This is a genomic window from Streptomyces sp. NPDC127117 (assembly GCF_042677325.1).
Lineage (GTDB): Bacteria > Actinomycetota > Actinomycetes > Streptomycetales > Streptomycetaceae > Streptomyces.
This window is the reverse complement of sequence record NZ_JBHXTM010000052.1, coordinates 1-56,029: the sequence shown is the minus strand read 5'-3', so window position 1 is coordinate 56,029 and position 56,029 is coordinate 1. Positions and strand designations below refer to the sequence as shown.

Genomic DNA, 56,029 nt, shown 5'->3' with positions numbered 1-56,029 from the left:
AGTGCGGGCGAGCCCAGCCACGTGCTGTCGGCCGGCACCCGGTCCGTGGAGGGGACCGTGCCCACACCGATCAGGCTGCCCGGGCCGGTCCGCGTTCCGGCGGGGACGAGTGCCGAGTTGCCGATGAAGGACCGTTCACCGACGCCGGTCGGTGCGAAGGCCATGCGGTCGGCCGCGAAGGCGGCGACGCCGATTCCGGCCATGTCGGCGACGAAGCTGCCGTCGCCGAGGGTGAGCAGGTCCGGGTCGACGTGCGACACGGTGGACACCTCGGCGCCCCGGCCGATGCGGGCACCGAGCAGCCGCAGCCAGGGGACCGTGTAGAGCGTGGCGTACAGGGAGTTGGTGAAGACGAGGCTGAGTTCCAGCAGCTTGTCCGCGATCCACTTGCGGACGCCGAGTGCGGAACGTGCCGGGTGGATTCCCGGGGGTGTCCTCGGCAGGACTGTTCGCCTGCCGACGGCGACGATCAGGCACACCGTGGCCACGAACACCGGCCCGGACAGCACCGCGGCGGCCAGTCCGGCGGCCGTGCCACCGCTCGTCCAGGCCCACCAGAACAGGGCGACGCTCGGCAGGGCCATGCCGACCACGACGGCCTCCAGGAGGACCAGGCCGAGCAGAACGGCGAACAGCCTGCCCGGCCGCCAACGGTCCGTCCGGCCGCGGGTACGCAGCATCGCCTCGACGGGCGGTGACAGGGCGGTGACAGGGCGGGCGGGCGATCCGGCGCGGCGCGCCCCGGCGGGCACCGCCTCGTCCGGACCCGCCACGGACTGCTCGCCGAGCGCGGCGCCGGGTCCGAGGCGGGCGCCGGGTTCACAGACCGCGTTGGCTCCCACGAACGCCCGTTCGCCGATGGTGATCGGGGCGACCGTGACCCGGCCGTCGGCGACCTGCCAGGGCCGCAGTGTGGCGCGGTAGCCGATCGCGGCGTCCCGGTCGATGCGCAGCAGCGCGGGCAGGCCGATCAGGCCGGTGGCGATGGTGGTTCCGGGGCCGATACGGGCGCCCAGAAGCCGCAGATAGGGGCCCATCATGGGCGACCCGCTGAGGATCCGCAGGGGGCTGATGCCGAGCACCAGCACGTCGAGCGCCCAGAGTCGCAGGTAGGTCGCTCCCCACAGCGGGTACCGGCCGGGCCTGATGCCCGCCGCCAATGGCCGGGCGAGGGCGACGGGAAGGAGCCAGCGTACGACGGTGTACCCGGCCAGCACGGCGATGGCGGGCCCCACGGCTCCCCAGCCCGACACCCTGCCGTGATCCATCGAGTATGAGATGGCCACCGGTCCCGTGAGCAGCAGGAACAGCCCGTACAGCGCCGCCGCCTGGGCCAGTCCGGCGCGGGCGATCCGTCCGCCGCTGTGCCGAAGGGGGGTGGGGCGGGGCTGCTTCGCCGCCGGATCGGAAGCGGGGCGCGGCGAGGAGTCCAGCCGTGCCGCGAGCGCCCGCACGGTGGGGTGTTCGTACATGTCCCGCAGGGTGGCACCGGCCGTGCCGGGCCGGCCGCGCAGCACCGAAACGGCGCGGGCGGCGAGCAGCGAATGACCGCCGAGGTCCGTGAAGAAGTCGGCCTCCGCCGACAACTCCCCGGGGACGGTGCCGAGTACCTCCGCCCACGCGTCGCGCACGGTCGTCTCCAGGCCGTCGTGGACCGGCACCATGCGTCGGCCGGTCCCGGCGAGACGGCGGCCGACCGGCGGGGGCAGTTGTCGGCGGTCGGTCTTGCCGCTGGGCATGACGGGCAGCCGGCCGAGGAAGTCCAGGGTCGACGGCATCATGTAGGCGGGCAGCGAGCGGCGCAGGCGCTCGTGCAGCCGGGCGGTGAGATCGTCGTCGGAGGCATCGTGGTTCCCGGTACGTACGACGTAGGCGGCCAGAACACCGTCGCCGTCCGGTGCGTTCACCAGGGCGGTGCCCGCCTGGGCCACGCCGGGGTCCTCCATCAGTACGCTGTCGATCTCCTCCAGCGAGACGCGGTATCCGCGGATCTTCACCTCCGCGTCGGACCGGCCGAGGTACTCGATCTCCCCGTCGGTGGTCATCCGGCCCAGGTCTCCGGTGCGGTAGAGAAGGCCGCTTCCGTTTCCGGGCGCCAGGGGGTGTTCGACGAAGCGGTCGGCGGTCAGGTCGGGTCGTCCCACGTAGCCCCGGGCGAGGCCGGGCCCGCCCAGACAGATCTCGCCGACATCGCCGTGCGGCACGGGGCGGCGCCGCTCGTCGAGGAGGACGACCGAGTACGTCGGCAGGGGCCGGCCGATGGTGACCGGCCGGCCCGGCCGGAGTTCCTGCCAGGTGGCGGTCACGGTCGCTTCGGTCGGTCCGTACGTGTTGAGCATCCGCCGTCCCGGTCTGCTCCACCGTTCGACGAGTGCGGCGGGACACGCCTCGCCGCCCAAGACGACGCTGCGGATCCCCGGGAGGTCGCGCGGAATGGTCGCGAGGAGCGTCGGTACGCAGTACAGGACCGTCACCCCGTGCTCCTGGAGGAAATCGGCGAGCTCGGCACCGAGCCGTGCGGGGCCGGCCGGTCCGGCGACGAGCGTCGCGCCGGCCGCCCAGGTCGGCCAGATCTCCTCGATGGAGAAGTCGAACGAGATCGCCATGCCCTGGTACACCCGGTCCTGCGACCGGACACCGTAGATCGGGGAGACGACGCGCAGGAAGTTGCAGATGCTCGACCGGGCGATCTCCACGCCCTTGGGCCTGCCACTGGAGCCGGACGTATACATGACGTACGCCAGTGGGTCCTTCTGGCCTCCGTCCTCGGTGGGCGGACGCGAGGACGGCAGCAGCGCGAGCTCCCCGGCACGGGCGTCGACCTCGATCACCGGGCATGTCCGTCGGGGCCCCGCCCGGTCGGCGCCGGAGGCGAGTGCGGACGTGGTCAGCACCGCGGCTGCGCGTACGTCCCGCAGGATGAAGGCGACCCGGTCGGGCGGCGCGGCGGGATCGATGGGCACGAACGCCGCGTCCGCCTTGCAGACGCCCAGTATGCACACATACGTCTCCACGGACTGCGGCAGCATCAGCGCCACCGGTCTGCCCGGGCCGACCCCGAGCCGACGCAGTTGGTGGGCCATCCGGTTGGCCCGGGTGTCGAGGTCGGCATAGCTCAGCCGGTCGGCGCCGCATTCGAGCGCGACGGCCGCCGGTGTGCGGTCGCAGGCGGCCTCGAAGAATTGGTTCAGCCTGTCCGCGCTGCCCGTTCTCCACGGATCGGTACGGTCACCGGTCGGTGCGACGGGCAGCGCGGCGGTGCGGGAGACCATGGGTTTCCCCTCGTCCGGTGCGAAAGGTGCTCGGTCACCTCAAGCCTGGGTGGCACCGGCTGAGAGGAGGCTGAGAGCCCGGCCGGACCCACGGCCCCCTGCCGCCTCTATTACTCGCCGGGGAACGAGAAGTAGAGCGCGTCGCTGTAGAAGGAGGCGAAGTGGTTCTGCCAGTCGGCGCGTACGGACGCGAGCCATGTGTCGTCCTCACCGGCGATCGCCGCCTCGGCACGCGCCACGGCGTCGGGAATGTCGCTCGATACCAGGCACCGCACAGCCTCCTCGGGGTCCTCGTCCCCGAGGGACACCAGCTCCCCCGTCTCCAGCACGAAGTACGTGTCCCGCTGCTTGTCCAGGTGGGCCGTGGTCCTGGCGACGCACTCGGCGAATTCGGTGTCGCCCGCGAGCCCTTGCCCGACCACGCGCAGGAGATCGCCGAGCAGGGTGGCGCCACCGGTGAAGTCCGCGGCGATGCCGATGCGCCTGTTCCAGATCATGGACGGGACTATGTTCGTCTCGCGCCCGACGAGCAGCTTGTGCGCGAGCGGAATGCTCCAGTTGTGCTCGGAGACGCACCGGATCTTCTCCGGGTTCGCTTCCGCGTTCGGCAGTGTGCTCGCTGAGTAAAGGTATGAACGGTTGGCCATGTCGGTGACCCTAACTTCCCCCACTGACAGCCCGGACCTGGCGAACAGCGCGACCCGGACGGCACGAGTGCTTGGTACGCCGTCAGAAATCGTCGTGGGTCTCGGTGACGGGAACCTCGTGGCGGGTGGCGAAGGAGCGGACCGTGTCGGCCAGGGGCGCCGTACCGGCACCGGGAGCCAGCCAGGCGGTCCGGATGTGGATGGCTCCGTCCTTGCTCCTGCGTACCCATCCCGGTTTCAGGAAGGCCGCGGGCAGCCGGTGCCCCTCCGGCATCCGCACCGTAAGCACGGTGTCCCCCGCCTCCTGCACCCTGAGCTCGACCGACCTGGCTTCGGACCAGCGCAGCACCGCCAGGTTCATGGCGGAGCCGACGCCGATGCCGAGGTCGTTCACCACAAGTCCGTCATTCCGGCTCAACAGGCCGAAGAGCCTCAGCAGCATCAGGAAACCGATGAATCCGGCGAGTACCCTCAGCCCCTCGGTGATGTGGACCAGGCCACCGCCCGCCGCGATTCCGGCGAAGGCGAGGGTGATCAGCACGTTCCGCAGGATCAGCGACGTCCGGCTCCGCCGGCTGCGGAGGTACGAGGCGATCGGCTCGGATGCGGAGCGCGCGGCGGGGCGGCGACGGAGCGCGGCCTGCCCCGGTGGTGCGAGCGGAGTGTCCGGGCGGGGCGGGGACGGAGGCGTCGTCCGCGGTGGCGTCGGCGCGGGTCCGCCGGGCGCCACGACGGTCAGGTCGATCCGGCCGGCGCAGGCGGTCAGCAACTCCTCGGGGGTGGGCCGTAGTTCGGGTTCCTTGTGCAGGCAGCCGACGACCAGGGGCCGCAGCCCCTCGGGGATCGCGGAGACGTCCGCCTCCTCGTGGACCGCCCGGTACAGCAGTCCGTAGACCTGCCCCTCCCCGAACGCGCTGCCACCCGCCGCCGCGACCAGCACCGCGCCCAGTGCGAACATGTCGCACGCGCCGGTGACTTCGAGCCCCTGGGCCTGCTCGGGCGCGATGAACCCGGGCGTGCCGATGGCCGCTCGGTCGGCGGTCAGCCGGGTGCCCTCCACGGCTCGGGCGATGCCGAAGTCCAGTACCCGGGGCCCGTCCTCGGCGAGGACGATGTTGCCCGGCTTGAGGTCACGGTGGACCAGGCCGCGGGCGTGAATGGCGTGCAGCGCCTCCGCGAGCGCGGCGGCCAGTGCCCAGAGCCGCCGCTCGTCCAGAGGGCCGCGCAGTGCAACCTCTTCGGCAAGTGTCGGGCCCTCGATGTAGGCGCTGGCCATCCACGGCCGCGGGGCGTCCGCGTCCGCGTCGACGACCGCCGCCGTGTGGAAGCCGCCCACTTTGCCGGCGGCCTCGACCTCTTTGCGGAAGCGTCTCCTGAACTCCGGGTCCGCCGCGTACTCCGCCCTGATCACCTTGATGGCGACCGCCCGCCCCGAACGGGACCGGCCCAGATAGACGGAGCCCATGCCCCCGCCGCCCAGCTCGCGCACGATCACGTACGGACCGATGTGTCCCCCGACCACGGCACCCCCTCGGAATCGGCGAAAGCCACGGTTTCTCCACCCGTTCCGTTCGCCGCACGCGGGCTCGACATCCGATCCGCGCAACCGCAGTATGTCGCGGGCACGTCATGACTGTCAGGGAGGGAGCCAAGATGGAATCCGATGACCTGAACGGACCCGGGAACGGGCGGCGCGCGGGGCGTAGCCGGGCGAGCGGCAATCCCGGTCCGGCCGGTGGCGGTGGCCCGGGGCAGGGGCAGCCCCGGGGGCCGGGGAGTTTCCCTTCTCCCTCCGGGGTTCCCATGCCGGACCCGGTACGGAAGTTACGGGTCCTGATGATGATCCTCGGTGGCATGCAGGCCGTCCTCGGGCTCGCTCTGGTGAGCGACAGCGTGGCGATCGCCACGTCGATCTGGGGCGAGGGCGAGCCGAACCCATGGGGCCGGACGGCGGGCGAGGCACATTCGGGGCAGGTCGTCTTCGCGGGAATCCTCGTACTGGCCGTAGCGGCCTGGGGCATCATCACCGCCGTCCGGTTCCCCACCCGCAACCCCGCCCTGCGGACCTCGGCCTTCGCCTACGGATGGACCGCCCTGCCGTTCACCGTGGTGTTCTTCCAGGTGATGCCCGTCCTCGGGATCGTATGGCTGGTGCCCGCGATCCTCGCCCTCGTCCGGCCCAACCAGCCGGAAACCCGGGCGTGGTTCGGCGGGCCGAACTCAGCCGCCGGTTGAGTACGGTCGTGGTCCAGGGGGCTGAACGGCACGAACGGTGTGACGGGGGCGTCCACCCGGGGGCCGCGTCATCGTTGTGATGGCCTTTCCGGGCGCGGTGTTGTCACCGGCGGGCACCAATAGGGCCGGTGGATCCGGTGGGGTCGATCGAGCCGGTGGGGTCGGTGGGGTCGGTGGGGCCGGCGCAGGACGGACTCGAAGGTGTGGCGGCCCGGTGGTCGTGCTCGACATGGGTGAGAAAGAAATCCCGGATGTCCTCGGCCAGCAGCTCCGGGACCTCCATCGCGGCGAAGTGGCCGCCGCGTTCGAACTCCGACCAGTGCCTGATGTCGTAGAGCCGCTCGGCCAGCGGTCGCACCGGCTGTGTGATGTCGTGCGCGAACACCGCCACACCGAGCGGTACCGGACAGGGCTCGACCCGCCGCGGGGCCTCTCGGTGCAGCCGTGCCGAGGAGGCCGCGGTGGCGGTCAGCCAGTACAGCGATACGTCGGTGAGCATCCGCTCGTCGCTGATCTGCGAGCGGGGATCCGTCCACTGTGCGAAGCGCTCGGCGATCCAGGCCAGCTGGCCGACCGGCGAGTCGGTCAGGGCGTAGCCGATGGTCTGCGGGGTGGTGGCCTGGAGAGCCTGGTACGGCGGACGGTTCGCCATCAGTTGCCGGACCTTGTCGAGTCGGGCTTCGTCGGTCGCGGACAGTTCGATGCCGGCGTCCGGATCCGGCCGGGTCGGCAGGTAGTTGACGTGCACCCCGACGACCCGCTCGGGTGCCACCGCGCCCAGCGCCGTCGATATGCCCGCACCGAAGTCGCCGCCCTGCGCCCCGTAGCGCTCGTACCCGAGACGGCGGATCAGCTCGGCCCAGGCCCGGGCGACCCGGACCACGTCCCAGCCGCGTTCATGGGTCGGGCCCGAGAAGCCGTAACCCGGGATGGACGGAATCACCAGGTGGAAGTCGCGCGACAGCGGCTCGATCACATCGAGGAACTCCAGGAACGAACCGGGCCAGCCGTGGGTGAGGATCAGTGCGGGCGCGTCCGGTTCCGACGACCGGACGTGGATGAAGTGGATGTTCTGGCCGTCGATCTCCGTGGTGCAGTGCGGGAGTTCGTTGAGCCGGGCCTCGTGCTCGCGCCAGTCGTAACCACTGCGCCGGCGCTCGGCCAGTTCCTTGAGACGCGCCAGGGGGAAGCCGTAGTCCCATCCGGCATCGGCGACCTCGTTGGGCCAACGGGTGCGGGCGAGCCGGTCGTTCAGGTCGTCGAGGTCGGCCTGGGGGACGGCGATACGGAACGGCTTGATCATGATCTCGACTCCCGGGAAATTCGTCCGACGTCCCGGCGTCGGGGCGTCCGGGCATCGGGGCGACAACGCCTCGCGCCCAAATCGTTCGTGACACTAACGGTTGCCTCGCCATTGAGGACAGATTGTTAGTGGGACTAACGCAACGCACCATCGGAGCCGGCCCGGCTTCTCGCCACCTTTGTGGAACACCACGGCCGGAGCTTGTGAACAGAAACGCCACCCTTCCCCCGAACAGCCCTTACGGTCCCGTGACGTGCCGCAGCAGAGGCGGACGTCTCGGCTCCGGGGGGCCTAGCTTGGGCGTATGCGTGTACTGGTAACCGGCGGCGCCGGGTTCATCGGGTCGGAAATCGTGCGGACTCTCACGTCGGCCGGGCATGAGGCGGTGGTGCTCGACGCCCTGCTCCCCTCGGCACACGGCAGCACAGCGGCACCGCCCGCCGACGTCGACGCGGACAACGGCAACGGCCACGGCGGGCGGATGATCGTCGCGGACGTACGTGACCGCGAGGCCATGGACCGTGCACTCCGGGGCATCGACGCGGTCTGCCACCAGGCGGCGATGGTCGGCCTCGGGAAGGACTTCGCCGACGCCCCGGAGTATGTGAGCTGCAACGACCTGGGAACGGCCGTACTGCTCGCGGCGATGGCCGCTGCGGGAGTCCGGACTCTGGTGCTCGCCGGATCGATGGTGGTGTACGGGGAGGGCCGCTACTCCTGCCCCCGTCATGGCGGGGTCCGGCCGGGCCCCCGGGCAGAGGCCGACCTGGCGGCGGGCCGCTTCGAACCGCACTGTCCGCACTGCGGTGCCGAGTTGGAGTCCGGTCTGGTGACGGAGGACGCGCCGGCCGACCCGCGCAATGTGTACGCCGCGACCAAGCTCGCCCAGGAACACCTCGCCGCCGCCTGGGCCCGCGCGTCGGGCGGAAGTGCGGTGTCGCTGCGCTACCACAACGTGTACGGCCCCGGGATGCCGCGCGACACCCCGTACGCCGGTGTCGCCTCCTTCTTCCGCTCGGCCCTGGCCCGCGGGGAGTCGCCCCGGGTCTTCGAGGACGGCGGCCAGCGCCGGGACTTCATCCATGTACAGGACGTGGCGGCCGCGAACGCCGTGGCGCTGGAGGCGGTCGCCGGACGCCGTCCGGGCAGCTTCACCGCGTACAACACCGGGAGCGGGCAGCCGCACACCATCGGCCAGATGGCCGTGGCCCTTGCCTCGGCCCACGGCGGCCCGGCGCCGGTGGTGACCGGTGAGTACCGGCTCGGGGACGTCCGCCATGTCACGGCGGACTCGCGGCGGCTGCGCGACGAACTGGGCTGGAAGCCGGAAGTGGGGTTCGCCGAGGGAATGGCCCGGTTCGCGACGGCGCCGCTGCGGGCAGCGGCCGTGGGTCCGTCCGTCTGAGAGAGCCTGCCGGGTGGCCCCCCGCCGGGGCGGCCACCCGACGGGATGCGGGGCTCAGGCCCGCGGCAGGGTCACCTCGAAGCAGCAGCCCCCGGTGACGTTGCGGACCTCCGCCCGGCCGGCGTGCGCCTCGACGATCCCTCGCACGATGGCCAGTCCGAGCCCCGCACCGGCCGGGGGCGTACGGGCGTGGCTGCCGCGCCAGCCGGTGTCGAAGACCCTGGGCAGGTCCTCCTCCGGAATGCCGCCGCAGCCGTCCGTCACCGAGAGGACCACCCCGCCGTCCGTGCGGTGCGCGGCAACCGCGACGGTGCCGTCGGCCGGGGTGCGGCGGATCGCGTTGATCAGGAGGTTGCCCAGGACCCGGCTCATCTCCTTGCCGTCGACCTCGACCGGCACCGCCTCGACCCGGTCGCCGACCAGCCGCACCCCGTGCTCGCGGGCCAGCGGGTCCGCACCGGCGAGCGCGTCGCCCACCAGGTCGTGGGCGGAGATCCGGGTGGGGCTCAGGGTGAGCGAGCCGGCGTGGATGCGGGAGAGCTCGAAAAGGTCACCGACCATGTCGTTCATCCGCTCCACCTCGGTGCGTATCTGCCGCAGATAGCGCCCCGAGTCGACGGCCATGCCGTCCTCCAGCGCCTCGGACATGGCCCGCAGACCGGCGAGCGGGGTGCGCAGGTCGTGCGAGATCCAGGCGACGAGCTCCCGCCGCGAGGTCTCCAGGGCGCGCTCCCGCTCGCGCGAGGCGTCGAGCTTGGCACTGGTGGCGGCCAGTTCGCGGGTGAGCGCGGCGAGTTCGGCGGTGGCCGGGGCCTCGGGGGCGGCGAAGGTGCCGCCGTCGCCGAAGGAGCGGGCGGCGAGGGTCAGGTCACGGCTCCTCGCCGCCACCCAGCGGCCCAGCAGCATCGCGGTGACCAGCGAGACGACGGCCGCCATGGCGACGACGGTGGTGACCACCGTCAGGTCGTGCGGCGACAGGAACATCGCCCAGGCGACGGCCAGCGTCCCGGCGAGCATCGCGGTGACGGCCACGGCGGCCACGACGCTCAGGGACACGACGAGCGAACGGTGCCGGGACAGCCGCAGCACGAGCGCGCCGAGCAGCCCGGCCGTGGCGGCGCCCAGGAACGCGAAGAGCGCGATGAGGAGGATGTCGGTCATGACGGCGTTACGGAGCCGGAATCGGAGTCGGTGGCTGTCGTGGAGGCGGTGGTGCCGGTGGCCGGGTCCGGGGGCAGGTCCAGGCGGTAGCCGACGCCCCACACCGTGCGGATCAGCTCCGGGCGGGCCGGATCGGCCTCGACCTTCCCGCGCAGCCGGCGGACATGGACGGTCACCGTCGACAGGTCGCCGAAGTCCCAGCCCCAGACCCCGCGCATCAGCTCCTCGCGGGTGAACACCCGGCCCGGGTGGCGCAGCAGGAAGGCGAGCAGGTCGAACTCCCGCAGGGTGAGGGCCAGCACCCGGCCCTCCCACGTCGCGCGTCTGGCCGCGGGGTCCAGGACGAGGCCCGCGCCTTGGAGGAGTTCCGAGCGGCCGGTGGGGGTGGCGGCCCTTGCGCGGCGCAGTACGGAGTCGACGCGCAGAACGAGCTCGCGGGGGCTGAACGGCTTGGTCACATAGTCGTCCGCCCCGGTCTCCAGCCCCAGGATGCGGTCGTCCTCGTCGCCGCGCGCGGTCAGCATGATGACCGGTACCGGTCCGTGTGCCCGCATGCGGCGGCACACCTCGAATCCGTCCATGCCGGGCAGCATCAGGTCCAGGACTGCCAGGTCGGGGCGCCGGGCGGCGTACCGCTCCAGCGCGGCCGGGCCGTCCGCCGCCCGGGCCACCTCGTACCCGGCCCTGGCCAGGTATTCGGTGACCACCTCCGCGACGGTGGGGTCGTCGTCCACCACGAGTACGTGGCCGCGGGCGGCGGCGTCGGGGTTCGTGCCCGGTGCCCGCCAGACCTGCCGGCCGGGGTGCGCCGCGGGCTCTCCGGTGGCGGGGACGGGCGGCGGTGTGTCCGTCGTTTGCATGCCATCACCTTGGCAGCCGCGCCGGTGAACCGGGGGCGTCCTTGTGCCGCCGCCCGACGACGTCCGGATTTCGTAAGACTCCGGAACCCGAATTGTCCGTTTTCGCTCCGTAGGGTGACCCGGGTGAACCTTCCCTCCCATACTTCCGGCCCCCGTGCCGACATCGTGCTGCCGTGCCTGGACGAGGCCGCCGCACTGCCCGGGGTGCTGGCCTCGGTACCCCGTGGCTGGCGGGCGATCGTCGTGGACAACGGCTCGGCCGACGGTTCGGCGGAACTGGCCCGCTCACTCGGCGCGGTGGTGGTGCATGAACCGCGGCGCGGCTTCGGATCCGCCTGCCACGCCGGGCTGCTCGCCGCCGAGGCGGAGTTCGTCTGCTTCTGCGACTGCGACGGCTCCCTGGATCCCGGACTGCTGACCGGCTTCGTCCGCCGGGTCGCCGACGGCGAGAGCGATCTGGTGCTCGGCCGTCGCCGTCCCGAGGAGCGCGGGGCCTGGCCGCTGCACGCGCGGGCGGGCAATGCGGCGCTGGCCCGCATGGTGCGCCGCCGCACGGGCCTGCGGCTGCATGACCTCGGGCCGATGCGGGCCGCGCGCCGGGCCGATCTGCTGGCGCTCGATCTCACCGACCGGCGCAGCGGCTACCCGCTCCAGATGGTGGTGCGGGCGGCCGACGCGGGGCTGCGGGTCACCGAGACGGATGTGCCCTATCTGGCGCGTACGGGGAAGTCGAAGGTGACCGGCACCTGGCTGGGCACCTGGCACGCGGTGCGCGACATGCGGGCCGTGCTGGGCGAACCTCAGGTCCGGACGGGGGTCTCCCGGTGAGCCCGGCCGCGCCCGACATCCCTCGCGCGGCTCCGACCGGGGTGACGACCGTGCTGGTCATCGCGAAGGAGCCGCTGCCCGGCCGGGTCAAGACCCGGCTCACTCCGCCCTTCTCCCCCGAAGAGGCCGCGCGACTGGCCGAGGCGGCGCTCGGCGACACCCTGCGTACTGTCGCCGCGCTCCCGGCCGCGCGGCGCGCGGTCGTCCTGGACGGGGCGCCCGGGCCGTGGCTGCCGCCCGGCATCGAGGTGGTGGCGCAGGGGCCGGGAGGTCTCGACGAACGGCTCGCCGCCGCGTTCGGCGCCTGCACGGGGCCGACGCTCCTGATCGGAATGGACACCCCGCAGATCACGGCGGCCGATCTGGCCCCCGCGCTCTCCCCCGGGGGCTGGGAGGGCTGTGACGCCTGGTTCGGTCCCGCCGAGGACGGCGGTTTCTGGGCGCTGGGCCTGGCCGTGCCGGACCCCGGGCTGCTGCGCGGTGTCCCGATGTCCGTGCCCGAGACCGGTGCCGTACAGCGGCGACGGCTGGTCGACGCGGGGCTCACCGTGCGCGACCTTCCCCGGCTGCGGGACGTGGACACGGCGGCCGACGCCGTGGACGTCGCCGGCCTCGCACCGCACGGCGCCTTCGCCTCCGAACTCGCCCGGCTGACCCGGGGGGCGGTCCGATGAGCCGCACGGGTCCGGACCGGGGCGTGCTGAGCGCGCCGCTCCCGGACGTCGCGTCGTGGGGCACCGACCCGTACGCCAACGCCCTGCGCAACGGGCACGGGCCGCTCTTCCTCCGTCGTGCGGACGGCTGGCTGCTGCCACTGGACGTGGAGCGCTGGTGCGCCGTCGCGGACGCCGCGGACCTGTCGGCGCTGCGCCGCTGCGAGGGCCCCGTCCTGGACATCGGGTGCGGGCCCGGACGGCTGGTCGCCGCACTGTCGGCGAGCGGGCACCGGGCGCTCGGCATCGACGTAAGCGAGGTGGCGGTCGAGCGCACACTACGGCTCGGGGGTTCCGCCCTGCACCGGTCGGTCTTCGAACCGCTGCCGGGCGAGGGGCGTTGGGGCACGGTCCTGCTGGTCGACGGGAATGTCGGCATCGGCGGCGACCCTCGGCGCCTTCTGCACCGCACGGCGGAGCTGCTCGCCCCGGGCGGGCTCCTCATCGCCGAGACCGCGCCGCAGGACATCGACGAGCGGGTCCGGGTCCAGCTGGACGACGGACGCGCCGCCGGCCACGGACCGGCCGCTGCCGACCCGTTCCCGTGGGCCCGGCTCGGCACACCCGCACTGCTGAGATACGCCGGCGCCGACGGGCTGCAGCCCGTCGATCAGTGGGACGCGGACGGCCGCTCCTTCGTCTCCCTGCGGCGCAGCCGAACCGTCCGGATCACCAACCAGAGCCCGGAACCCAGGAACAGCACGGCCGTGATCAGCAGCCAGTTCCCCAGGAACACATCGAGGGAAAGCCCGCTGTACGGCTCGTAGCGCTCGGCCTGCCGGGTGATCAGCGGGAACCACACGAGCAGCAGCAGTCCGGAGAGGAAGGCCGGAACCCGGACGAAGTTCACCGTACCGGGGCGCCGGCCGAGACACCGGCGCAGCAACAGGTCCGCCGACGCGTAGACCGGCACCAGCACCAGGTCGTGCACAAGGGCCGCGCCCACGAACCACAGCACGACGCCGAGAGTGTCCCCCGCCAGCAGTCGCACCCCCGCGTATCCCGCGAGAGCGAAGGAGGCAGCCATCAGGATGAGGTGCAGCGGCCCCTCGCCGTACCAACGCCGCACAAAGGCATGGGGGTTCGCCCTGTTCACAGTTCTCCAAAGGTCAGCCGGCCCACCCACTTGGTGTTGAGCACGCCGGGTGCGGCCGGGACGATGATCCGCGCCGGATATCCGTGGTCGGGTGACAGGTTCTCGCCGTTGACCTGCAGGGCCAGCAGCGAACGCGGGTCGCGCACCTGGTTGTCGCGGAGTGCCGCCCGGCGGAACGGCCCGCTGCGCTGGACCGACTCCACCAGTACGCCCGGTGGCCGGTCCGGGTATCCGGCGAGAGCCGCCAGATCGCTCAGTCGTACGCCGCGCCACCACTGGTCCGAGGTGGACCAGCCCTCCACACAGGCGATCGGCAGCGCCGCGCTGTACTGGTCCATCGCCAGCAGCTGCTCGCGGGTGAAACGGAGGTTCCCGGCCGGGCCGCTGACGGTGAGCCACCAGCCCTCCCCCGTTTCGGCCGTGGTGATTCCGACCGCGGCGGCCGTCTTGTTGATCTGGAAGCCGTTGGGCCCCGATCCGGGTTCGGCGGCGCCGTGCGGGGTGAGCAGGGCCAGCAGCCTCGCCGGTCCGTCGAAGCTCCGTCCGGCCGAAGTGACCAGCAGGAGCGATGAGCCCGCGCCCACCATGGCCAGCGCGCCACGCCGGGAGAGGGTCGGCCCGGCGGGATCGGGGGACTCCAGCGGGTCGTCGCGTACCTTCCCGCTCAGTCCGCCCGACCGCAGCACCCGTACGGCCTGCGGCACCCGAAGCCCCGCGTGGGCGAGGAACGCGGCGAAGAACACCCATGCCCCGTAGAAGTGCAGCGGGTAGAAGGAGCCCGGAAACAGGTACTCCAGCTGGATGTTGAGCAGCCCGGTGATGAACTCGAACAGCGCCCCGCCCACAAGGAGCAACAGCGAGATCCGCTCCAGCGCGTGCCCGACGGAGCGGACCGGCGGCAGCGCGAAGAGCTTCGGGACCACGGACCAGAGCTTCGCCAGCAGTACGGGGACCAGAACGATCCCCACGGTGACATGGAGCCCCTGCGTCAGCCGATACAGCCAGTGCGGTCCGGTCGGCCAGGCGAAGAGGTAGAAACCCAGCAGCCCTTTGTCGGGCGTCTTGTCGTTGACCGGATTCAGGTCCGGGTTGTAAGCGGCGTACGAGAGCAGGCCCGTCACGAAAAGCAGTGTGATCCCGGCGAGCAGGACCAGACCGAGGACCGCGGTGAAGCCGACCCCCCGTACGGGGCTGCGCCAGAACCCGGGCGCCGAAGTGAGCCGTTCGAGGACCGTCGCGGCACGTCCGGAGAAGAGCCGGGAAAGGGAAGCGTGAGGTGCCGGACTGTTCCGACGGCTGTCGCCCATGCCCCGACGCTATGCCCGGGACACCGGGGCGGAAGGGTTGCGACTCCTGACGAAACGGTGACGTCACTCCTCGGAACGCATGGGACTGGCATCCGCCCCGCCCTCCTGGCCGGCCCGTCGAGGTGTCCGGGAATCTGACGGTTCGGTGACGCGCCCCGCCGGCGCCCGTCTCCGGGGCCCCGCCGTGCGTACGGTGCCAGCGTGAAGACCGAGGACCGCATCGAGCACATCACCGAGCCGCTGCCCGCGGAGCGCTCCGGGCACCGCCGCGACCTGGCCGCCGTCGGCGCGGGTGTCGTACTGGTCGCCGCCGCCGCGCTCATCGGCCGGGCCATCGAGAGCGCCGACCACTCCCTCTTCGTGCACTGGCCGCCGATGCTCGCGTCCTGGTACCCGCATGTGGGGATCGGCACGGTGACCGCGCCCGCCGTCGCCGCCGCCGTCATCGCCCACGGTCCGCTCCTGGCACTCCGGTTGCGCTGGCGGACGCTGCTGCTCGGCTGCTACGCCGCCTCACTCGCCTGGGTCTTCTCGCTCGCGCTGATCGACGGCTGGGGGCGCGGCATCGCCGAACGCCTCACCACCAAGCACGAATACCTGCGCGCCATCGGCCGCTTCGACGACATCGGCGCCGCTCTGCGCACCTTCAACGACCACATCCTGATCGGGCCGCCGGGCAACTGGCCCACCCATGTCGCCGGACATCCGCCGGGCGCCACGCTCACCTTCGTCCTGCTGGACCGCATCGGGCTCGGCGGCGGTGCCTGGGCCGGGGTCTGGTGCATCGTGACCGCGGCCTCCGCGGTGGTGGCCGCCCTGGTCGCGCTCCGGGCCCTGGCGGACGAACGGACCGCCCGCCGGGCCGCGCCGTTCACCGTCCTCGCGCCGGTCGCGGTCTGGGCCGGCAGCTCGGCCGACGGTTACTTCACCGCGGTGGCCGCCTGGTCCGTCGCCCTGCTGGCGCTGGCCGCGACCCGCACGGTCCGCAGCCCCGCAGCCGCCGCGCTGGGTGCGGGGCTGCTGTACGGCCTGCTCTGTTACCTCAGTTACGGTCTGCCGCTCATCGCCCTCCTCCTCGTCGCCGTCCTCGCACTCACCCGCACCGCCCGACCGCTCTCCCTCTTCATGCTGGGGGCTCTGGTGGTGCCGGCCGTCTTCACACTGGCGGGGTTCAACTGGTGGGAGGCGTACCACCTGCTCGTCGAGCGCTATTACCAGGGCGCGGGTGGGGTCCGGCCGTATTCCTACTGGGTCTGGGCCAACCTCGCCTGCACCGCGGTCGCCGCCGGACCGGCGACGCTCGCGGGCCTGCGTCGTGTGGCGGCGGGTGCGCCGAGCGCTCTGCGTTCGAGGGCGGCGACCGCCCCGGAGCGGCTGACCGTGCTTGTGCTCGTCGCCCTCCTCGCGTTGCTGGCCGCCGACCTGTCCGGGATGAGCAAGGCGGAGACGGAACGGATCTGGCAGCCCTTCATCCTCTGGCTGCTGCCCGCCGCCGCACTCCTGCCCGCACGGCGCCGGCGTGGCTGGCTGGCCGCGCAGGCGGGGGTGGCCCTGGCGGTCAACCACCTGCTCTGGACCGGCTGGTAGCCATGGGCCCGGGGGCCGGTGGCGCTCTCGTGGCGCAGCGCAGTCCCCGCGGTGCTCAGGGCTCCGGGGCGAGCCGGATCGCGGCGGAGAGCACCGTGCACTCGCCGGGGCGGATCCGATGGTCAGGGTGCCGCCGAGCCGCTCGCGCCGCACCCGCGTCGCGGGCAGACCGTGACCGCGTACCCCACCGGGCTTCCCGGCCGGGCCGAAGCCCCGGCTGTCGTCGGCGATGTCCGGGACCACCTGGTCGCCGAGGGACGTCAGGGCCGGGGCCGAGGGCCCGGCGCCGGAGTGCTCGCGGATGCCGACGAGGGCGCCCCCTGGCGATCCGCGGCAGCGCCGACGGCACCTGTTCGGGCTGGACGGTCGTGGGGGTGCCGTCCTGGTGGAAGCGGATACGGAGGGTGTCCGACGGCTCCCGGGATGCCCATGTCTTCACATAACGTGACCTAGCGATTACCGAGCCGGTGATCGAAGGCGGTTGAACACGGGGGCAGCGCAGGGGCACCGTGGTCGGACGTCGGCGCCGGGCAGCGCGGACCACGCGTGATCGGCGACCCGCAGGTGGATGTCGCTTCCTTGGGTGGTTGCTTCTCGGCGGTGGGGCAAGGCCGATGTCACCCGTCTCAGGCTCGTCGGCGGGTCGCGGCCCACGAGGCGAGCAGAAACACGGGCAGAGCGATGCCGAGCAGAAGCGCGGCGCCGGTGACCGCACTCGTCAGGAAGCCGGCCCCCAGGTGCGCGACGCCTCGGTAGTAGGCGACCGTCACGATCGTGAGCGTCACATAGCCGCCGAGTGCCGTGCCGACAACCTGGCGGACGAGCGCGGGCCAGCCTCGGCCGACGGTCGCGGCTGGAGCAAGCCGTCGTGCCGTGGTCCAGGCTCCGGGAGGGCGGCGCCGGGCAACGATCAGGCCCGCTGCAAGGAAGCCCATGACCAGGAGGTAGCCGGTCACCATGAGCGTGATGATGAGAGGCACGGGCAGCATGGCGGCTCCCGGCGGGCCTCAGGAGGGGTCCTGGAGCAGGAAGTGCCAGCCCCGGACGAAGGCGTGCCAGCCGAACCACAGCCAGAGGGCGAACAGTGCCCAGCGGCCCGCCGGGTAGCCCATGACGGCCCTGGTGGCGTCACTGAGCGTGGGAAAGTCGTCGTTCGGCCGGAGCAGGCCGATGCCCTCCCAGGCGAAAATGGCCCCGAAGAGCACTGCCCAGACGAGGTAGCCGGTCACCGGATGCACTGCCACTGCAGCCTCTTCCGCGCTCTCGTGAATACAGCTGTCGAGTCGATCATCGGTCACGATGCGCTCGGAATTCCGGACGCGCGCGGCGAGTCGCGCCCCTGGAGGTGAATGCCTCCCCGGACTCGGACCGGTCAGGTGTCCTGGTGCTCGGGGTGCTCCGGGTCCTCCAGGTATTCAGGGCACTCGGGGTTGCGGCAGGGGCCGGTGCGCCACACAGGCACAAAGATTCCGAGAGTCTTGTGCCGTCTTCTCACGGTCGCGTCCACGGGCTGATTGCAGACCGGGCACACAAGCACCCCTTGGGGACCAGTCTCGTGCTTGACTTTACTCATCCTTTAACGATAGGCGCGGCGACCGTAAAAGGGGAAAGGGGACACTCATATCTTCCGGTTCTGATCAGTCGGCCGGTGGGAGAGGATCCCTCCCCTCCTGGTCCCGCTCGGCATGTGCGCCGCCGCCGGAGCCCTGGCCCAGCGCGCCTCGGCAGGCATCGTGATCCATCACGGAAGGGATCCAGCCGTCCGTGATGGGCCAGGGCCACCAGGCCGGGTCCTCCCCGCCGATCCGGGCCGGCCGTATCCGTACCGTCCTGGCGCCGATCCGGTTCCACTGCTGCAGGATTGTCGTCGGGCCGCCGCCCGGTACTGCCTCCGAGCGAACCCTGACCGCACGCACCTTCGGCCTCGCGGTGTTACAAAGGGCACTGAGTTAGTCGTTTCGGCCGATTCCGGAGCGCACAGATGCGGTCACTCGCGGGCAAGTACCCCCGGAGCCTCGCAGGCCAGGTCTTCGCCCTGCAGGTGGTTGTGGTCGTGCTCCTCGTGGCTGCTTCGGTGCTGGCGCTCGTAGTGCAGGCCCGGCACGACAGCAGTACGGAGGCGAGAAACCGCTCCGTCGCCGTCGCGCAGACGTTCGCCCATTCACCGGGCGTCCTGACCGCGCTGAAGGCTCCTGACCCTTCCAGAGTGCTCCAGCCACTCACCGAGGCGGGGCGGAAGGCGGCGGGCGTCGACTTCATCGTGGTGATGAACACGAAAGGGATCCGCTACACGCATCCCCAGCCCGAGCTGATCGGGAAGAGGGTCGTCGCCACCATCGCGCCGGCGCTGGCCGGCCACGTGTACACCGAGACGGTCAACGGCCCGCTCGGCCGCGAGGCGCAGGCGATCGTCCCCGTCCACGATCACGCGCAGGTCGTCGCCCTGGTGACCGCCGGTATGAAGGTCGAGAAAGTGACCGGAGCGGTGACACGGCAGATTCCGATCATCCTCGGTGCAGGAGCGATTGCGCTCGGAGTGGCCACGAGCGGGACGGCCCTGGTGACCAGGCGGCTGCATCGCCAGACCCACCGTCTGGGCCCTGTCGAGATGACTCGCATGTACGAGCACCACGACGCGGTGCTGCACTCCGTGCGCGAAGGCGTGCTCATCGTCAGCAAGGACGGTCGACTGCTGCTGGCCAACGACGAGGCCAGACGGCTGCTGGATCTGCCGCTCGACGCCGAGGGGCGACCCATCACGGACTTGTCCGGCCTTGATCCCGGCATGGTGGAGCTGCTGACCTCGGGGCGCGCGGCCACGGACGAAGTGCACCTGGTGGGGAGCCGACTGCTCGCGGTGAACCAGCGGCCCACGGACCGTCACGGTGGCCCCCGGGGGACAGTCGCGACCATGCGTGACTCCACAGAACTGCGGACGCTGTCCGGCAGGGCCGAGAACGCCCGCGAGCGGCTGAGCCTGCTGTACGACGCGGGCCCCGGTATCGGCACCACCCTCGATGTGGTGCGCACGGCCGAGGAACTGACCGAGATCGCGGTCCCCCGGCTCGCCGACTTCGCAACCGTCGATCTGGCCGAACCGGTCCTCCACGGTGACGAGCCGACCAGTACGGACACGGACATGCGCCGCACCGCTGTACGCGGCATCCGGGACGACCATCCCCTGTACGAAGTCGGCCGGCTGATCAACTTTCTCCCCTCCACACCACAGGCACGGGCCTTCGCCGCAGGCCGGCCGGAGCTGGTGCCCGAACTGTCCGCCGCGCCCGGCTGGCTCGCCCAGGACCCGGAGCTGACGCGGACGATCGTCGATCACGGCATCCATTCGCTCATCACGGTGCCCCTCCAGGCAGGAGGCGTCGTCCTGGGCATGGCCAACTTCTGGCGCTCCGAGAAACCCCAGCCGTTCGAGGAGGACGACCTGTCCCTGGCCGAAGAACTGGTCGCACGGGCGGCCGTCAGCATCGACAACGCCCGCCGGTACACCCGTGAGCACGCCATGGCCGTGACTCTGCAACGCAGCCTGCTACCGCGGGCCCTGCCCGAACAGAGCGCGCTCGACGTCGCCCATCGCTACCTGCCCGCAATCTCCGGGGTGAGCGGCGACTGGTTCGACGTGATCCCGCTCCCGGGCAGCCGGGTGGCGCTGGTCGTCGGGGATGTCGTCGGCCACGGCCTGCACGCGGCCGCAACGATGGGACGGCTGCGTACGGCGGTACACAACTTCTCCACGCTCGACCTGCCGCCCGACGAGATCCTTCGCCACCTCGACGACCTGGTCGGGCGCATCGACCAGGAGGAGGCGGGAACCGCCGCCGATGCGGGGATCGTGGGAGCCACCTGCCTGTACGCGATCTACGATCCTGTCTCCCACCACTGCGCCATGGCCCGTGCAGGGCACCCACTGCCCGCGCTGGTCCGGCCCGACGGCAGTGTGTCGTTCCCCGACCTGCCGGCCGGCCCGCCCCTGGGCCTGGGCGCCATGCCGTTCGAGACGGCCGAACTGGAGGTGGCTGAGGGCACGCAGTTCGTCCTCTTCACCGATGGGCTCATCGAGGACCGCACCCGGGACATCGACGTGGGGATCGAACTGCTGCGTCAGGCCCTGGCATGCCATCCCGACCGGTCGCCGGAGGAGAGCTGCCAGGCGGTCCTCGACGCGCTCCTGCCGGATCGACCGAAGGACGATGTGGCGCTGCTCATCGCCCGCACGCGGGCGATCCCGCCCGACCATGTCGCCGACTGGGACGTACCGTTCGATCCTGCCGCTGTGGCGGAAATGCGTGCTGCCGTGGTGGAGAAAGCCGACGAGTGGGGTCTTTCCGAGCTTGCATTCGCCACGGAACTGCTGCTCAGCGAGTTGATCACCAACGCCATCCGGTACGGCTCCCCGCCGGTCACCGTACGGCTGCTGTACGACCGCACCCTGACCTGCGAGGTGGCCGACAGCAGCAGCACCTCGCCCCATCTGCGCGATGCCGCCGCGACGGACGAAGGGGGCCGCGGTCTGTTCCTCGTCGCACAGCTGGCCGAACGCTGGGGCACCCGTTACACGTCCCAGGGAAAGGTCATCTGGGCGGAGATGTCGCTGCCCCGGCCCGACGGGAGCACGGAAGGCACGGCGTGGTCGGGCATCCTCGACGCAGAACTCTGACCGCTGGACCGGCAAGTCCCCGAAAAGAACGATTCCTCGACCATCCCGGCACGTCACCAGCCCGGTGGAGGCGAGCCGGTCGTGACCGCGACCCGAACTCCCGCCGCCCGGCCGGGCGCTTCCTCCGGCCGGAGGACGACCTATCGGGAAGCGACGCGCGAGGCCCTGCGCACCGACGAGCGCTCTCACGGCGGTCGACCGACTGCCGCAGAAACCGGAGGAGTTGTCAGCCAGATGAAACCCCTGGACAGCTCTGTGGCCCTGGCCGTGCTCAAGGAGTCGATCACCTGGATCGTCCCCGACGCGGACTTCACTCAGGTCGAACCGAACGACAGGCTCCGTGATGTGCTCGAACCCGATTCGCTCGGCTTCCTCGGTCCGGTCGAGTTGCTGTCCGAACGTACAGGGGTCCGGATCGACGAAGAGGACCACCCGGAACTGACCACACTGTCGGCTGCCACGTGGTTGCCGGTAGCCAGGTCGATGGACAGCACAAGCTCGGGACGGTGAGTCGCCGGGACCGTACATGTCGCGGTTCCGGCGCCCGGCGTCGGCCTGAAGGACGAGGAATCTGTCGGCGTACGCCGCAAGCGGATCCCCACGCGTTCGAGAACGACGACGGAACGGCACAGAAGCGCACGTGGCGCTGGGCACCGGGACCACGGCACTCATTGCCCGCGAACCGCGCTGCCGGCCGACGGACACGGGCGTGCCACGGACCGGCGGCGATCTGACCGACCGGGCCGTGAGCTCCTCGACCGGTCTGTGATGCGCGGTGCCTTCCGGGTTCGGGTCGCGCAGCTCGTCGCAGGCCTCTCGCGCCATGCGGCTGTGAGTCCCGCGTGGCAAGTTGGATACAGCAGCATTCTGAGGAGAGGGCGACGATCATGCGAGCTCACCTCGGCGACCAACTCGTCATCGAAAGTCCGACGACCGGCGCCACCAGGCGCGACGGCGAGATCGTCGGCCTGCACCACGGGGACGGCACGCCTCCTTACGACGTCTGCTGGTCGGACACGGACGAGGTGACACTCGTCTTCCCCGGGCCCGACGCACACATCCGCCACCTGGAGCACGGACAGCCCGGGGCCGCACGCGATTCGCAGCCAGGCACGGGTCAGGCCGGGGTTGTGTCGCCGGCTGTCTCACCGAGCGGGGCAGCCAACGCAGGTGACATCGGCCGGCGCGTGGCCGCCGAGCGCCGAAGGCAGGGGGTCACCCGGGAGGAAACTGCCCGCCGCGCCCGGATATCGCTCAACTACCTCGCCTATCTGGAAGAACAACCCGCGGACCCGACCCTGGCAACCCTCATCGGGCTGGCCGGCGCGCTGGGCACCACTGTCGCCGCTCTGCGCGGCGGCGGCATCGATCTTCCACCCGGCCAGGGAAATGCGTTGCTGCACCCTCAGCTACAGGACCTCGGCCCGGAAGAGTGCCGCACCCTGCTCTCCACGCACGGTGTGGGGCGCGTCGCGGTGTCGGCGTCCGACGGCCGCCCAGCGGTCGTCCCGGTCAACTACGAGGTCATCGACGGCGCCATCGTCTTCCGGACGGCGCCGGGCTCCGTGCCCGCGGCGGCTGCGGACAAGGAGGTCGCCTTCGAGGTCGACCACGTGGACGATGCCCTGAGCCAGGGCTGGAGCGTACTCGCCGTCGGCCTTGCCAGCAGCGTGACGGATCCCGACGCCGTGCGCAGGCTCGCCCAAGACGCCCACACCAGACCATGGGCGGGCGGGAAGCGCGAGATGTGGGTGTCGATCCGGCCCACGAGTCTCACGGGCCGTCGGATCACTTCTGCCGACCAGTAGCCCGGGACCGCCTCGGGCAGGTGCCGCTGCATCCCACCAACCGCACAAGGCACACTCCTCACGTCGGATCCGGGTCGAGCGCGGCATCCCGCATCTCAAGAACTGGCGGGCACCGACCCGCCGCCTCGGCCGCCACGAGCACATGAGCGACACCATCAGTGCCATCGCCGGCCTGCTGTCCCACCGGCAGACCGTGGACCTGAGCTCGTCACGGCCGGCGTCGGTGAGCTGGTGGATCCTGGCGTCGGGTTCGCCGTCGCGGGGGTCGACCTCGAACTCCGCCCAGCCGTTGGCGACGAGGCGCGGCAGGACGCGGTGGATCCGAGGTGGCTGCACACCGTAGCCGATGTACTTGCCCGGGCCGTCCAGCCACTTCCGCATGTCGTAGCCGGCTCGGAGGACTGAGAGCCCCCAGGCCGCGAAGCGATCACGATGGCAGCCAGGCGGAAGCCGCAACCCCGACACCAGAAGCTGACTATCTATCAGAACGGTCGGCGCTGGGTCGTCATCCATCCGAAAGGACCCTGCCGCAGACGGCCGCACCCACAACTCTCGGGGGTGCCTGCACACCACCGGCGGCCAGCGCATTCGATGCCGCTCGGCGAGGTGCCGCGGGCGGCGCCGGCTCGCTGAATCGAAAGTCGGCGCCGCCCGCGAAAGGCCACGTCAACGCACCCGACCACGCGGCTTGAGGGGTCCGGGCGGGAGTGCAGGGGCGGCCAATCGGGCACCGTCGTAGCCGTGGACCTCGCCGAAGCGAGAGGTCTCCATCCAGGCCCGCCTGGCCTCCTCGATCTCCTCGTGGGACCGGCCGATGAAGTTCCACCACATGACGATCTCCTCCTCGAAGGGCTCGCCGCCGAGGAGCATGAGGCCCGCGTCGCTGTCCGCGCGCAACGGGAGTTCGGTGCGGCCACAGCCGAGGTAGAGCATGGAGCCGGGCTGCACGGGCACCCCGTCGACCTCGGCCTGGCCGGACATGGAGAGCACGGCGTACTCGAAGTCCGGGTCGAGCGGCAGCCGGGCCTCGGCGCCGGCGGTCAGGGCGAGGTCGGCACCGACGATCGGGGTGTACGCGGTGCCGGGCGAGGTGGTGCCGTCGAGTTCGCCCAGGATCAGGGTGGCGGTGAGGCCCGGGGCGGAGACGGTGGGCAGGTCGGTGTGGTGCTGGAAGTGGGGCTCGACGTGGCGGTGGGCGGACGGCAGCGCGACCCAGAGCTGGGCGCCGTGCAGAAACCTCGCGTGGGACTTCGGGCTCTCCTCGGAGTGGCTGATGGCCCGGCCGGAAGTCATCAGCCCCAGTTCGCGCGGGCGGATCGTACGCAGACTGCCGACGCTGTCCCGGTGCAGGACCTCGCCGTCGTGCAGCCAGCTGACCGTCTGCAGGCCCATGTGGGGGTGCGGCGGCACCTGCATACCGGGTTCGTCCGCGATGTCGTCGGGACCGTAATGATCGACGAAGGCCCAGGCGCCGACCATCCGGCGGCCCAGGTTGGGCAGCAGTCTGCGAACCTCGGTGGACTCGCCCAGCCGGACATGGCGGGGGGTGAGGAGTTCGCGTACGGGCTCGGCGACGACAAAACCCCGTCCTCCGCAGACGGAGAGTGCGGCCTGGCGATCGAGATTGCTCATGGCGCTCAACCTATTCCTGAGCGGGCCCGGCAGTGCCGGTACCCACGCCGATAATTTAGTGGAATATTCAATCACCACGCCTCGTTGGGGCAGTCACGGGGTGGTTGAGCAGCGGCTCGGCCACCGGTCGGACGGAGCGGGGCGGCACCCCGGCGCGGTCCATGACTGAGGAGGTCAAGTGAGCGACACCTACTACGAGTTCGGCACGGCTGCCGACCGCTGGGACCGTGCGCAGATGTTCTTCGAGGCCAAGGAGTACATGACCGCGGCCCGGATCCTGGAGGGGCTGGTCGAGGAGGTCCCGGAGCAGGTGTCGCCGCGTCTGCTGCTGGCCCGGACCTACTACCACTCGGCACGGCTCGGCAAGGCCGAGACGGAGCTGCGGGCGGTGCTGGAGCGCGACCCGGTCGAGCACTACGCGCGGCTGATGCTCGGCCGCACCCTTGAGCGTCAGGGGCGAAGTGCGGAGGCGGCCGGTCATCTGCGGATGGCCGCGGCGTTCTCCGGGGACTTCGACTTCGCTCCGGACGCGGCGTCCGCTCAGGGGCCGTCGGGCGCCTGAGTCCGGGCGGGGCACGGCACGGGCGGCCGTCGTGGCGTCGCATGCACATGGGCATCGACGCCGTCGGCGGCCGCCCGGCCGAATTTCGGATGCCGCCCGCCCTTCCCGCGTGATACTTCACTCGCTCATGACCGACCTTGAGACACCTCGCCTCCTGCTCCGCCCGATGAACGCCTCCGACGCCCTGCGGGTGGTCTCGGGCACGCCCGGTGACGGGGCCCGCTGGGCACCCGGCTATCCGTCCCCCGGGGAGACGGCCGCGGCCGGGCGCTTCCTGGAGACCTGTGCGACGACCGGCGATCCGAGCCCCTTCTGTTCGTACGAGATACGTCGCCGCACGGACGGACTGGTGATCGGCGGGATGGGATTCCACGGCGCGCCGGACGAGGACGGGGGCGTCACGATCGGCTACGGCCTCGTCCCCTCGGCACAGGGGATGGGTTACGCCTCCGAGGCATTGCGTGCCCTGCTGCTGTTCGCCCGTGAGCAGGGGGTGAGTTGTGTGCACGGTGACACCGACCTGGACAACATCGCGTCCCAGCGCGTCATGGAAGCCGTCGGCATGCGTCTGGAGAAGCAGGACGAGCGGCTGAAGCACTACCGGACCGACTGGGGCCCGCGGTCCGAGAAGTGAGCCGGTGCGGGGCGGAACACCGGAACCCCGCCGGGAGGTCCCGGCGGGGTTCCGGTCGTCGGCCGCGCGTGTGGAGCCGGTCAGCCGGCCGCGGTGGCCGTGCGGTTCGCGCCGCCGCTCCCGGTGGTGACGGTTCCGGCCCTCGGCACGAGCAGCCGGTCCGTCAGACAGCCGAAGAGGAGCCCGAAGGTCACCCAGAGGGTGGCCTGCACGGCGAGGGTGCTCAGCCGGAACTCCCAGAGCAGGGAGGCCGGGAAGTCCTTGCCGACTTCGTTGTACGAGGGCAGGAACGCGTAAGCGACTCCGATCACCAGGACGTACGCGGCGGATGCCGTGATCGTCGCGTTCCAGTTGCCCAGGCGGGGCGCCAGCCGTTTGCCGAGGATGACGGCGGCGACGGCCAGCAGCACGCTGAGGGCGACCATCAGGAAGAACAGCGCGGTACGCGAGCCGATGGTGTCGGGGTTGCCGACGGCCGGCGGGTTGGCCGGGTACTTCAGGAACGGGACGACATACACCGTCAGCAGTGCCGCGCCCGCGATCAGCGCGGCCGTGGCCCGCGGGCCGAATCTGCCGATCCGGCCGAGGGCGTAACAGAAGACGAGGGCGGCGATGCCGCCGATGGCGACGCCGAAGACCAGTACGCCGGTGGCGAGGCCTGCGGTGGACTGCATGGTGCGGCTGACGAGTTCCTCGCCGCCGTCATGGTGGTGGCTGTGCGCTTCCTCCAGGGCGATGGCCGCGTCCACCCGCGACTCACCGAGGAAGTAGGCGACCAGCAGAGCGAGCGCGCCCGCGGCGAGGCCGGCCAGCATGCCGCGGACGAGCAGGGCTCTGACAGATATGGAGTTCATGAGGTTTCCCCAGGATCGGACGGTACGTCAGTGGCAGGGGAAACCGAGAAGGTGGCGGCCGTCGTGGACCCACTCGTGGACACCTTCGCCGGAGATGACCGCGGTGGCGCCCTGCTCGGCGCCGACGAAGTACAGCAGTACGAGCATGAGGATGCCGAAGAAGACCGCCCAAGGGGCGATGGCCTTCAGCGAGATGGGGGTGATCGCCGGTACGGCGGTGGCGGGGGCGGCAGTCTGTGCCATGGCAGAACCTCCTGAGGGAACACGCGTCCCGATCGTGGTGCCTGAGACGTGGGTGCTGGGTCTGACTTCCCGCACAGGTACGGGTTCACAGTGGCGCGACCGTGCCGGATTCTCACCGGACTTCCGTCACACCTACGTCATGTTCGCCGTGACCATACCGCTTGGGGACAGGTGCCGCCATGGTGCCGGTGACCGGGCCCGACCGCCCGGATGCCATGGTGGGAGCACCCGAGGGGCCAGAGTTCAGGGAGTTGATCGGGTCATGGCAGTTCAGGTGATGTTGATCTCACCGGCGCTCAACGCCGCGCTGCGCGAGGCCCGTTTCGACGGTGACGCGCCGCTGGACGCGGCCGGGGTCCGCCGGGCCGGGGCCGTCGCGGCAGGGGTGCCCGCCGCTGACCGGTATCTGCACGGGACGTCCGAACGATGTGCCGGTACCGCCGACGCGCTGGGGCTGCGGGCCGGGCCCGAACCGGCCGTCCATGGCTGGGACCTCGGCCGGTGGAGCGGTCGGCGGCTGGCGGAGGTGAGCGCGGCCGAGCCGGAGGCGGTGTCGGCCTGGCTGACCGACCCTTCCGCGGCTCCGCACGGCGGCGAGTCCCTGCTCGAACTGTGCTCCAGGGCCGGACGCTGGCTGGAGACGCTGGAATGCGCCGAGGACGACGGCGTCCGCCGCGTGCTGGCCGTCGTCGAGCCGGCGGTGGTGCGGGCGGTGACCGTCGGGGCACTCGCACTGCCGGTGGAGGCGTTCTGGCGGCTGGACGTCGCCCCACTGACCCTGACCGCGCTCAGCGGCCGTTCCGGCCGGTGGAACCTGCGGTGCGGGCAGCAGCTGTCCCCCGCGCCCGACCCCGCCGTCTGATCCGGCCGTCCGATCCGGCCGATCCGAATTGCGCATAGGCCTCGAAGCGATTCCCGCAGCGCCGAGCGGCTGTGGGTCAATCCCGACTGCGGTCTGTAGACCCGTGGCGTGCAGTGTCATGAGGGGGCGCGCCCGAGCGGGCCGGTGATGGCTGGGTGCAAGAAGTGTGGTCCGTACCAAGGTATTGACAGCACCTTGGTTCACTTCTTAAATCGCATACAGAACCAAGACCTCTCCCTGCTCCCCCACAACGGGTTTTTGTCATAGCCATGACACAGACTCGATCGCCCCACTCCGCACGGGAAGGAACCCCCATGACCTCCCCCCGCCGCCTGCTGGCGGCCACGCTCTCCGCACTCGCTCTCGTCTCGGCCTCTTCCGCCCTCGCGTCCGGAGCACCCGCACCCGGACCCCGCACATCGGCAGCCACCTTCACCGACGACTTCGACGGCCCGGCGGGCTCCGCCGTGGACGGTGCCAAGTGGCAGATCGAGACCGGCGACAACGTCAACAACCATGAACGGCAGTTCTACACGGCCGGAAACAGCAACGCGGCACTCGACGGCCAGGGCCATCTGGTCATCACCGCGCGCCGCGAGAACCCGAACAACTACCAGTGCTGGTACGGGACTTGTGAGTACACCTCGGCGCGGCTGAACACCTCCGGCAAGTTCACCCAGAAGTTCGGTCACGTCGAGGCGAGGATGAAGGTGCCGCGCGGGCAGGGCATGTGGCCGGCCTTCTGGATGCTGGGCGACGACATCGGTCAGGTCGGCTGGCCGAACTCGGGCGAGATCGACATCATGGAGAACGTCGGCTTCGAACCGTCCACGGTCCACGGCACGTTGCACGGCCCGGGCTACTCCGGCTCCGGCGGCATCGGCGCCGCGTACACCCTGCCCGGCGGCCAGGCGTTCGCCGACGACTTCCACACCTTCGCCATCGACTGGGCTCCCGGCTCGGTGACCTGGTCCGTGGACGGAAACGTCTACCAGCGCCGTACGCCCGCCGACCTGGGCGGCAACAGCTGGGTGTTCGACAAGCCCTTCTTCCTGATCCTCAACCTCGCGGTCGGCGGCTACTGGCCGGGCGACCCCGACGGCAGCACCTCATTCCCGCAGCAGCTCGTCGTCGACCATGTGCGGGTCACCACCAGCGGTCTCCGGCCACCGGCCTGACCGCACGGCCGCCCCGGGACGGCCGGTCCCGGATCTGCTGGACGAAGTCCGCAAAGGTCACGGCCGAGGGGGTGTCCGAGCGGCCCGGCGCCCGTACACCGAGCCGCCGCCCTCGGCCGTGCGGGCCTACGCGTCCCGGTAGGCCTCCAGCAGTCGCAACCAGACCTCGCTGATCGTCGGGTACGCGGGAACGGCGTGCCACAGGCGGTCGATGGGGACCTCACCCGCGACCGCGATCGTCGCCGAGTGCAGCAGCTCGCCGATTCCCGGGCCCACGAAGGTGACGCCGAGCAGGGTCTCCCGGTCGAGGTCCACGATCATGCGGGCGCGGCCCCGGTATCCGTCCGCGTAAAGGCCGGATCCGGCCACCGCGGCGAGGTCCTGGTCGACGGCGCGGACCCGGTGGCCGGCCCGTTCGGCCTCGGCGAGGGTGAGGCCGACCGAGGCGGCCTCCGGGTCGGTGAAGACGACCTGGGGGACGGCCGCGTGGTCCGCGGTGGCGGCGTGGGCGCCCCAGCGGCCGGTCTCCAGCAGCGGTACGCCGGCGGCGCGGGCGGCGATCGCGGCGCCCGCGATGCGCGCCTGGTACTTGCCCTGGTGGGTGAGGAGCGCCCGGTGGTTGACGTCGCCGACGGCGTAGAGCCAGGTGGTGCCGTCCACTCGGCAGCTGTCGTCGACGGTGAGCCAGGTGCCGGGCTCCAGGCCCACTGTCTCCAGTCCGAGGTCGTCGGTGCGCGGGGCCCGGCCGGTGGCGAAGAGGATCTCGTCGGCCTCGATCTGTTCGCCGCCGTCCAGTTCCACGGTGACCGGGCCGTCCGGGACCGCGCGGCGCACGGCGGCGACCGAGACCCCGGTGCGGATGCCGGCGCCCGCCTCGGTGAGCGCCTGCCCGACCAGTTCACCGGCGAAGGGCTCCATCTTCGGCAGCAGGCCCTTGCCGCGGACCAGCATCGTCACCCGGGCGCCGAGGGCCTGCCAGACGGTGGCCATCTCCACACCGACCACGCCGCCGCCGACGATCACGAGGCGGCCGGGCACCTTCTTGGCGCTGGTCGCCTCCCGGCTGGTCCAGGGGCGGGCCCCGTCGATGCCGGGCAGGTCGGGTACGACGGCGCGGCTGCCGGTGCAGACGGCGACGGCGTGGCGGGCGGTGAGCCGGTGTTCGGTGCCGTCGGGCGCGGTGACGGAGACCGTCTTCGTACCGGTGAGCCTGCCCCGGCCCCGGTAGATGTCCGCCCCGATGCCCTCCAGCCAGGCGACCTGTCCGTCGTCCTTCCAGTGCGATGCGTACTCGTCCCGGTGGGCGAGGACCGCCGCGGTGTCCAGCGGCCCCTGCACGGCGCCGCTGAGGCCCGGGACGCGGCGGGCGTCCGCGCGGGCGACCACCGGGCGCAGCAGGGCCTTGCTGGGCATGCACGCCCAGTAGGAGCATTCGCCGCCGATGAGCTCCGCCTCGACGACCGCGGTGCTGAGCCCGGCGGCGCGGGCCCGGTCGGCGACGTTCTCGCCCACCGGACCGGCTCCGATGACCACGACGTCGTACTCGGCGTTCAGTGCAGGATCTGTCATGGGGGACAGTCTGGTCGTGGGTGTGCGCGGCGGCCACATGGGCAGGCGGAATAGCGCAAGTGCAGGCACCGTTGTTCGGACAGATCCGAGCGGGCACAGGAAGAGGTACAGACAATGAGCACCGTTGAGCTCACCAAGGAAAACTTCGATCAGGTCGTCAGCGACAACGACTTCGTCCTGATCGACTTCTGGGCTTCCTGGTGCGGCCCGTGCCGGCAGTTCGCGCCGGTCTACGACGCGGCTTCGGAGCGCCACGACGACCTGGTCTTCGCCAAGGTCGACACGGAGGCTCAGCAGGAGCTGGCGGCGGCCTTCGAGATCCGTTCCATCCCCACGCTGATGATCGTCCGGGAGAACGTGGCGGTGTTCGCACAGCCCGGAGCGCTGCCCGAGGCGGCGTTGGAGGATGTGATCGGGCAGGCCCGGAAGCTGGACATGGACGAGGTCCGCAAGTCCATCGAGGAGCAGCAGAAGGGCGAGCAGTAGGCGCCGTACGCTGCCGGAGCTTCTTGCGCTCCCTGTGGTTTCCGCGTTCCGCGTGCTTCCCGCGTTCTTCTCGTGGGTGAGGGGCCCGGCCGGTCGGGCCGGGCCCCTCACCGTGTCCGGCTCGTCGTGTCCGGGGCCCGGTCCGGGAGCGCCGGTGCGGCCTCAGCGGTCCGTGTCGGTTCCGGCTTCGGCGTCCCTCTCCTGGATCCGCGCCGAGAGGCCGTAGGACAGCTCGGCGCCGTCGACCAGCAGGGCCTCCACCGTGTGCGTCTCGGGGTCGATGTCCGCGACGATGCCCTCGCCGGAGTACCGGGGGTAACCCGAGGCCCCCGTCTCACCGGTCGCCGACACGACGGCCGAGCGGATGGCCCCGCCGGGCTCGACGTCATCGGGCTCGGCGGCATCGGATTCGGCGGTGTCGCGCTCGTCGGCGTCGGCGGTGGCGTCCTCGGCGAAGCTCGGGACCAGCAGGATCTCGTAACTCTGCGGATGGCTCATGGTCATGACGCTAGGCATGCGGCGGGCGGCGCGCACGTTGCCGCGCTGGCGCACGGTGCGGTCCGGCCGCCGCGCCCGGCCCCGACGCCTCAGGCGGATTCGCGCCCGACCGCCCCGACCCGCAGCAGGTCGTGGTGTTCGGGGGCACCGCCGGGGTGCCGCACCAGCCGGTCGACGAGGTCCGCCAGCGGCTGGGCCGTGGCCAGTTCCATCCGTACGGTACTGAGCCGGGGCCGCAGCAGCCTGCCCAGCATCAGATCGTCGGCACCGACCACGGCGGTCTCGCGGGGCACATCGATGCCCGCGTCCTGAAGGGCCCGCATCAGGAGCATCGCGTATTCGTCGTTGTAGGCGAACACGGCGTCGAGGTCCAGGGTGCGCCAGCGGTCCGCGAGCCGGGCGGCCGACTCCTCGTCGTACCGCAGCGGCAGTGGTTCGATCCGGGCCCCGTGGGGCTGGGCGGCCTCCCGGGCACCGGTCAGCCGGGGTTCGGCGAACAGGGCGAGGCCGCTCTCCTCGGGCATGACCACACCGATCCGGCGCCGGCCTCGCTCCAGCAGCAGGCCCACCGCGCAGCTGCCGACCTCCCGCTGGTCCATGACCAGTGCGTGGGCGCCGGGCACCGGCCGGGGGCCGAGGGTGATCACGGCCTTGGCCCCGGATCGCCTGAGCAGGGTCGTCCCCTGCGGGGTGAGGGGAATCGTGCCGGGGGCGATCACGGCGACGGGACGCAGTTCGGCCCAGACGCGGGGCGCGTCGTCGGGGTCCAGGCCGGTGCTGCCGTACTGGACGACGGTGTAGTCGAGGCGGCGCAGCCCCGACTCCAGTTCGTGGAAGAACCTGTGGTGGAGCGGGCCGGTGGGAAAGGCCACGGTGGGCAGCAACACCATCCGGGTGTGTCCGGCGCGCAGGCTGCGGGCCGCGGCGTGCGGGACGTAACCCAGTTCGGTGGCGGCTTCCCTGACCCGGCGGCGGGTGGACTCGCTGATCCGCACGGTGGGGCTGTTGTTCAGCACGTACGAGACGGTGGCCCTGGAGACTCCGGCGAGCCGTGCGACATCGGCGCTGGTGGGGACGGGGCGTTGGGCGGGCTGGTTCGGTAACTGGCTCATGGCGTCGGGCAGTCTTCCAGACCCGTTCCGCGTGGGTACGCTCCGGGGCATGGATGAATCCTCGATGGTGGGGCTGGTCGGCCGGGTGACCGGCACGGTGGGGCCGGGACTGGTCGGCGAGGTGATGGTACGGATCCGGGGCGGCGCCGAGCACTTTCTCGCTCATCCGGCCTCCGCGAAGGAGCGTATCGAGGTGGGCACGGTGGTGACGGTGATCGAGCATCTGCCGCCGCGCACGGTCTATGTGGCCCCCGCATACGGGAGTTGATGCCCGCGCGGGGGACATCTTGACGGCTTTCGTCGTCAAGAATTCGGCAAGGATCCGCACGCGTCTTCTGCGCCGTGGCGAGCAGGAGAAGATTCCCCGGTGTTCAGCGGTGCCGACGGGGTGCCGCGACAAGGGGGCGCATGCCGATGGTCATCGGCGTCACGGCGGGTCTCGCACTCGCCGCCATCATGGTGTTGTTCGGCCTGTTCAAACTGATGTGGCGAGTGGCCGAGCCGAACGAGGCACTGGTCATCCCGGGTTCCAAGCACAAGACCGAGGGCCTGGGGCAGGGCATGGGGTTCCGGATCGTCACCGGTCACGGCACTCTGGTCCTGCCCGGGGTCCAGGCCGTGCGGAAGATGTCCCTGGATCTCAACGAGACCGAGCTGTCGGTCGATTGCGTCACGCATCAGGGGATTTGGCTGCGGGTGCGGGGCGTTGTCATCTTCAAGGTGGGCGACGATTTCGTGTCGATCGCCAATGCGGCCCGGCGCTTCCTGGATCAGCAGAAGCTGATGTCGGAGCGGGTGCACAACGTGTTCGCCGGTCATCTGCGGTCCATCGTGGGCGGGTTGACGGTCGAGGACATGATCCGGGACCGGGAGAAGCTCACCGGGCAGACCCGGGCCGCGTGCGGCACCGAGATGGAGAAGCTCGGGCTCATCGTCGATTCGCTGCAGATCCATGAGATCGAGGACCCGACGGGCTACATCAAGAATCTGGCGATGCCGCACGCGGCGGCCGTGCAGCGGGACGCCCGGATCGCGCAGGCCGAGGCCAACCGGCTGGCCACCGAGGCGGAGCAGCAGGCCGCCGCCCGGATGTCCGAGGCGACCCGGGACAGCGAGATCCTGCAGGCCGGATACCAGGCCGAGCGCGACAAGGCGGCGGCCAGCTCCCGGCAGGCGGGCCCGCTGGCCGACGCGGCGGCCCGGCAGGAGGTGGTGGTCCAGGAGACCCGGGTCGCCGAGCTGGAGGCCCAGCGGCGCGAGCAGCAGCTCCAGGCCGATGTCCGCAAGCCCGCCGATGCCCGGGCGTACGAGAAGCGCACCCTGGCCGAGGGTGAGCGCGACGCCCGGATCTCGGCCGCCGAGGCGCAGGCGCGGGAGACGGAGCTCGCCGCGGTCGCGGAGGCCAACCGCGTGAAGACGGCGGCGCTCGCGGAGGCCGAGGCGACGAAGGCGCGCGGCGCGGCGTCCGCTACGGCGACCAGGGCGACGGGTGAGGCGGAGGCCGCCGCCGCCCAGGCCAAGGGGCTGGCGCTGGCGGAGGCGGCCCGCGCCAAGGGTCTTGCCGAGGCCGAGGCGATCAAGGCGCGGGCCGCGGCCCTGGCGGAGAATCAGGAGGCGGTCGTCGCCCAGCAGCTGGCCGAGAAGTGGCCGGAGATCGTCCAGGCGGGCGCGGGGGCCTTCGGCAGTGTGGATCACATGGTGCTGCTGAACGGGGCCGACGGCATGTCGGACATGTTCGCCAAGGCGCTGACGATGGGCGGTACGGGTCTGGGGCTGGCCCGGCAGTTGCTCGCGACGATGGGCCAGAGCGGCCCGGCCGAACCTGCGCCGCGGGTGAACGGGGTGGCTCCGGCGGCTGCGCCCTCGCCGCAGAAGCAGCGGATTCCGGTGACGGGTGATCAGGAGGACGGCTCACCTTCCTGACCGGACCGGCCCGCGTGGCCGGCGTGCCCCCGATCCCGGCGCGCACCGGCCCCGCTCCACGGATTCGTCCGTACAGGTCCTACGGTGTGGGGATGACCATCCAGCACCGTGACGACAGCATCGGCACCTCTGGGGACTTCCCCGGCCGCACCGGCCCGACCGCCACTTCGGAGGCCGACCCGCGCGACGTGGGGCCGGTCCGCACCTCGTACGCCCCCGACCGGGACGGCGACCCCGACCCGGGAGAGATCGTCTGGACGTGGGTGCCGTTCGAGGAGAGGGACGGACGCGGCAAGGACCGTCCGGTCCTGGTGGTGGCCCGCGAGGAGGCGGGCACGCTGCTCGCCGTGCAGCTCTCCAGCAAGCAGCACGACCTCGACCGCGAGTGGGTGGCGCTCGGGGCGGGCCCCTGGGACAGCTCCGGCCGTCCGTCGTGGGTCGATCTGGACCGGGTCCTGCGGGTGCACGAGGACGGGATGCGGCGTGAGGCGTGCGCGCTGGACCGGGACAGGTTCGACCTGGTCGCCGGCCGGCTGCGGGAGCGCTACGACTGGAAGTAGGGCCCCGGGCCCTCGCCGAACGTCCGGTCGAAGGCGGTCCGGGTGGTGGCGGCGGGGCTGCGGTCGAGGATGCCGAAGACGATCTGCTCGAAGTGCCCGGCGAATCTGCCGCCGTCCAGGAGCAGCGCCCTGAACGCCCGGGCCACCTGCGCCGGATCGTTGCGGAACACCCCGCAGCCCCAGGCGCCCAGCACCAGCCTGCGGTACCCGCGCACCGCCGCGACCTCCAGCACCCGTTCCGCCCGGGACGCGAGCGCGGCGGGGATGCGGTGGGCCTCCTCGGGAGTGCGGCTGCGGATGACTCCGGCGTTGGGCGCCGGGGAGGTGAGGAAACCCACGGTGTACGGGGCGTCGAGCAGCCGCCCGCGGTCGTCGCGGAACACCGGCACGCCCGGTGAGTGAATCACCCGGTCGGTGTAGAAGGCGCTGCGTTCGTCGCGGTGGTGGGCGTAGTAGTCGGGGGCGCGCAGCAGGGTGGCGTACAGGGCGGAGCCCCGGCACAGCGCCTCTTCCTGGGCCTGGGCGCCGTTGAGGTATCCGCCGCCGGGGTTACGGGCGGAGGCGTAGTTCAGGACGGCGACCTTGCCGGGGTCCTCGCCGGTCATCCGGTGTGCCGCCCGCAGGCTGCTCTCGCCGGTGACCTCGACGGCCGTGGTGCGGTCGGAGTCGAGCGCGGCGACCGGCACCGGCTCGGGGCCGTACAGCCTGGTGCCCGAGAGTGCGGTGGTCAGGGCGCGCTCGATGCTCACCTCGCGCCCGTCCGCTGTGCGGTAGCGGCCGGCCTCGACGATGGCCTCGGTCTCCGTTGCGATGCCACGCAGTCGTGCGCTCATCGGTACTCCCCCGTGTGGTGCATACGGGGCATGCTCGGCGCTCCGACGGCATGGGCGCAACCGTATTTCCGCTCCGAAGGGGCACTCTTGTGCGATCCATCCACAGGGGTTTGGGTGGTGGGGAGGCACTGAGAAAAGGAGGCCCGTCATGTCGTCCGACACCCCCTGGGAGCACGGTCCGCCCGGCCATTCCCCGCCCCTCGGCGAGGGTGAGGCGGAGGATTTACTGCGCTGCATCTGTTTCAAGACGGGACCGCCCCGCAAGGTCGGTGTGGAACTCGAATGGCTCATCCACGACCGGGATCATCCTCGCGTCCCGGTCCCGCACCACCGTCTCGACGCGGCCGCCGACATCGTCCGGGGCCTGCCCCTGAGCGCGGCGCTCACCTTCGAGCCCGGTGGCCAGCTGGAGCTCAGCTCACGCCCGGCCGACTCCCTGATGGCGTGCATCGACGCCACCGCCGCCGATCTCACCGCGGTACGCGACGCCCTGGACCGGGTCGGTCTCGTGCCGGTGGGGCTCGGTGTCGACCCGTGGCACCCGCCGCGCCGTCTGCTGCGCGAACCCCGCTACGACGCCATGGAGGTCTCCCTCGACCGGTCGGGACCGGCCGGTCGCGCCATGATGTGCACCACCGCGTCCGTCCAGGTGTGTCTGGACGCCGGGGAGGAGGAGCCGGGCCCGCTCGGCTACGGGCGGCGCTGGCAGCTGTCCCATCTGCTGGGCGCGGTCCTGGTGGCGGCGTTCGCGAACTCGTCCTTCCGGCTCGGCCGGCCGACACCCTGGCGGTCCGCCCGGCAGTCGCTCTGGGCCGACCTCGATCCTTGGCGGCCCCTGGCACCGCCCGGCCTGCTGCCGCCGCGCGACGCCTGGGCCAGGCATGTGCTGGACACCCCGGTGATGTGCATCCGGGAGGAGGCGGGCCCCTGGTCCGTGCCGGAGCGGCTGACGTTTCGCGACTGGATCCGTACCGGCGCGCCGAGACCACCGGTGCGTGCTGATCTCGACTACCACATCAGCACGCTCTTCCCGCCCGTACGGCCGCGCGGTCACCTGGAGCTGCGCATGATCGACGCACAGCACGGTGCGGACGGGTGGCTGGTGCCGCTCGCCGTCACCACTGCCCTGTTCGACGACCCGGAGGCCACCGAGACCGTGTACCGCACCGTGAAACCGCTGGCCGAGACGGCCGGGGCGGAGCCGGCGCCGCGCAATCCGCTCTGGGTCGCCGCCGCCCGCGACGGCCTGGCCGATCCCGATCTGCGGGCGGCGGCGGTCACCTGCTTCGGGGCCGCCCTGGAGGCGCTGCCCCGGTTGGGGGCCACGAAGGCCGTGCAGGACGCCGTGGCCGGCTTCACCGACCGTTACGTCGCCCGGGGCCGATGTCCGGCCGACGATCTTCCCGAACTGCTCGCGCCGGCCTCGTCCGGCGGTCCCGGCCACCCCTGGGAGAGGTCCCGCTCATGACCGATTCCGCCACGCCCACCGGATCCGCACCCCGAGAGGCGGACCCCGAGGCTCTGCGGCAGCGCGCCCTCGCCGCACTGCTCACCGCCCGGGAACGCACCGCGCTGCTCACCGACAGCGTGGACGACCATGAACTGACCGCCCAGCACTCGCCGTTGATGTCCCCGCTGGTCTGGGACCTCGCGCACATCGGCAATCAGGAGGAGCTGTGGCTGCTGCGCGCGGTCGCCGGCCGGGAGGCGATGCGCCCGGAGATCGACGGGCTGTACGACGCCTTCGAGCATCCCCGGGCGACCCGCCCCTCGCTGCCGCTGCTGGCCCCCGCCGAGGCGCGTACGTACGCCGCCGAGGTACGCGGCCGGGCCCTGGACGTCCTCGACGGCACCGCGCTGGACGGTGACAGCCCGCTGGTGCGGTCCGGGTTCGCCTTCGGCATGATCGCCCAACACGAACAGCAGCACGACGAAACGATGCTGATCACTCATCAGCTGCGTTCGGGGACGGCCGTGCTGACCGCGCCCGTACCGCCCGCCCCCGCGGACGCCGTAGACCTTCCGGCCGAAGTCCTCGTGCCGGGCGGCCCGTTCACCATGGGAACGTCCACCGAGCCCTGGGCCCTGGACAACGAACGCCCGGCACATGTGCGCGACGTACCGGGCTTCTTCATCGACACCACTCCGGTCACCTGCGGCGCGTACCAGGCGTTCATCGAGGACGGCGGCTACACGGAGCGGCGCTGGTGGGCACCCGAGGGGTGGGCGATGGTACGTGAGCACGAGTTGTACGGTCCCCTGTTCTGGCACCGGGACGCCGGTCAGTGGCTGCGCCGCCGTTTCGGGATCACCGAGGAGGTGCCCGCGAACGAGCCGGTGCTCCATGTCAGCTGGTACGAGGCCGATGCGTACGCCCGCTGGGCCGGGCGCCGGCTGCCGACGGAGGCGGAGTGGGAGAAGGCGGCGCGTCACGACCCGGCGTCGGGGCGTTCGCGGCGCTACCCCTGGGGCGACGACGACCCGTCCCCGCAGCTGGCGAACCTGGGGCAGCGCCATCTGCGGCCCGCACCGGCCGGAGCGTATCCGGACGGGCGATCTCCTTGCGGAGCACGGCAGTTGATCGGTGACGTGTGGGAGTGGACATCGAGCGACTTCCTCCCCTATCCCGGCTTCGCACCGTTCCCGTACCGCGAGTACTCCGAGGTTTTCTTCGGGCCGGACCACAAGGTGCTGCGCGGCGGTTCGTTCGCCGTGGACCCGGTGGCATGCCGAGGGACGTTCCGCAACTGGGACCTGCCGGTGCGAAGGCAGATCTTCTCCGGATTCCGTACCGCCAGGGATATGTGATGTGCCGTCATATCGCTTACCTGGGACCGCCGGTGCCCCTGGGCGAACTGCTGACCCGGCCGCCCCACTCGCTGGTACGCCAGTCCTGGGAGCCGAGGGACCAGCGGCACGGAACCGTCAATGCGGACGGTTTCGGCGTCGGCTGGTACGCGGAAGGCGATCCGGTGCCCGGACGCTACCGGCGCCCGGGCCCGGTCTGGGGTGACCAGACCTTCGCCGACCTGACCAGGGTGGTGCGCAGCACGGCGCTGCTCGCCGCCGTCCGTGATGCCACCGAGGCGGACGCCGACGGCGAGGCGGCGGCCGCACCGTTCGCCGCCGGGCCGCTGCTGTTCAGCCACAACGGTGTGGTGAAGGGCTGGCCGCACTCCGTCGCGCCGCTCGCCGCGGCGCTGCCGCCTGCCGAACTGCTCGCCCTCACCGCCCGCTGCGACTCGGCACTCGTCTGGGCCCTCGTACTGCACCGTCTGGCCGAGGGCGACGGACTGCCGCAGGCGGTCGCCGACACCGTGGTCGATGTGGCGGTAGCGGCGCCGGAGTCCCGGCTGAACCTGCTGCTCACCGACGGCGCGACGATCGTGGCGACGGCCTGGGGCGACACCCTGGCGTACCTCGCCGAGCCCGGTCTGCGCACGGTGGTGGCCTCGGAGCCCTACGACGACGATCCGCGCTGGCGCACGGTCCCCGACCGCACGTTGCTGACGGCGACCCGCGCCGACGTTCTGCTGACCCCGCTCAAGGAGCCCACTGCGTGAGTCCCTTTCTGCTGACCCGCACCCTGCCGGTGAACGCGACGGACGCGGCGCTGCGCGCCGATGTGCTGCACGGTCTGACCCGGCGCCCGAAGACACTGCCGCCCAAGTGGTTCTACGACGCGCACGGCAGTGAGCTGTTCGAGGAGATCACCCGGCTGCCCGAGTATTACCCGACCCGTGCCGAGCGGGAGATCCTGATCGACCGCGCCGACGAGATCGCCCGGGCGTCCGGGGCGCGGACCCTGATCGAGCTGGGGTCCGGCTCTTCCGAGAAGACCCGGCACCTGCTGGACGCGCTGCCCGCGCTGCACAGTTATGTGCCGGTCGATGTGAGCGAGAGCGCGCTGCGCGGGGCCGCCGAGGCCCTGCTCGGGCAGCGGCCCGAGCTGTCCGTGCACGCGTTGATCGCCGATTTCACGGGTGGTCTGGCACTGCCGGGCACTCCGGGGCCCAGGCTGATCGCGTTCCTGGGCGGCACCGTCGGCAATCTGCCGCCCGACGAGCGAGCGGTGTTCCTGAAGTCGGTACGGTCGCTGCTCTCCCCCGGCGACGCACTGCTGCTCGGCACGGATCTGGTGAAGGAGGAGAAGGTACTGGTCGCCGCGTACGACGATGCGGCGGGGGTGACCGCGGAGTTCAACAGGAACGTGCTGCGGGTCGTGAACCGGGAGCTGGGGGCGGACTTCGACCCCGCCGGTTTCGACCATGTGGCGCTCTGGGATCCGGAGCACGAGTGGATCGAGATGCGGCTGCGGGCCCGTCGGGCACACACCGTGAAGATCCCCGAGCTGGATCTGGTGGTGCCCTTCGAGGCCGGCGAGGAGCTGCGTACGGAGGTCTCGGCGAAGTTCCGCAAGGAGGGTGTCCGGGCGGAGCTGGACGCGGCCGGGCTGCGGCTGGATCAGTGGTGGACGGATTCCGGCGGCCGGTTCGCACTCTCGTTGGCGACGGCGGTCTGAGCACGGCGGGCCAGTTCGCGGCGGTCCGGCCGGCCGGCCGCCGGGATCTGCGGCAGTACGCGGATCTCGGCGGTCAGGCCGGCCGCCGTCACCACCCGCCACAGTGAGGCGATGAGCGGATCGTCGCCGACGAACGCGGCCGCACCGGCCGGGGCGGTGCTCTCGTGTCCTGCCGCGAGACAGCTCTTCGCGGGCCCCGTCCGGCCGGTCGTCCCGGTGGTCCGGGGCGGTTCGATGCGGTAGCCGAGGCGTACCGGCCGGACCGTGGCGCCCGCGTCGATCGCGGCCTGGAAGGCGGCGGGTGCGAACCGGCCGCCGAGGCCGCGCCCGCACCAGGTGGTGCCCTCCGGGAAGACGACCACGCGTGATCCGCCGCGCAGCGCCGAGCCGATGGTGCGCACGGTCGTGGGCAGTGCGCGCAGCCGGTCGCGTTCGACGAAGAGCGTGCCGCCCCGGGCGGCGAGCGCGCCGAGCAACGGCCAGTCGCGTATCTCGCTCTTGGCGAGCATCCGGCCGGGGAACACCGCGGCGACCAGCGGGATGTCCAGCCAGGAGATGTGGTTCGCCACGACGAGCGTGCCCGTCGTTCCGGGTGCCGCGCCGGGCTCCGCCGGTGTGCCGACGATCCGTACCCGCACCCCGAAGGCGCGTACGACGCTGTAGGCCCAGCGCCGGATCAGCCGTTCCCGCCGGGCCGCGCCGAGCATCGCCACGAACGGTGCGCCCAGCGCCCCGGCCATGATGCACAGACACCCGGCGAGCAGCAGGGCCGCGGCGGCCGGGCGGCCCCGCAGCCGGCCGTCGTGGCCGGCGCAGGTGCCCGGGGTGCAGGGTGCGGTGGGCAGCCAGGGGTTCATCGCAGCGGGGCGAGGGCGAGGAAGTGGCGCAGGTAGCGCGGGTCGGTGCGGCGCAGCGACAGCAGTACGTACAGGTCGGCGACGTTGAAGTCGGGGTCGTGGGCGGGCGCCCCGCACACCTGGGCGCCGAGGCGCAGATAGCCGCGGAGCAGCGGAGGGAGCGTGGCGAGACCGGTGGGCGGGGCGGGGTGGGCGGCCGGGGTGGGCTGCCAGAGGCGGTGCGGGGTGACCCAGTGGTCCTCGGGCGCCAGGTACTTCGTGCGTACGGTCTCCCAGGCGCCGGCCGCGGCGGTGCCGCCGTCGGCGAGCGGGATGGAGCAGCAGCCGGCCAGCCAGTTGTGCCCGGTGCGTTCCATGTAGCGGGCGAGTCCGGCCCAGATCAGAGCTATGACGGCGCCGTCGCGGTGGGCCGGGTGGACGCAGGACCGTCCGACCTCGACCAGGTCGTCGCGGATCGGCCCGAGACGGCCGAGGTCGAACTCGCTCTCCGCGTAGAGGCGTCCGGCGATCCGCGCCCGGTCGGGCGGAAGGACGCGGTAGGTGGCGACGACGTCGCCGGTGGTCTGCTCCCGGACCAGCAGATGGTCGCAGTACGCGTCGAACGCATCGCTGTCCAGTCCGGGTTCGGGCCCCTCCAGCCTGGCGCCCAGCTCACCGGCGAAGACCAGATGGCGCAATCGTTGGGCGGCGCGGACCTCGTCCTGGTCGGCTGCGAGGGACACCCGGTAGCGCGGCGGGGCGGGGGCGACGGGCTGCGCGGGAACGACGGGAGCGGTGGGGAGTGAGGTGACGGGCAGCGCGTTCATGACGGTCTCCGGGGACGGATCGGCAAGGGCGGCCGCCGGGCCGTCGCACTGGGTGCGAAGGCCCGGCCCCTTACTTCTTCCGTGACCGGCTGGATTCGACATGACCACTCGGGAGAGCCGAAATGTGCGAAGGCTGAATCCCGGGGGTGGCCGAGACCGGACCACTGCGCCGGTCACACCGGACCACAACACCCGTGAGTGGCCGGTACCGGACCACAACAGCCGGGTGCGCAGCGGTGGGTCGTGCGGGTCAGCCCCCGGCGAGCTTGGAGGTGATCTTCGCCGAGGCGGTCTTCGCCTTCTGCTGCGGGTCGCCGCCCTCCAGCACCGCCGTCATGTAGGGCTTGATCGGGTTGTCGGCCTCGACGTCGGCCCACTGCGGCGAGTTGGGGGTCGCCCGGCCCTCGGTGGCGCCGCGGGCCATCGCCGCGGTGCCTTCCTGTCCCACGATGACACGCGCGAGGGCGGGCTTGTTGGGCACGTAGCTCATCGTTCTGGCCAGCTCCTCCTGCCACTTCCGGCCCGCCAGCGCCTTGACCACTTCGATGCCCTCGGTGCGCCGTTCCGCCTTGTCCGGGACGATCAGGTCGGAGCCGCCGGTGAAGACGGAGCCGGGCGCCTTCGCGGTCTTGCCCGGAATCGGGAAGTAGCCGAGTTTTCCCTTGAGTTCGGGATTCTGCTTCTCGATCTGCGCGACGGTGCCGGGCACCGAAATGATCTGTGCGACATTCCCTTCGGCGAACACATCGGCCTGCGGGGGCTTTTCCTCGTCCGCGTCCTTGGGACCGTCACCGAGCGCCTGGAGTTCCTTGTAGAAGCTCATGCCCCGCCGCGCTGCGGGACTGTCCAGGGCACCTTCCCACTGGCCGCCCTTCTCCTCCGCGAGTTCGCCGCCCTCGTCCCAGATGAATCCGGCGAGGACATACCAGTTCTGGCCCGCGAGGTAGATCCCCTGATTTCCGTTGCGGTTCAGGAGTTGGCTGTCCGCGATCCACTCGTCCCGGGTCTTCGGCGGGTTCTTTATGCCCGCCTGCTCGAAGAGCTCCTTGTTGTAGATCACCACTCGGTTGGCCGCGTACCAGGGAATGCCGTACTGCATGCCGTCGATGCTGCCCGGCTCGGCGAGACCCGGAAGCCACTCCTCGCTGCCGAGGTCACGCACGGACTCCAGGGTCAGATCGCGCAGGCCGCCGCTCTCCGCGTACTGGGCCACCTGGGTGTTGCCGACCTCGATGACGTCCGGGGTGTCCTTGCCCTTGAGGGCGCCGATGACCTTGGGGCCGATTCCGCTCCAGCTCTGGAACTTGAAGTCGAGTTCGACGGACGGGTGCTCGTCCTTATAGGCCTTTGTGAACCGCTTCAGGAAATCGGCGGAGACGCTGTCCTTCATCAGCCAGATCGTGACCTTCTTGCTGCCGGACGCCTCCGAGCCGGAGCCCAGGCCGCATCCCCCCAGGGCAAAGGTGGAAACGAGCGCGACGGCTCCGACGAGTATGCGGTTCTTCACCAGGTTCACCTTCTGCGAAACGGCACGACTTAATTCAGGACCCGGTGTGGGGGACTGCGGGCGGCGCTCGCACGGGCGTGGCTGGATTTTGGTATGGACCATTGATTTGGTCAAGGCCCGTTCACGGCACATTCTGCACTTCGACCCCTCGCGGACTCGGTCCGGGTGGGGCACCGTGGTAGGGACGAGAGGAGACATAAGATGTCAAATCACACCTATCGGGTCACCGAAATCGTCGGAACCTCGCACGAGGGCGTGGACGATGCCATCCGCAGAGGCGTCGCAAGAGCTTCGGAAACGTTGCACAATCTCGACTGGTTCGAGATCACCCAGGTGCGCGGCGAGATCAAGGACGGCCGGGTGGAGCACTACCAGGTCGGCCTGAAAGTGGGCTTCCGGCTCGACGAGACGAGCTGATACCGCCGCCCGGCGCCCATACCGACATCGACGCCGGCACGACCGGACCGAGGCCGAGGCGATCCTGCTGCGCGCCCGCCGGATTCAGGTACGGCCCTCGCGCTCCTGCGCGTCCTTGAGCGCGGCCGACGCCTGCGCCCAGCGGGCCCGCACCACGGTGAATCCGGCCTGCTCCGCCGCGTCGCAGACGAGTTCGTCGTCATCGACCAGCATCCGGACCTCACGCTCCCGGCCCAGCCGCTTCAGGATCTCCAGCTTGGTGTGCCGGGCCGGCCTGCGGTCGTCGTCGCGGCGCATGTACACCCGCCCCTCGGGCAGTCCGTGCTCCGCCAGCCAGGCCACGGTGTCCGGGCGGCACCGCTCGGGCCGCCCGGTGAGGTATCTGATCTCGCAGCTCTCTGCGCTGTCGAGTGCCAGTCGTACGCCCTCGGGCAGCGGCGGGTCGTCGACGGCCGCTGAGAAGAAGCCGTTCCAGTCGCGCCGGCGGCCCTCCAGGTAGTGCTGCCGGTGGCCGCTGTCCGCGAGCGTGCCGTCCAAGTCGAATACGGCCAGGGGCCGGTGGTCGCTTCTCACACCCCCAGCAAATCAGACCAGCGCGGCCACCAGGAGCAGCACGACCACGACCCCGGCCACCACCGCGGCGACCCGCAGGGACCTGCGCCTCGACCAGACCGGAAGCACCTCGGGGCCGTCGGACCCGGGGAAGACGTGGAAGACGTGATCGGGGTCGTCCGGGATCGTGACCGCCACCAGTGGCAGCCACTCGATCTCGGCCCGTCTGGCCACCTCGTCGGGCCGGGGCGCGAGCGCCGATTCGACGGCCTTGACGTGGGCGGGGTCCAGCGCCTCGGGTATCGGATCGTCGGCCGAGGTCAGCGTGGCCCGCTGCCACGCGCCGGTGCGTCCGGTCTGCTGGCGGACCCGCAGCGGCGGCGCCGGGTCCGGCAGTTTGACCGTGTTCCGCCGCGGCGCGTGTCCGACCGATCCGCCCGTCCACCGGGTGACCAGGCCGGTGCCCTCGCAAGGGGTGTGCTCCGTCGACCGTTCGCCTTCGCAGACCGGGCAGTCCCGGAAGCCCGTGTCGTCACACTTCGGGCACTTCTCGGTGCCCGACCCCTGGCATTGCGGGCAGGCGGTGCGGGGCTTGCGGCACTTCAGGCAGGTGGTCCGTCCGGCGGCGTCCCGCTCCCGCGACGATCCGGCCGGCGCACGGTCCTTGCGGCGTTCCCCCGTGCCGTCGCACCAGGTGCACGGCTCCACACCGTTGCAGGCGGGACACAACGGGCCGGTCTCGCAGCGCAGTTTCCCCTTGGCCCGGCAGCGCGAGCACGGCTGCCGGCCCTCGTCGCAGCCACAGGCCACCGTCCGCACCGAACCATGGAGCACCAACTCCACCTTCCGCGACCGGGCCGGGTCCTTCGGCGGTTCGACCGGATGGTCGCGAAGTTCCCCTTCGTACGTCGCCCGTTCCGATATGTCGTACTTGCCGGGTCTGGACTCCGGCTGTGTGCTACGGGTCTCCATGGAACGGACGATGCGCAGGTCGAGCATCGGGAGGCGGGTGATGTCGGCACCGCCCTGCCGCAACTGCGGCCCCTGCCCCGGACGGCCGATGTGCCGGGCGACCGCTTCGAGGATGTCGTCCTCGGACAGTGAGTCGGCCATGACGGCGCTTCCACCTCCCCGGTAGGCGCGCCAGCGCGCACGAGGCAGCGTACGGGCGGGGCCGCCGGGCGCTCAAGAGGGCCGCACGGGGAATGTCATGGGCTCCGCGCCGGGCTTCACCACTTCACCGCGCGCACGCCTGCTCGCGCACGGATGGGCGATCCGTCCCTCACGTTCCGCGCGGATCGCAAAAGGTTGTACAGGATCCGCATGGATCGACAAGCGTTTGTAAAGCTATATTCAGGTTTGTGGCATCCAACGTTAACGATGTGAAGCGAATACTCCTGCGTTCAGGGAAGAGCCCCTACGACGTCGTCCCTGTCGAGCGCGCTCTCCATGAGGACGTGTTCGCCACCAACTCGGGCAACCTGATCTTCAGCGATGCCACTCACAAGATCCTTGAGACTCCGCGCGCCCAGGTGGTGTCGAACGGCATCACCACGCGGGTCGCCGACGCCGACCGGATCAACAGCGAGTACGACGTCTTCGTGATACCGCTCGCCAACGCCTTCCGCCCCTCCTTCGAACGGCAGCTGGAGCGGCTGACCCAGCTCATCTCGAAGCTGAAGATACCGGTCGTGGTCCCGGGCGTCGGCGCCCAGACCGGCGTCAACTACTCCGCGGACCGGCTCAAGCCGATGCAGTCCACGGTCTACGCGTTCGTCTCCGCGGTGCTCGACCACAGCGCCTCCATCGGGGTGCGCGGCGAGTTCACCGAGCGGTATCTGCGGGACATGGGGTTCCGTGACGTGGACGTCATCGGCTGCCCCTCGATGTTCCTGGGCGGCAGCAGGCTCGTCGTCCGGGAGGACGGCCGGGCGCTCGGGCCCGAGTCCCGCATAGCCGTCAACGGATCGCACGACGCGGTACGCAAGCACAAGCTCGGGCAGATCATCGACCGCACCCACGCGCGCTACCCGCACCTCCGGTTCATCGGCCAGAACCTCTCCGACGCCCGTCAGCTGCACTGGCGCGACCTGTCCCACCAGAACGCCGCGGTGACCGACATCCCCACCCACCCCGACCACCCCATGTACGGGGAGGGCAAGGTGCGGGTCTACATCGACCCGGTCACCTGGATGGACGACCTGCGGGGCTTCGATTTCTCCTTCGGCTCCCGGATCCATGGCAACATCGCGGCGCTGCTGGCCGGCACGCCGGCCACGGTGCTCTGCGGCGACTCCCGGACGCTGGAACTGTGCCGCTACTTCGACATCCCGCACCGGATGCTCGCCAAGGTCCCGGCCGACCTCGATCCCGCCGATCTGCACGCCGCCGCCGACTTCGGGCCGCTGATGCGCGGTCACCAGGAGCGGTTCGACCGGTTCATGAACTTCCTCGACAAGAACGGCCTGGAGAACACCTTCACCCACGGCGACGGCGGCGCGGCCTTCGACAAGCGGATGAGCGGGCTGTCCTTCCCTCCGGGCGTCCGCCCCTGGATCGGCTCCGACCCCGCCGAGATGGCGCCCCGGCTCAACTGGCTCCAGACCCAGCTGACCGAACTCACCGCCGAGAACACCCAGCTCAAGCGGAAGATCCTGAAGAACTCCTCGCTGCCCGCCCAGCGGTCCACGTACCAGCGGGCCCGCAGCGTCGTGGGAAGGCCGATCAAGCGCGCGCTGCGTCCCTCCCGGTAGACCCGGGGCTTCTTCACCGATCCGCAGGGCCGGCCCGGCCGGAATCACGGGACGGCCTCCGATGCCTAGAATCGGAGTGTTTGTCCCCAGGCCGTCGGCCCTGCCCCGATCCGTAGGGAGTCCCCGCGCACATGTCCACCCCCCACGATCCGTACGTCCGGGTGCGCGGCGCCCGTGAGCACAACCTCCAGGACGTCTCGGTCGACATCCCGCGCGACACGCTCACGGTCTTCACCGGGGTCTCCGGCTCCGGGAAGTCCTCCCTCGCGTTCGGGACGATCTACGCCGAGGCCCAGCGCCGCTACTTCGAGTCGGTCGCGCCGTACGCCCGCCGGCTGATCCATCAGGTCGGCGCGCCCGCGGTCGGTGAGGTCACCGGACTGCCGCCCGCCGTCTCGCTGGAGCAGCGCCGCTCGGCGCCCGGGGCCCGCTCGTCCGTCGGTACGGTCACCACGCTCTCCAACTTCCTGCGCATGCTCTTCTCGCGGGCCGGGGACTACCCGGCCGGTGCGGAGCGGCTCGACTCCGACGCCTTCTCGCCGAACACCGCCGCCGGTGCGTGCCCGGAGTGCCACGGGCTCGGCCTCGTCCACCGCACCACCGAGCAGCTGCTGGTCCCCGACCCCTCTCTGTCGATCCGGGACGGTGCGATCGCGGCCTGGCCGGGCGCGTGGCAGGGCAAGAACCTGCGCGATGTGCTGGACGCGCTGGGTCACGACATCGACCGGCCGTGGGGCGAGCTGGGCGCCGAGGAGCGGGAGTGGATCCTGTTCACCGACGAGCAGCCGGTGGTGACGGTCCATCCGGTGCGGGAGGCGGGGCGCATCCAACGCCCCTACCAGGGCACGTACATGAGCGCCCGCCGCTATGTGATGCACACCTTCGCGGACTCGAAGAGCCGCACCCTGCGGACGAAGGCCGAGCGGTTCCTCACCAGTGCCCCGTGTCCGGCCTGCGGCGGCAGCCGGCTGCGCCCCCGGGCGATGGCCGTCACCTTCGCCGGCCGTACGATCGCGGAGCTGGCGGCACTGCCGCTGACCTCCCTGTCCGAGCTGCTGCGCACGGCGGGCGGCAGCGACACGGCGCAGGTGCTGACGGCGGATCTGCTCGCCCGGATCGAAACGGTCACCGAACTCGGCCTCGGCTATCTCAGCCTCGACCGCACCGCTCCCACGCTCTCCTCCGGCGAGCTGCAACGGCTGCGGCTGGCCACCCAGTTGCGCTCCGGACTCTTCGGGGTCGTCTATGTGCTGGACGAGCCGTCGGCCGGTCTCCATCCGGCGGACACCGAGTCGCTGCTCGGGGTGCTGGGACGGCTGAAGGAGGCCGGGAACTCGGTCTTCGTCGTGGAGCACCAGATGGATGTGGTACGCCGGGCCGACTGGCTGGTCGATGTGGGGCCGCTGGCCGGTGAGCACGGGGGCCGGGTGTTGCACAGCGGCCCTCCGGCCGGGCTCGCGGAAGTGACGGAGTCGGCCACCCGCCGCTTCCTCTTCGACGACGGGCCCGTGCCGGAACGGGAGGTGCGTGCGCCGTCGGGCTGGCTGCGGCTGAGCGGGGTCGACCTGCACAACGTGCGGGGAGTGGACGCGGCGTTCCCGCTCGGCGTCTTCACGGCCGTCACCGGGGTCTCCGGATCGGGGAAGTCGACGCTGGTCGGTCAGGTCCTGGCCGGTGCGCTCGCCGACCGGCGGGCCGGTGCCGGCGAGGACCCGGCCGCGGAGCGCCCGGCACCCTGGTGTGCCTCGGCGCAGGGGCTGGATGCGGTGGACCGTCTCGTACAGGTCGACCAGCGGCCGATCGGCCGTACCCCTCGGTCCAATCTGGCCACGTACACCGGGCTCTTCGACGTCGTGCGCAAGCTGTTCGCCGGGACGGAGACCGCCCGGGAGCGCGGCTACAGGGCCGGCCGGTTCTCCTTCAATGTGGCGGGCGGGCGGTGCGAGACCTGCCAGGGCGAGGGATTCGTCTCCGTGGAGCTGCTCTTCCTGCCCAGTACATACGCACCCTGTCCGGACTGTCATGGTGCGCGGTACAACCCGCAGACCCTGGAGGTCACACTGCGGGGTCTGGACATCGCGCAGGTGCTGGATCTGACGGTGGAGTCGGCGGCCGGGTTCTTCGCGGGCACTCCGGGCGCCGAGCGCAGTCTGCGGACCCTGCTCGACGTGGGGCTCGGCTATCTGCGGCTCGGTCAGCCCGCGACGGAGCTGTCCGGCGGTGAGGCCCAGCGGATCAAGCTCGCCACCGAGCTCCAGCGCACCCGGCGGGGCCACACCCTGTATCTGCTGGACGAGCCGACGACGGGGCTGCACCCCGCCGATGTCGAGGTGCTGATGCGGCAGTTGCACGGCCTCGTCGACGCGGGCGACACGGTGGTGGTCGTGGAGCACGACATGGCGGTGGTCGCAGGCGCCGACTGGGTGATCGACCTCGGTCCCGGCGGCGGCGACCAGGGCGGGCGCATCATGGCGGCGGGGACGCCCGTGGACGTGTCCCGGGCGGCCCGGAGCCACACGGCTCCGTACCTCCGGACCGCACTCCACCGCGACTGATCACTGAACCGTCGTCAACTCCCCTGCTTGCCTTGCGCGTTGCCGCTCCTGGCAAGCAAAGGGGAATGAAACAGTAAAGAACATTGACAGTCATCTGGTCCAGACCAATTATGGGCATGCCTCACGGCCGCTCCTCGCCGTGCGGCACGTGACCCCGGCCGGGAATCACAGGAACGGGCCGCGCCCGGCGACGGGTGCGGCCGAGCCGTGCGATCCGCCCGTTGTCTCACCCCGCTGGGAGCTGCCCCATGAGACCTCCAAGAACAGTCGGCGCCGTCCTGAGCGCCTTGGCCACCGTCGTCGCGTCCGCAGGTCTGATTCTCGGATCGGGCGCCGGCGCACAGGCCGCCGCGACCGCCGCCTCTCCCCTGCCCGCACACGTCTTCGCCCCGTACTTCGAGGCGTGGAACGGCGACAGCCCGGCCGCACTCTCGCAGGCGTCCGGCGCCAAGTACCTGACCATGGCCTTCATCCAGACGGAGGCCCGCGGTTCCTGCACCCCCTACTGGAACGGCGATTCGAGCACACCCATCGCCCAGTCCGAGTTCGGCGCCGACTTCACCACCATCCGGTCCCGCGGCGGCGACGTGATCCCGTCGTTCGGCGGCTACACGGCCGACAACGGCGGCACCGAGATCGCCGACAGCTGCACGAGTGTCGACTCCATCGCGGCGGCCTACGAGAAGGTCATCACGACCTACGACGTGTCCCGTCTCGACATGGACATCGAGGACAACTCGCTGGAGAACAGCGCCGGGATCGACCGCCGCAACAAGGCGATCAAGAAGGTGCAGGACTGGGCGGCCGCCAACGGGCGCTCGGTGCAGATCTCGTACACCCTGCCCACCACCACGAGCGGTCTGGCCGACAGCGGTCTCGCGGTGCTGGAGAACGCGGTGTCCAACGGCGCCAAGGTCGATGTCGTGAATCTCATGACCTTCGACTACTACGACGGCGCCTCGCACAACATGGCGCAGGACACCCAGACGGCGATCACCGGGCTCAAGGGCCAGCTGGCCGATCTGTACCCGTCGAAGACCGACGCCCAGCTGTGGGGCATGACCGGCATCATCGAGATGCCGGGCATCGACGACTACGGCCCGGCCGAGACGTTCACCACGGCCGATGCCACCTCGGTCTACAACTGGGCCGTCGCCAAGGGTGTCAGCACCCTGTCGTTCTGGGCGCTCCAGCGCGACAACGGCGGCTGCCCAGGCACCGGGGGCAGCGACACCTGCTCCGGCATCGCTCAGGACACCTGGTACTTCACCCACACCTTCGCCCCGTTCACGGGCGGCGGCACCGGTCCGGTGACGGACGACTACTCGGTGGCCGTGGCCCCCGCCTCGGCGACGGTCGCCCCCGGTGGCTCCACGACGGCGACGGTGAACACCGCGGTCATCTCCGGCAACGCGAAGACCGTCGCGCTGACGACGAGCGGGGCGCCCGCCGGTGTGACGGCGACGCTCAGCCCGGCCTCGGTCACCGCGGGCGGGACGTCGAAGCTGACGGTCGCCGCTTCGGCGTCCGCGGCCCCCGGCACGTACCGGATCGATGTCACCGGCACGGCGGGCACGCTCAGCCACGCGGCGGCCTTCACCCTCACGGTGTCGGGCCCGGGTGGCGGCACCGGGGCCCTGGTCAACGGTGACTTCGAGTCGGGTTCGCTCGGCCCCTGGACGTGCGAGTCCGGTGGCGCGGTCGTCTCCACGCCGGTGCACGGCGGTACGCACGCACTCGCCGCGGCGGCCACCGCGTCGCAGACCGGCGAATGCGCTCAGACGCTCACCCTGTCGCCCAACACCAAGTACACACTGAGCGGTTGGGTGCAGGGCAGCTACGGCTACCTCGGTGTGCGGGGCGACGCGACGGCCAGCGTCTGGGGCTCGTCGAGCGGTTACGCCAAGCAGTCGGCCGCCTTCACCACCGGCTCGACCGGCAAGGTGACCGTCTATCTGCACGGCTGGTACGGGCAGGGCACGGTGTACGCGGACGACCTCTCCGTCACTTCCTGACCCCGCGAGTCGTCCGGGACTTCCCGGCTCCGGAGGTGGGCGGCCTCCGGAGCCGGGAACAGCACCGCACCGGGACGCTCCCGGGCGGCTCGGTGTTCAGGCCGCCACCACGCCGCTGCGCAGCGATCCGATGCCTTCCACCTCGACCTCCACGAGGTCGCCGGGCCGGAGGAACCGGTTGGAGAAGACACCCGCACCGCGCGGTGAGCCGGTGCAGATCACATCGCCCGGCTCAAGGGTCTGATACCGCGAGAGGAACGAGATCAGCTCGGGCAGGCGGTGGATGAGGCTGCTGGTGCGATCGTCCTGGCGCAGCTCGCCGTTGACCCGGGTCCGGATGCGCAGGTCGAACGGTTCGGCGAACTCGTCCTCGGTCACCAGACAGGGCCCGAGCGGCTTGAAGGTGTCGAAGCTCTTGGAGACGCCGATGGACGCGGTCGGATCACCCGACATGGCACGGCGCTGGATGTCCCGGGCCGAGACATCGTTGACCACCGTCAGACCGGCAAGGTATTTCCCGGCGTCCGCGGTCGCCACGGCCGTGGCGGTGCGGCCGATCACCGCGGCCACCTCGCCCTCGTAGTCGACCTCACCGGCCGCGACGGCCGGGAGGACGATCGTCTCCGACGGCGCCATCACCGCGGATCCGGCGACGACCTGGAAGTTCGGCTCCTCCGGCATCCGGACGGAGCCCCTGCCCAGCGCCGCCAGCATCTCAAGCGCCTCCTCGGCGTGGCTGCGGTAGTTGAGGCCGACGATGAGGACCTTGCCGGGGCGGCGCACCGGGGCGAGGACCCGCACCTCGCCGAGTGCGACCCGGCGCACCGTCCTCGCCGACCGCGCCGCCGCGACGCCGGGACCGCGCAGCAGCGCGCCCAGCTCGTCGAAGGGCAGATCGAGCAGCGACAGCTCCCCCGGGCGGTCCTCCCGGGCAATGCCTTGATCGGTGCTGTACAGACGCATCACGAACTCCCTCGTTCGGCCGGCCCACATTCTCTTGCTCTTAAGCCAAGAGGCATCTTGTACGAGAGTCAAGAGATGTGGCCGGACGCCATGGGGGACACCCGCTGCCGCCCGCGTACGCCGGGCACCCCCGGCATAGGCTTCCGTACCATGCCACGCAATCGACAGCAGATTCCGAAGGCCGAGCGCGAGGCCGCGCTGGTCGACCACGCATGGGAGCTCTTCGCGGCCCGGGGATACAAGGGGACCAGCCTGGCCGAGGTGGGGCGCGCCGCGGGCGTCGCGGCCAACGCGGTGCGCTGGTACTTCCCCACCAAGGACGACCTCTTCGCCGCCGCACTCGATCACTACGTCACACAGGCACGGGAGCGCATCGAAGCGGACGAGGAACTCACCGGAGACCCGCAGCGCGAACTGGTGGCGCTCCTGCTGGACATGGAGCCGTACCGGGGGCTGCACCGGGAGGCCTACGAACGGATCGGAGACTCGGAGGCGCTCGCCGCGACGTACGGGCGGATCCAGGAGTGGCTCGAAGGGCGCCTGCTGACCACCATCACCGGCAAACTGCCGGCCGACGCCGATGTCGGCCTGATCGCGGACACCGCCCATGTGCTCTTCGAGGGCCTGCTGGTCAGCGTCCGGCGCCTGGACCGCCCCACCGCGGAGGTCGTCCAGCTCCTGACCGAGGCACTCACGGCAGCCGCGGCCGCGCGCTGCGGCACCGCCGAATGACGAAACAGCCGCTCACGCGGCTCACGGAGTAGGAGCGACATCGAGCCGAGCACCCCGGGACAGCCGGAACGCCACCTTCCGGGCACCTCGCGACCCGTGAGCGACCCCCTCTTGTCTGCCATACAAGAACGCACCTATGCTGCTCTTGCATGCCAGACAAGAAGGCGTCGCGCCTACGACCAGGAGGTCGCTCCCATGGCTTCTCCGAGCAAACTCGCCCATGTCGTTCTCAAGACCGGTCAGCCGACAGCCATGACCGAGTGGTATCTGCGCGTCCTGGAAGGACGTGTCACCTTCGCCAACGACTCCCTGGCCTTCCTCACGTACGACGATGAACACCACCGGATCGCGCTGATCTCCACCGGGGCCTCGGAGCGCCCGGGAGATGGACACACCGGCCTGCACCACGCGGCGTTCACGTACGACACGCTCGCGGATCTGCTCGGCACCTACCAGCGGCTGAACGCGGAGGGGATCCACCCCTTCTGGTGCGTCAACCACGGGCCGACCACCTCGATGTACTTCGAGGACCCCGACGGCAATCACATCGAACTCCAGATCGACAACTTCGCCACCGAGGAGGCCCTCCACGAGTGGTTCGCCTCGGGTGCCTTCGAGGAAGATCCGATCGGTACCCGTTTCGACCCCGACGAACTGGTCCGCCGTTTCGAGTCCGGTGAGCCCCTCGCCGATCTGGTCAAGCGCTCATGACGGCCGCCGACACCCCCGTGGTCATCATCGGCGCCGGTCCCGTCGGACTGGCCACGGCGCTGGTGCTGGGCCGGCACGGCGTGCCCAGCGTCGTGTGCGAACAGTACGGAGGCATCAATCCGCATCCCCGTGCCCATGTCGTCAACACCCGGTCGATGGAACTGCTGCGGAGCTGGGGAATCGCGGACGCGGTCCGCAAGGACTCGGTGGACCCCCGGTGGGCGCTCAGCATCCACTGGAAACAGACCCTCTCGGGTTCCGGACTCGGCCGGATCAACATGGCCGAGGGGCACGGGGAGCAGCTGCTCCGGCGCATCGACGCCTCCCCCGAGATGATCACCTCCTGCGCCCAGGACCGCGTGCAGCAGCATCTCCTCGAAGCGGTCCTCTCGCAGGGCATGGCGACCGTCCGCCACAACACCACCGTCCTCGACATCGCGGACCGCGGCGACGCGGTCGATGTCAGCGTGGAGGGCGGGCAGCGGAAACAGACGCTCCGTGCCCGCTACGCCGTTGCCGCGGACGGGGCGGCCGGTGGCGTACGGGAGAAGCTCGGCATCACGACCGAGGGCTCGCCGGTCCTGGGCCATCAGCTGAACATCTACTTCCACGCGGACCTGTCCCCCTGGACCGAGGCCGATCCGGCCCTGCTCATCTGGGCCATCAACACCACCTCCCCCGGTGTCTTCATCGGGATGGACGGTGTCCGCAGATGGACGTTCCAGCGGAGCTTCGATCCGGCCACCGAGTCGCCCGAGGACTACTCGCCCGAACGGTGCGCCCGGATCATCCGGGAGGCCGTCGGCGTGGACGAGCTGGATGTGGAGATCCGGTCGGTGGGCCCCTGGACGATGGTGGCGAGGACCGCCGAACGGTACCGGAGCGGCCGGGTCTTCCTCGCGGGCGACGCCGCCCACCAGTTCCCCCCGACGGGCGGTCTGGGCATGAACACCGGCCTGGCCGACGCGGACAACCTCGGGTGGAAGCTCGCCGCGGTGCTGGGCGGGTGGGCTCCCGAATCCGTGCTCGACAGCTACGAGAGCGAACGCCGCCCGGTCGCCGTCGGCAACGCCCGCCACAGCGTCCTCAACGCGACGAAGATGGCCGAGGCGGGGATCGGGCCGGACACCGCCGCCATCGCCGCCCGGCTCGAAAGCCCGGACCCGGAGATCGCTGCGCGGGAGCGTCGGCGGCTCGCGGCGGCCATCCCCCCGCAGCGCCCGCATTTCGACGCCCTCAACCAGGAGATCGGATACGTCTACGGAGCCGGGGGACACGCGGAGGGGGACGCCGGTGGCCCGCTCCCGGCGACGGAATACTCGCCCTCCCCGGTCCTCGGGGCGCGGCTCCCGCACGCCTGGGTCGAACGCGACGGTGCCCTGCTGTCGACGCTCGATCTCCTCTTCCCGGGTTTCACGCTGATCACGGGGCCCGCCGGCTCGAAATGGGCCGCGGCGTTCGAAGAGGCCGCCGGAGGGGTTCCGGCCCGGACGATCGTCGTGGGCCGGGACATCGAGGTCGTCGACGACTCCGTTCTGGAACGCCTCGGGATCGCCGAGGACGGAGCCGTCCTCGTACGCCCCGACAGCCACATCGCGTGGCGCAGCTGCGACGGCTCGCCCCTGCCGCTCGGCACCGCCCTCTGCGAAGTGCCGGACGCCTAGGGTCTTTCGTCTGGATCAGCCCGGCCTGATCCGAACGAAAGACCCTCGCCCCGGTCCGCACAACCGCTTCGAGCCGGATGGTTCGCGCGGCGCCGGTCCTTCGGGGCCACCTCGAAGGAACGGCGCCCCGGACCC

General features: G+C 71.2%; 49 protein-coding genes and 2 pseudogenes (1 of these 51 cut by a window edge). 28 read left to right on the top strand and 23 right to left on the bottom strand.

Annotated elements, in window-relative coordinates; genetic code table 11:
• The 4 genes and pseudogenes from ACFVH0_RS32850 to ACFVH0_RS32835 all read right to left on the bottom strand — a co-directional run.
• A pseudogene (locus ACFVH0_RS32850) lies at positions 1-1,217 on the bottom strand (Pls/PosA family non-ribosomal peptide synthetase); its annotated part reaches 775 nt to the left of the window's first position; the annotation flags it as partial.
• Between the two features lie 225 nt (positions 1,218-1,442).
• Positions 1,443-3,272, bottom strand: a pseudogene (locus ACFVH0_RS32845) (amino acid adenylation domain-containing protein); the annotation flags it as partial.
• A 110-nt stretch (positions 3,273-3,382) separates the two neighbouring features.
• Positions 3,383-3,919 carry a hypothetical protein gene (locus ACFVH0_RS32840; RefSeq protein WP_385826231.1) on the bottom strand — a complete coding sequence of 179 codons (537 nt, stop codon included), beginning with the start codon at positions 3,917-3,919 and terminating at the stop codon, positions 3,383-3,385.
• Between the two features lie 82 nt (positions 3,920-4,001).
• Entirely contained in the window at positions 4,002-5,441 is a 1,440-nt protein-coding gene (locus ACFVH0_RS32835; RefSeq protein ID WP_385826229.1) for a serine/threonine-protein kinase, read from the bottom strand.
• 281 nt (positions 5,442-5,722) lie between these two features.
• Here ACFVH0_RS32835 and ACFVH0_RS32830 point away from each other — a divergent pair, with 281 nt between their 5' ends.
• Positions 5,723-6,154, top strand: a complete 432-nt coding sequence (locus tag ACFVH0_RS32830) for a hypothetical protein (protein WP_385826227.1) — start codon at positions 5,723-5,725, stop codon at positions 6,152-6,154.
• Between the two features lie 103 nt (positions 6,155-6,257).
• Here ACFVH0_RS32830 and ACFVH0_RS32825 read toward each other — a convergent pair whose 3' ends face one another.
• Positions 6,258-7,457, bottom strand: coding sequence for an epoxide hydrolase family protein (locus tag ACFVH0_RS32825; RefSeq protein WP_385826225.1), 1,200 nt, complete (start codon positions 7,455-7,457; stop codon positions 6,258-6,260).
• A 304-nt stretch (positions 7,458-7,761) separates the two neighbouring features.
• Between ACFVH0_RS32825 and ACFVH0_RS32820 the strand changes: the two genes are divergently transcribed.
• Positions 7,762-8,862, top strand: coding sequence for an NAD-dependent epimerase/dehydratase family protein (locus ACFVH0_RS32820; protein WP_385826223.1), 1,101 nt, complete (start codon positions 7,762-7,764; stop codon positions 8,860-8,862).
• A 54-nt stretch (positions 8,863-8,916) separates the two neighbouring features.
• Here the strand turns inward: ACFVH0_RS32820 and ACFVH0_RS32815 are convergent, their stop codons facing one another.
• Both ACFVH0_RS32815 and ACFVH0_RS32810 read right to left on the bottom strand, forming a co-directional pair.
• Entirely contained in the window at positions 8,917-10,023 is a 1,107-nt protein-coding gene (locus ACFVH0_RS32815) for a sensor histidine kinase (protein ID WP_385826221.1), read from the bottom strand.
• Positions 10,020-10,883: a response regulator transcription factor gene (locus ACFVH0_RS32810; RefSeq protein WP_385826220.1), complete on the bottom strand. Its 864-nt coding sequence runs from the start codon at positions 10,881-10,883 to the stop codon at positions 10,020-10,022. Before ACFVH0_RS32810 ends, ACFVH0_RS32815 begins: the two co-directional genes overlap by 4 nt.
• Before the next feature lie 123 nt (positions 10,884-11,006).
• Between ACFVH0_RS32810 and ACFVH0_RS32805 the strand changes: the two genes are divergently transcribed.
• Genes ACFVH0_RS32805 through ACFVH0_RS32795 form a run of 3 tightly spaced genes read left to right on the top strand, consistent with a single transcriptional unit; the run spans position 11,007 to position 13,191 of the window.
• Positions 11,007-11,711 (top strand): glycosyltransferase family 2 protein, encoded by a 705-nt coding sequence (locus ACFVH0_RS32805; protein ID WP_385826218.1) that lies wholly within the window; start codon positions 11,007-11,009, stop codon positions 11,709-11,711.
• A gap of 17 nt (positions 11,712-11,728) precedes the next feature.
• The gene (locus tag ACFVH0_RS32800; protein WP_385826235.1) at positions 11,729-12,385 is read left to right on the top strand and encodes a DUF2064 domain-containing protein; all 657 of its coding nucleotides are present in this window, start codon (positions 11,729-11,731) and stop codon (positions 12,383-12,385) included.
• Positions 12,382-13,191 carry a class I SAM-dependent methyltransferase gene (locus ACFVH0_RS32795; RefSeq protein WP_385826216.1) on the top strand — a complete coding sequence of 270 codons (810 nt, stop codon included), beginning with the start codon at positions 12,382-12,384 and terminating at the stop codon, positions 13,189-13,191. The genes ACFVH0_RS32800 and ACFVH0_RS32795 overlap by 4 nt, the downstream gene beginning before the upstream one ends.
• Positions 13,192-13,516: 325 nt before the next feature.
• Here the strand turns inward: ACFVH0_RS32795 and ACFVH0_RS32790 are convergent, their stop codons facing one another.
• A complete protein-coding gene (locus ACFVH0_RS32790; protein ID WP_385826214.1) occupies positions 13,517-14,827 on the bottom strand; it encodes a molybdopterin-dependent oxidoreductase in 1,311 nt (436 codons plus the stop codon).
• A 201-nt stretch (positions 14,828-15,028) separates the two neighbouring features.
• On the opposite strand from ACFVH0_RS32790, the gene ACFVH0_RS32785 reads away from it, so the two are divergent.
• Positions 15,029-16,414, top strand: coding sequence for a hypothetical protein (locus ACFVH0_RS32785; RefSeq protein WP_385826212.1), 1,386 nt, complete (start codon positions 15,029-15,031; stop codon positions 16,412-16,414).
• 626 nt (positions 16,415-17,040) lie between these two features.
• Here the strand turns inward: ACFVH0_RS32785 and ACFVH0_RS32780 are convergent.
• Together ACFVH0_RS32780 and ACFVH0_RS32775 are read right to left on the bottom strand one after the other, a co-directional pair.
• Positions 17,041-17,403, bottom strand: coding sequence for a DUF6256 family protein (locus ACFVH0_RS32780; protein ID WP_385826210.1), 363 nt, complete (start codon positions 17,401-17,403; stop codon positions 17,041-17,043).
• Between the two features lie 18 nt (positions 17,404-17,421).
• Complete coding sequence (locus ACFVH0_RS32775; RefSeq protein WP_385826208.1) at positions 17,422-17,658, bottom strand: DUF6186 family protein; 237 nt, start codon at positions 17,656-17,658, stop codon at positions 17,422-17,424.
• 737 nt (positions 17,659-18,395) lie between these two features.
• On the opposite strand from ACFVH0_RS32775, the gene ACFVH0_RS32770 reads away from it, so the two are divergent.
• The 3 genes from ACFVH0_RS32770 to ACFVH0_RS32760 all read left to right on the top strand — a co-directional run bounded on the left by ACFVH0_RS32770 (position 18,396) and on the right by ACFVH0_RS32760 (position 22,894).
• Positions 18,396-21,086 (top strand): SpoIIE family protein phosphatase, encoded by a 2,691-nt coding sequence (locus ACFVH0_RS32770; protein WP_385826206.1) that lies wholly within the window; start codon positions 18,396-18,398, stop codon positions 21,084-21,086.
• 81 nt (positions 21,087-21,167) lie between these two features.
• On the top strand, positions 21,168-21,596 hold the full coding sequence (locus tag ACFVH0_RS32765; protein ID WP_385826204.1) for a hypothetical protein: 429 nt from the start codon (positions 21,168-21,170) through the stop codon (positions 21,594-21,596).
• Positions 21,597-21,973: 377 nt separating this feature from the next.
• Positions 21,974-22,894, top strand: a complete 921-nt coding sequence (locus ACFVH0_RS32760; protein ID WP_385826202.1) for a pyridoxamine 5'-phosphate oxidase family protein — start codon at positions 21,974-21,976, stop codon at positions 22,892-22,894.
• A gap of 666 nt (positions 22,895-23,560) precedes the next feature.
• Here ACFVH0_RS32760 and ACFVH0_RS32755 read toward each other — a convergent pair.
• A complete protein-coding gene (locus ACFVH0_RS32755; RefSeq protein ID WP_385826200.1) occupies positions 23,561-24,526 on the bottom strand; it encodes a pirin family protein in 966 nt (321 codons plus the stop codon).
• Positions 24,527-24,704: 178 nt separating this feature from the next.
• Here ACFVH0_RS32755 and ACFVH0_RS32750 point away from each other — a divergent pair, with 178 nt between their 5' ends.
• Both ACFVH0_RS32750 and ACFVH0_RS32745 read left to right on the top strand, forming a co-directional pair.
• Entirely contained in the window at positions 24,705-25,088 is a 384-nt protein-coding gene (locus tag ACFVH0_RS32750) for a tetratricopeptide repeat protein (RefSeq protein WP_385826198.1), read from the top strand.
• Positions 25,089-25,215: 127 nt separating this feature from the next.
• On the top strand, positions 25,216-25,722 hold the full coding sequence (locus tag ACFVH0_RS32745; protein ID WP_385826196.1) for a GNAT family N-acetyltransferase: 507 nt from the start codon (positions 25,216-25,218) through the stop codon (positions 25,720-25,722).
• 80 nt (positions 25,723-25,802) lie between these two features.
• Here the strand turns inward: ACFVH0_RS32745 and ACFVH0_RS32740 are convergent, their stop codons facing one another.
• Both ACFVH0_RS32740 and ACFVH0_RS32735 read right to left on the bottom strand, forming a co-directional pair.
• Positions 25,803-26,576: a CbtA family protein gene (locus ACFVH0_RS32740; protein WP_385826194.1), complete on the bottom strand. Its 774-nt coding sequence runs from the start codon at positions 26,574-26,576 to the stop codon at positions 25,803-25,805.
• A gap of 27 nt (positions 26,577-26,603) precedes the next feature.
• Entirely contained in the window at positions 26,604-26,819 is a 216-nt protein-coding gene (locus tag ACFVH0_RS32735; RefSeq protein ID WP_124720415.1) for a CbtB-domain containing protein, read from the bottom strand.
• Between the two features lie 262 nt (positions 26,820-27,081).
• Between ACFVH0_RS32735 and ACFVH0_RS32730 the strand changes: the two genes are divergently transcribed.
• Together ACFVH0_RS32730 and ACFVH0_RS32725 are read left to right on the top strand one after the other, a co-directional pair.
• On the top strand, positions 27,082-27,681 hold the full coding sequence (locus tag ACFVH0_RS32730; RefSeq protein ID WP_385826192.1) for a histidine phosphatase family protein: 600 nt from the start codon (positions 27,082-27,084) through the stop codon (positions 27,679-27,681).
• Positions 27,682-27,995: 314 nt separating this feature from the next.
• Positions 27,996-28,859, top strand: a complete 864-nt coding sequence (locus ACFVH0_RS32725) for a family 16 glycosylhydrolase (protein ID WP_385826190.1) — start codon at positions 27,996-27,998, stop codon at positions 28,857-28,859.
• A gap of 126 nt (positions 28,860-28,985) precedes the next feature.
• Here ACFVH0_RS32725 and ACFVH0_RS32720 read toward each other — a convergent pair whose 3' ends face one another.
• The gene (locus ACFVH0_RS32720) at positions 28,986-30,428 is read right to left on the bottom strand and encodes a dihydrolipoyl dehydrogenase family protein (protein ID WP_385826188.1); all 1,443 of its coding nucleotides are present in this window, start codon (positions 30,426-30,428) and stop codon (positions 28,986-28,988) included.
• Between the two features lie 114 nt (positions 30,429-30,542).
• On the opposite strand from ACFVH0_RS32720, the gene trxA reads away from it, so the two are divergent.
• Positions 30,543-30,914, top strand: coding sequence for a thioredoxin (gene trxA / locus ACFVH0_RS32715; RefSeq protein WP_266686973.1), 372 nt, complete (start codon positions 30,543-30,545; stop codon positions 30,912-30,914).
• A 162-nt stretch (positions 30,915-31,076) separates the two neighbouring features.
• On the opposite strand, the gene ACFVH0_RS32710 is transcribed toward trxA, so the two are convergent.
• Together ACFVH0_RS32710 and ACFVH0_RS32705 are read right to left on the bottom strand one after the other, a co-directional pair.
• Complete coding sequence (locus ACFVH0_RS32710; protein WP_385826186.1) at positions 31,077-31,412, bottom strand: hypothetical protein; 336 nt, start codon at positions 31,410-31,412, stop codon at positions 31,077-31,079.
• 89 nt (positions 31,413-31,501) lie between these two features.
• Complete coding sequence (locus ACFVH0_RS32705; RefSeq protein WP_385826184.1) at positions 31,502-32,524, bottom strand: LacI family DNA-binding transcriptional regulator; 1,023 nt, start codon at positions 32,522-32,524, stop codon at positions 31,502-31,504.
• A gap of 49 nt (positions 32,525-32,573) precedes the next feature.
• Here ACFVH0_RS32705 and ACFVH0_RS32700 point away from each other — a divergent pair, with 49 nt between their 5' ends.
• The 3 genes from ACFVH0_RS32700 (at position 32,574) to ACFVH0_RS32690 (ending at position 35,007) form a co-directional block, all read left to right on the top strand.
• Positions 32,574-32,792 carry a hypothetical protein gene (locus tag ACFVH0_RS32700; RefSeq protein WP_266686978.1) on the top strand — a complete coding sequence of 73 codons (219 nt, stop codon included), beginning with the start codon at positions 32,574-32,576 and terminating at the stop codon, positions 32,790-32,792.
• Between the two features lie 140 nt (positions 32,793-32,932).
• Positions 32,933-34,447, top strand: a complete 1,515-nt coding sequence (locus ACFVH0_RS32695) for a flotillin family protein (protein ID WP_385826182.1) — start codon at positions 32,933-32,935, stop codon at positions 34,445-34,447.
• A 92-nt stretch (positions 34,448-34,539) separates the two neighbouring features.
• On the top strand, positions 34,540-35,007 hold the full coding sequence (locus tag ACFVH0_RS32690) for a type II toxin-antitoxin system PemK/MazF family toxin (RefSeq protein WP_385826180.1): 468 nt from the start codon (positions 34,540-34,542) through the stop codon (positions 35,005-35,007).
• Here the strand turns inward: ACFVH0_RS32690 and ACFVH0_RS32685 are convergent.
• A complete protein-coding gene (locus ACFVH0_RS32685; protein WP_385826178.1) occupies positions 34,992-35,840 on the bottom strand; it encodes a TIGR02452 family protein in 849 nt (282 codons plus the stop codon). The genes ACFVH0_RS32690 and ACFVH0_RS32685 overlap by 16 nt on opposite strands.
• A 148-nt stretch (positions 35,841-35,988) precedes the next feature.
• On the opposite strand from ACFVH0_RS32685, the gene egtA reads away from it, so the two are divergent.
• From egtA to egtD, 4 genes are read left to right on the top strand one after another with little or no spacing between them, the layout of a single operon-like run.
• On the top strand, positions 35,989-37,308 hold the full coding sequence (gene egtA / locus ACFVH0_RS32680) for an ergothioneine biosynthesis glutamate--cysteine ligase EgtA (RefSeq protein WP_385826176.1): 1,320 nt from the start codon (positions 35,989-35,991) through the stop codon (positions 37,306-37,308).
• Entirely contained in the window at positions 37,305-38,648 is a 1,344-nt protein-coding gene (gene egtB / locus ACFVH0_RS32675) for an ergothioneine biosynthesis protein EgtB (protein ID WP_385826174.1), read from the top strand. Before egtA ends, egtB begins: the two co-directional genes overlap by 4 nt.
• Positions 38,648-39,403, top strand: coding sequence for an ergothioneine biosynthesis protein EgtC (egtC, locus tag ACFVH0_RS32670; protein WP_385826172.1), 756 nt, complete (start codon positions 38,648-38,650; stop codon positions 39,401-39,403). Before egtB ends, egtC begins: the two co-directional genes overlap by 1 nt.
• Complete coding sequence (gene egtD / locus ACFVH0_RS32665; protein WP_385826170.1) at positions 39,400-40,362, top strand: L-histidine N(alpha)-methyltransferase; 963 nt, start codon at positions 39,400-39,402, stop codon at positions 40,360-40,362. Before egtC ends, egtD begins: the two co-directional genes overlap by 4 nt.
• Here egtD and ACFVH0_RS32660 read toward each other — a convergent pair.
• The 3 genes from ACFVH0_RS32660 to ACFVH0_RS32650 form a co-directional block, all read right to left on the bottom strand.
• A complete protein-coding gene (locus tag ACFVH0_RS32660; RefSeq protein ID WP_385826168.1) occupies positions 40,305-41,219 on the bottom strand; it encodes a lysophospholipid acyltransferase family protein in 915 nt (304 codons plus the stop codon). The genes egtD and ACFVH0_RS32660 overlap by 58 nt on opposite strands.
• Complete coding sequence (locus tag ACFVH0_RS32655; RefSeq protein ID WP_385826167.1) at positions 41,216-42,025, bottom strand: GNAT family N-acetyltransferase; 810 nt, start codon at positions 42,023-42,025, stop codon at positions 41,216-41,218. Before ACFVH0_RS32655 ends, ACFVH0_RS32660 begins: the two co-directional genes overlap by 4 nt.
• Positions 42,026-42,275: 250 nt before the next feature.
• Complete coding sequence (locus ACFVH0_RS32650; RefSeq protein ID WP_385826165.1) at positions 42,276-43,532, bottom strand: extracellular solute-binding protein; 1,257 nt, start codon at positions 43,530-43,532, stop codon at positions 42,276-42,278.
• 201 nt (positions 43,533-43,733) lie between these two features.
• On the opposite strand from ACFVH0_RS32650, the gene ACFVH0_RS32645 reads away from it, so the two are divergent.
• Complete coding sequence (locus ACFVH0_RS32645) at positions 43,734-43,949, top strand: dodecin (RefSeq protein ID WP_093546549.1); 216 nt, start codon at positions 43,734-43,736, stop codon at positions 43,947-43,949.
• 84 nt (positions 43,950-44,033) lie between these two features.
• Here the strand turns inward: ACFVH0_RS32645 and ACFVH0_RS32640 are convergent, their stop codons facing one another.
• Together ACFVH0_RS32640 and ACFVH0_RS32635 are read right to left on the bottom strand one after the other, a co-directional pair.
• Complete coding sequence (locus tag ACFVH0_RS32640; protein ID WP_385826163.1) at positions 44,034-44,522, bottom strand: hypothetical protein; 489 nt, start codon at positions 44,520-44,522, stop codon at positions 44,034-44,036.
• 12 nt (positions 44,523-44,534) lie between these two features.
• Positions 44,535-45,614, bottom strand: coding sequence for a hypothetical protein (locus tag ACFVH0_RS32635; RefSeq protein WP_385826161.1), 1,080 nt, complete (start codon positions 45,612-45,614; stop codon positions 44,535-44,537).
• A gap of 248 nt (positions 45,615-45,862) precedes the next feature.
• Here ACFVH0_RS32635 and ACFVH0_RS32630 point away from each other — a divergent pair, with 248 nt between their 5' ends.
• The 3 genes from ACFVH0_RS32630 (at position 45,863) to ACFVH0_RS32620 (ending at position 51,824) form a co-directional block, all read left to right on the top strand.
• Positions 45,863-47,254, top strand: a complete 1,392-nt coding sequence (locus ACFVH0_RS32630) for a polysaccharide pyruvyl transferase family protein (protein ID WP_385826159.1) — start codon at positions 45,863-45,865, stop codon at positions 47,252-47,254.
• 131 nt (positions 47,255-47,385) lie between these two features.
• Positions 47,386-49,809 carry an ABC transporter gene (locus tag ACFVH0_RS32625; RefSeq protein WP_385826157.1) on the top strand — a complete coding sequence of 808 codons (2,424 nt, stop codon included), beginning with the start codon at positions 47,386-47,388 and terminating at the stop codon, positions 49,807-49,809.
• A 248-nt stretch (positions 49,810-50,057) separates the two neighbouring features.
• Positions 50,058-51,824, top strand: a complete 1,767-nt coding sequence (locus ACFVH0_RS32620) for a glycosyl hydrolase family 18 protein (RefSeq protein WP_385826155.1) — start codon at positions 50,058-50,060, stop codon at positions 51,822-51,824.
• Positions 51,825-51,920: 96 nt separating this feature from the next.
• On the opposite strand, the gene ACFVH0_RS32615 is transcribed toward ACFVH0_RS32620, so the two are convergent.
• Positions 51,921-52,787: a fumarylacetoacetate hydrolase family protein gene (locus tag ACFVH0_RS32615; RefSeq protein ID WP_385826153.1), complete on the bottom strand. Its 867-nt coding sequence runs from the start codon at positions 52,785-52,787 to the stop codon at positions 51,921-51,923.
• Positions 52,788-52,937: 150 nt separating this feature from the next.
• On the opposite strand from ACFVH0_RS32615, the gene ACFVH0_RS32610 reads away from it, so the two are divergent.
• From ACFVH0_RS32610 to ACFVH0_RS32600, 3 genes are all read left to right on the top strand, one after another.
• Complete coding sequence (locus ACFVH0_RS32610) at positions 52,938-53,519, top strand: TetR/AcrR family transcriptional regulator (protein ID WP_385826150.1); 582 nt, start codon at positions 52,938-52,940, stop codon at positions 53,517-53,519.
• Positions 53,520-53,714: 195 nt separating this feature from the next.
• On the top strand, positions 53,715-54,230 hold the full coding sequence (locus ACFVH0_RS32605; RefSeq protein ID WP_385826148.1) for a VOC family protein: 516 nt from the start codon (positions 53,715-53,717) through the stop codon (positions 54,228-54,230).
• Entirely contained in the window at positions 54,227-55,894 is a 1,668-nt protein-coding gene (locus ACFVH0_RS32600) for an FAD-dependent monooxygenase (RefSeq protein ID WP_385826146.1), read from the top strand. The genes ACFVH0_RS32605 and ACFVH0_RS32600 overlap by 4 nt, the downstream gene beginning before the upstream one ends.
• The last annotated feature ends 135 nt before the right edge of the window (positions 55,895-56,029 follow it).

Excerpts from the sequence above, each read along its gene's own strand:
- egtA (WP_385826176.1), top strand. The coding sequence starts at position 35,989 with ATGTCGTCCGACACCCCCTGGGAGCACGGTCCGCCCGGCCATTCCCCG.
- ACFVH0_RS32840 (WP_385826231.1), bottom strand. The coding sequence starts at position 3,919 with ATGGCCAACCGTTCATACCTTTACTCAGCGAGCACACTGCCGAACGCG.
- ACFVH0_RS32790 (WP_385826214.1), bottom strand. The coding sequence starts at position 14,827 with ATGGGCGACAGCCGTCGGAACAGTCCGGCACCTCACGCTTCCCTTTCC.
- ACFVH0_RS32610 (WP_385826150.1), top strand. The coding sequence starts at position 52,938 with ATGCCACGCAATCGACAGCAGATTCCGAAGGCCGAGCGCGAGGCCGCG.
- ACFVH0_RS32600 (WP_385826146.1), top strand. The coding sequence starts at position 54,227 with ATGACGGCCGCCGACACCCCCGTGGTCATCATCGGCGCCGGTCCCGTC.
- ACFVH0_RS32740 (WP_385826194.1), bottom strand. The coding sequence starts at position 26,576 with ATGAACTCCATATCTGTCAGAGCCCTGCTCGTCCGCGGCATGCTGGCC.
- ACFVH0_RS32685 (WP_385826178.1), bottom strand. The coding sequence starts at position 35,840 with ATGAGCGCACGACTGCGTGGCATCGCAACGGAGACCGAGGCCATCGTC.
- ACFVH0_RS32810 (WP_385826220.1), bottom strand. The coding sequence starts at position 10,883 with ATGCAAACGACGGACACACCGCCGCCCGTCCCCGCCACCGGAGAGCCC.
- ACFVH0_RS32695 (WP_385826182.1), top strand. The coding sequence starts at position 32,933 with ATGCCGATGGTCATCGGCGTCACGGCGGGTCTCGCACTCGCCGCCATC.
- trxA (WP_266686973.1), top strand. The coding sequence starts at position 30,543 with ATGAGCACCGTTGAGCTCACCAAGGAAAACTTCGATCAGGTCGTCAGC.
- ACFVH0_RS32820 (WP_385826223.1), top strand. The coding sequence starts at position 7,762 with ATGCGTGTACTGGTAACCGGCGGCGCCGGGTTCATCGGGTCGGAAATC.
- ACFVH0_RS32615 (WP_385826153.1), bottom strand. The coding sequence starts at position 52,787 with ATGCGTCTGTACAGCACCGATCAAGGCATTGCCCGGGAGGACCGCCCG.
- ACFVH0_RS32815 (WP_385826221.1), bottom strand. The coding sequence starts at position 10,023 with ATGACCGACATCCTCCTCATCGCGCTCTTCGCGTTCCTGGGCGCCGCC.
- ACFVH0_RS32705 (WP_385826184.1), bottom strand. The coding sequence starts at position 32,524 with ATGAGCCAGTTACCGAACCAGCCCGCCCAACGCCCCGTCCCCACCAGC.
- ACFVH0_RS32725 (WP_385826190.1), top strand. The coding sequence starts at position 27,996 with ATGACCTCCCCCCGCCGCCTGCTGGCGGCCACGCTCTCCGCACTCGCT.
- ACFVH0_RS32795 (WP_385826216.1), top strand. The coding sequence starts at position 12,382 with ATGAGCCGCACGGGTCCGGACCGGGGCGTGCTGAGCGCGCCGCTCCCG.
- ACFVH0_RS32605 (WP_385826148.1), top strand. The coding sequence starts at position 53,715 with ATGGCTTCTCCGAGCAAACTCGCCCATGTCGTTCTCAAGACCGGTCAG.
- ACFVH0_RS32720 (WP_385826188.1), bottom strand. The coding sequence starts at position 30,428 with ATGACAGATCCTGCACTGAACGCCGAGTACGACGTCGTGGTCATCGGA.
- ACFVH0_RS32745 (WP_385826196.1), top strand. The coding sequence starts at position 25,216 with ATGACCGACCTTGAGACACCTCGCCTCCTGCTCCGCCCGATGAACGCC.
- ACFVH0_RS32620 (WP_385826155.1), top strand. The coding sequence starts at position 50,058 with ATGAGACCTCCAAGAACAGTCGGCGCCGTCCTGAGCGCCTTGGCCACC.
- ACFVH0_RS32770 (WP_385826206.1), top strand. The coding sequence starts at position 18,396 with ATGCGGTCACTCGCGGGCAAGTACCCCCGGAGCCTCGCAGGCCAGGTC.
- ACFVH0_RS32755 (WP_385826200.1), bottom strand. The coding sequence starts at position 24,526 with ATGAGCAATCTCGATCGCCAGGCCGCACTCTCCGTCTGCGGAGGACGG.
- ACFVH0_RS32780 (WP_385826210.1), bottom strand. The coding sequence starts at position 17,403 with ATGCTGCCCGTGCCTCTCATCATCACGCTCATGGTGACCGGCTACCTC.
- ACFVH0_RS32690 (WP_385826180.1), top strand. The coding sequence starts at position 34,540 with ATGACCATCCAGCACCGTGACGACAGCATCGGCACCTCTGGGGACTTC.
- ACFVH0_RS32730 (WP_385826192.1), top strand. The coding sequence starts at position 27,082 with ATGGCAGTTCAGGTGATGTTGATCTCACCGGCGCTCAACGCCGCGCTG.
- egtB (WP_385826174.1), top strand. The coding sequence starts at position 37,305 with ATGACCGATTCCGCCACGCCCACCGGATCCGCACCCCGAGAGGCGGAC.
- ACFVH0_RS32710 (WP_385826186.1), bottom strand. The coding sequence starts at position 31,412 with ATGAGCCATCCGCAGAGTTACGAGATCCTGCTGGTCCCGAGCTTCGCC.
- ACFVH0_RS32645 (WP_093546549.1), top strand. The coding sequence starts at position 43,734 with ATGTCAAATCACACCTATCGGGTCACCGAAATCGTCGGAACCTCGCAC.
- ACFVH0_RS32700 (WP_266686978.1), top strand. The coding sequence starts at position 32,574 with ATGGATGAATCCTCGATGGTGGGGCTGGTCGGCCGGGTGACCGGCACG.
- ACFVH0_RS32735 (WP_124720415.1), bottom strand. The coding sequence starts at position 26,819 with ATGGCACAGACTGCCGCCCCCGCCACCGCCGTACCGGCGATCACCCCC.
- ACFVH0_RS32760 (WP_385826202.1), top strand. The coding sequence starts at position 21,974 with ATGCGAGCTCACCTCGGCGACCAACTCGTCATCGAAAGTCCGACGACC.
- ACFVH0_RS32635 (WP_385826161.1), bottom strand. The coding sequence starts at position 45,614 with ATGGCCGACTCACTGTCCGAGGACGACATCCTCGAAGCGGTCGCCCGG.
- ACFVH0_RS32660 (WP_385826168.1), bottom strand. The coding sequence starts at position 41,219 with ATGAACCCCTGGCTGCCCACCGCACCCTGCACCCCGGGCACCTGCGCC.
- ACFVH0_RS32825 (WP_385826225.1), bottom strand. The coding sequence starts at position 7,457 with ATGATCAAGCCGTTCCGTATCGCCGTCCCCCAGGCCGACCTCGACGAC.
- ACFVH0_RS32830 (WP_385826227.1), top strand. The coding sequence starts at position 5,723 with ATGCCGGACCCGGTACGGAAGTTACGGGTCCTGATGATGATCCTCGGT.
- ACFVH0_RS32625 (WP_385826157.1), top strand. The coding sequence starts at position 47,386 with ATGTCCACCCCCCACGATCCGTACGTCCGGGTGCGCGGCGCCCGTGAG.
- egtC (WP_385826172.1), top strand. The coding sequence starts at position 38,648 with ATGTGCCGTCATATCGCTTACCTGGGACCGCCGGTGCCCCTGGGCGAA.
- ACFVH0_RS32655 (WP_385826167.1), bottom strand. The coding sequence starts at position 42,025 with ATGAACGCGCTGCCCGTCACCTCACTCCCCACCGCTCCCGTCGTTCCC.